At 43.7% G+C, this 57671-nt stretch carries 43 protein-coding genes and 1 riboswitch (1 of these 44 cut by a window edge); of the genes, 16 read left to right on the top strand and 27 right to left on the bottom strand.

Features of this window, described 5'->3' with window-relative positions; genetic code table 11:
* Nucleotides 1-8854, bottom strand: the 5' portion of a protein-coding gene (locus FC51_RS03280; protein WP_057911145.1) for a hypothetical protein. Its footprint begins 8819 nt before the window's first position; the window shows 8854 of its 17673 coding nt (coding positions 1-8854); its start codon is at nt 8852-8854; its stop codon lies beyond the left edge, outside the window.
* Nucleotides 8855-9499: 645 nt separating this feature from the next.
* On the opposite strand from FC51_RS03280, the gene FC51_RS03285 reads away from it, so the two are divergent.
* Entirely contained in the window at nt 9500-10204 is a 705-nt protein-coding gene (locus FC51_RS03285) for a hypothetical protein (protein WP_057909467.1), read from the top strand.
* A 146-nt stretch (nt 10205-10350) separates the two neighbouring features.
* Here the strand turns inward: FC51_RS03285 and FC51_RS03290 are convergent, their stop codons facing one another.
* The 4 genes from FC51_RS03290 to FC51_RS03305 all read right to left on the bottom strand — a co-directional run bounded on the left by FC51_RS03290 (nt 10351) and on the right by FC51_RS03305 (nt 16449).
* The gene (locus tag FC51_RS03290; RefSeq protein WP_057909466.1) at nt 10351-11355 is read right to left on the bottom strand and encodes a helveticin J family class III bacteriocin; all 1005 of its coding nucleotides are present in this window, start codon (nt 11353-11355) and stop codon (nt 10351-10353) included.
* 154 nt (nt 11356-11509) lie between these two features.
* A complete protein-coding gene (locus FC51_RS03295; RefSeq protein ID WP_057909465.1) occupies nt 11510-12700 on the bottom strand; it encodes an MFS transporter in 1191 nt (396 codons plus the stop codon).
* A 23-nt stretch (nt 12701-12723) separates the two neighbouring features.
* Nucleotides 12724-15108, bottom strand: a complete 2385-nt coding sequence (locus tag FC51_RS03300; RefSeq protein WP_057909464.1) for a glycoside hydrolase family 3 C-terminal domain-containing protein — start codon at nt 15106-15108, stop codon at nt 12724-12726.
* Between the two features lie 141 nt (nt 15109-15249).
* Nucleotides 15250-16449, bottom strand: a complete 1200-nt coding sequence (locus FC51_RS03305) for a PTS transporter subunit EIIC (RefSeq protein WP_225355028.1) — start codon at nt 16447-16449, stop codon at nt 15250-15252.
* A 251-nt stretch (nt 16450-16700) separates the two neighbouring features.
* On the opposite strand from FC51_RS03305, the gene FC51_RS03310 reads away from it, so the two are divergent.
* The gene (locus FC51_RS03310; RefSeq protein WP_057909481.1) at nt 16701-17882 is read left to right on the top strand and encodes an MFS transporter; all 1182 of its coding nucleotides are present in this window, start codon (nt 16701-16703) and stop codon (nt 17880-17882) included.
* Between the two features lie 107 nt (nt 17883-17989).
* Nucleotides 17990-18904: an NADP-dependent oxidoreductase gene (locus FC51_RS03315; protein ID WP_057909462.1), complete on the top strand. Its 915-nt coding sequence runs from the start codon at nt 17990-17992 to the stop codon at nt 18902-18904.
* A 122-nt stretch (nt 18905-19026) separates the two neighbouring features.
* On the opposite strand, the gene phoU is transcribed toward FC51_RS03315, so the two are convergent.
* The 6 genes from phoU to FC51_RS03345 form a co-directional block, all read right to left on the bottom strand.
* On the bottom strand, nt 19027-19764 hold the full coding sequence (gene phoU, locus FC51_RS03320) for a phosphate signaling complex protein PhoU (protein ID WP_057909461.1): 738 nt from the start codon (nt 19762-19764) through the stop codon (nt 19027-19029).
* Between the two features lie 14 nt (nt 19765-19778).
* Complete coding sequence (gene pstB, locus FC51_RS03325; protein ID WP_057909460.1) at nt 19779-20534, bottom strand: phosphate ABC transporter ATP-binding protein PstB; 756 nt, start codon at nt 20532-20534, stop codon at nt 19779-19781.
* Between the two features lie 15 nt (nt 20535-20549).
* On the bottom strand, nt 20550-21344 hold the full coding sequence (gene pstB, locus FC51_RS03330; RefSeq protein ID WP_057909459.1) for a phosphate ABC transporter ATP-binding protein PstB: 795 nt from the start codon (nt 21342-21344) through the stop codon (nt 20550-20552).
* Nucleotides 21345-21353: 9 nt separating this feature from the next.
* Nucleotides 21354-22241: a phosphate ABC transporter permease PstA gene (gene pstA / locus FC51_RS03335; protein ID WP_057909458.1), complete on the bottom strand. Its 888-nt coding sequence runs from the start codon at nt 22239-22241 to the stop codon at nt 21354-21356.
* Nucleotides 22238-23161, bottom strand: a complete 924-nt coding sequence (pstC, locus tag FC51_RS03340) for a phosphate ABC transporter permease subunit PstC (RefSeq protein ID WP_057909457.1) — start codon at nt 23159-23161, stop codon at nt 22238-22240. Before pstC ends, pstA begins: the two co-directional genes overlap by 4 nt.
* Before the next feature lie 189 nt (nt 23162-23350).
* The gene (locus FC51_RS03345) at nt 23351-24241 is read right to left on the bottom strand and encodes a phosphate ABC transporter substrate-binding protein PstS family protein (protein ID WP_057909456.1); all 891 of its coding nucleotides are present in this window, start codon (nt 24239-24241) and stop codon (nt 23351-23353) included.
* A gap of 187 nt (nt 24242-24428) precedes the next feature.
* Between FC51_RS03345 and FC51_RS03350 the strand changes: the two genes are divergently transcribed.
* The gene (locus FC51_RS03350) at nt 24429-25154 is read left to right on the top strand and encodes a response regulator transcription factor (RefSeq protein ID WP_171031880.1); all 726 of its coding nucleotides are present in this window, start codon (nt 24429-24431) and stop codon (nt 25152-25154) included.
* Between the two features lie 51 nt (nt 25155-25205).
* Here FC51_RS03350 and FC51_RS03355 read toward each other — a convergent pair whose 3' ends face one another.
* The 3 genes from FC51_RS03355 to aroF form a co-directional block, all read right to left on the bottom strand.
* Entirely contained in the window at nt 25206-25991 is a 786-nt protein-coding gene (locus FC51_RS03355; RefSeq protein WP_057909454.1) for a hypothetical protein, read from the bottom strand.
* Between the two features lie 171 nt (nt 25992-26162).
* On the bottom strand, nt 26163-27242 hold the full coding sequence (aroB, locus tag FC51_RS03360) for a 3-dehydroquinate synthase (RefSeq protein ID WP_057909453.1): 1080 nt from the start codon (nt 27240-27242) through the stop codon (nt 26163-26165).
* Entirely contained in the window at nt 27239-28255 is a 1017-nt protein-coding gene (gene aroF / locus FC51_RS03365; RefSeq protein WP_057909452.1) for a 3-deoxy-7-phosphoheptulonate synthase, read from the bottom strand. The genes aroB and aroF overlap by 4 nt, the downstream gene beginning before the upstream one ends.
* A gap of 811 nt (nt 28256-29066) precedes the next feature.
* Here aroF and FC51_RS03370 point away from each other — a divergent pair.
* Together FC51_RS03370 and FC51_RS03375 are read left to right on the top strand one after the other, a co-directional pair.
* Nucleotides 29067-30548, top strand: a complete 1482-nt coding sequence (locus FC51_RS03370) for an anthranilate synthase component I family protein (protein WP_057909451.1) — start codon at nt 29067-29069, stop codon at nt 30546-30548.
* Nucleotides 30529-31137 (top strand): anthranilate synthase component II, encoded by a 609-nt coding sequence (locus FC51_RS03375; RefSeq protein ID WP_057909450.1) that lies wholly within the window; start codon nt 30529-30531, stop codon nt 31135-31137. Before FC51_RS03370 ends, FC51_RS03375 begins: the two co-directional genes overlap by 20 nt.
* 91 nt (nt 31138-31228) lie before the next feature.
* Here the strand turns inward: FC51_RS03375 and FC51_RS03380 are convergent, their stop codons facing one another.
* The 4 genes from FC51_RS03380 to FC51_RS03395 all read right to left on the bottom strand — a co-directional run bounded on the left by FC51_RS03380 (nt 31229) and on the right by FC51_RS03395 (nt 35173).
* A complete protein-coding gene (locus tag FC51_RS03380; RefSeq protein ID WP_057909449.1) occupies nt 31229-31774 on the bottom strand; it encodes an ECF transporter S component in 546 nt (181 codons plus the stop codon).
* Nucleotides 31774-33048 carry an acetylornithine deacetylase gene (locus FC51_RS03385; RefSeq protein WP_057909448.1) on the bottom strand — a complete coding sequence of 425 codons (1275 nt, stop codon included), beginning with the start codon at nt 33046-33048 and terminating at the stop codon, nt 31774-31776. The genes FC51_RS03380 and FC51_RS03385 overlap by 1 nt, the downstream gene beginning before the upstream one ends.
* 124 nt (nt 33049-33172) lie before the next feature.
* Nucleotides 33173-33262: riboswitch (TPP riboswitch) on the bottom strand.
* A gap of 190 nt (nt 33263-33452) precedes the next feature.
* Nucleotides 33453-33926, bottom strand: coding sequence for a hypothetical protein (locus FC51_RS03390; protein WP_057909447.1), 474 nt, complete (start codon nt 33924-33926; stop codon nt 33453-33455).
* 698 nt (nt 33927-34624) lie between these two features.
* Entirely contained in the window at nt 34625-35173 is a 549-nt protein-coding gene (locus tag FC51_RS03395) for an RNA 2'-phosphotransferase (protein WP_057909446.1), read from the bottom strand.
* Between the two features lie 357 nt (nt 35174-35530).
* Between FC51_RS03395 and FC51_RS03400 the strand changes: the two genes are divergently transcribed.
* Nucleotides 35531-36169, top strand: coding sequence for a histidine phosphatase family protein (locus FC51_RS03400; protein WP_075141156.1), 639 nt, complete (start codon nt 35531-35533; stop codon nt 36167-36169).
* A gap of 64 nt (nt 36170-36233) precedes the next feature.
* Here the strand turns inward: FC51_RS03400 and lepB are convergent, their stop codons facing one another.
* Complete coding sequence (lepB, locus tag FC51_RS03405) at nt 36234-36821, bottom strand: signal peptidase I (protein ID WP_057909445.1); 588 nt, start codon at nt 36819-36821, stop codon at nt 36234-36236.
* Between the two features lie 205 nt (nt 36822-37026).
* On the opposite strand from lepB, the gene FC51_RS03410 reads away from it, so the two are divergent.
* Nucleotides 37027-38235: a multidrug effflux MFS transporter gene (locus FC51_RS03410; protein ID WP_057909444.1), complete on the top strand. Its 1209-nt coding sequence runs from the start codon at nt 37027-37029 to the stop codon at nt 38233-38235.
* 67 nt (nt 38236-38302) lie between these two features.
* Here the strand turns inward: FC51_RS03410 and mnmG are convergent, their stop codons facing one another.
* The 3 genes from mnmG to jag form a co-directional block, all read right to left on the bottom strand.
* Nucleotides 38303-40258, bottom strand: coding sequence for a tRNA uridine-5-carboxymethylaminomethyl(34) synthesis enzyme MnmG (mnmG, locus tag FC51_RS03415; protein ID WP_099046989.1), 1956 nt, complete (start codon nt 40256-40258; stop codon nt 38303-38305).
* A 10-nt stretch (nt 40259-40268) separates the two neighbouring features.
* Nucleotides 40269-41663 (bottom strand): tRNA uridine-5-carboxymethylaminomethyl(34) synthesis GTPase MnmE, encoded by a 1395-nt coding sequence (gene mnmE / locus FC51_RS03420; RefSeq protein WP_057909442.1) that lies wholly within the window; start codon nt 41661-41663, stop codon nt 40269-40271.
* Nucleotides 41664-41861: 198 nt separating this feature from the next.
* Nucleotides 41862-42572, bottom strand: coding sequence for an RNA-binding cell elongation regulator Jag/EloR (gene jag, locus FC51_RS03425; RefSeq protein WP_057909441.1), 711 nt, complete (start codon nt 42570-42572; stop codon nt 41862-41864).
* A gap of 254 nt (nt 42573-42826) precedes the next feature.
* On the opposite strand from jag, the gene FC51_RS03430 reads away from it, so the two are divergent.
* Both FC51_RS03430 and FC51_RS03435 read left to right on the top strand, forming a co-directional pair.
* Nucleotides 42827-43780, top strand: a complete 954-nt coding sequence (locus tag FC51_RS03430; RefSeq protein ID WP_057909440.1) for a cation diffusion facilitator family transporter — start codon at nt 42827-42829, stop codon at nt 43778-43780.
* A 359-nt stretch (nt 43781-44139) separates the two neighbouring features.
* The gene (locus FC51_RS03435; protein WP_057909439.1) at nt 44140-44910 is read left to right on the top strand and encodes an acetoin reductase; all 771 of its coding nucleotides are present in this window, start codon (nt 44140-44142) and stop codon (nt 44908-44910) included.
* A 27-nt stretch (nt 44911-44937) separates the two neighbouring features.
* Here the strand turns inward: FC51_RS03435 and FC51_RS12495 are convergent, their stop codons facing one another.
* From FC51_RS12495 to rpmH, 5 genes are all read right to left on the bottom strand, one after another.
* Nucleotides 44938-45312, bottom strand: coding sequence for a hypothetical protein (locus FC51_RS12495; RefSeq protein ID WP_057909438.1), 375 nt, complete (start codon nt 45310-45312; stop codon nt 44938-44940).
* Nucleotides 45313-45438: 126 nt separating this feature from the next.
* Entirely contained in the window at nt 45439-46581 is a 1143-nt protein-coding gene (locus FC51_RS03445) for a glycerate kinase (protein ID WP_057911146.1), read from the bottom strand.
* Nucleotides 46582-46687: 106 nt separating this feature from the next.
* Entirely contained in the window at nt 46688-47524 is an 837-nt protein-coding gene (yidC, locus tag FC51_RS03450; RefSeq protein ID WP_057909437.1) for a membrane protein insertase YidC, read from the bottom strand.
* A complete protein-coding gene (rnpA, locus tag FC51_RS03455; protein ID WP_057909436.1) occupies nt 47521-47886 on the bottom strand; it encodes a ribonuclease P protein component in 366 nt (121 codons plus the stop codon). The genes yidC and rnpA overlap by 4 nt, the downstream gene beginning before the upstream one ends.
* A gap of 59 nt (nt 47887-47945) precedes the next feature.
* Complete coding sequence (gene rpmH / locus FC51_RS03460; RefSeq protein WP_013729124.1) at nt 47946-48080, bottom strand: 50S ribosomal protein L34; 135 nt, start codon at nt 48078-48080, stop codon at nt 47946-47948.
* A gap of 505 nt (nt 48081-48585) precedes the next feature.
* Between rpmH and dnaA the strand changes: the two genes are divergently transcribed.
* The 6 genes from dnaA to gyrA all read left to right on the top strand — a co-directional run bounded on the left by dnaA (nt 48586) and on the right by gyrA (nt 57563).
* On the top strand, nt 48586-49935 hold the full coding sequence (gene dnaA, locus FC51_RS03465; protein ID WP_057909435.1) for a chromosomal replication initiator protein DnaA: 1350 nt from the start codon (nt 48586-48588) through the stop codon (nt 49933-49935).
* Nucleotides 49936-50127: 192 nt separating this feature from the next.
* Nucleotides 50128-51267 (top strand): DNA polymerase III subunit beta, encoded by a 1140-nt coding sequence (gene dnaN / locus FC51_RS03470; protein WP_057909434.1) that lies wholly within the window; start codon nt 50128-50130, stop codon nt 51265-51267.
* Nucleotides 51268-51558: 291 nt separating this feature from the next.
* Nucleotides 51559-51801 (top strand): S4 domain-containing protein YaaA, encoded by a 243-nt coding sequence (yaaA, locus tag FC51_RS03475; protein ID WP_057909433.1) that lies wholly within the window; start codon nt 51559-51561, stop codon nt 51799-51801.
* The gene (gene recF, locus FC51_RS03480; protein ID WP_057911147.1) at nt 51798-52916 is read left to right on the top strand and encodes a DNA replication/repair protein RecF; all 1119 of its coding nucleotides are present in this window, start codon (nt 51798-51800) and stop codon (nt 52914-52916) included. Before yaaA ends, recF begins: the two co-directional genes overlap by 4 nt.
* A 15-nt stretch (nt 52917-52931) precedes the next feature.
* Nucleotides 52932-54875, top strand: a complete 1944-nt coding sequence (gyrB, locus tag FC51_RS03485; protein WP_057909431.1) for a DNA topoisomerase (ATP-hydrolyzing) subunit B — start codon at nt 52932-52934, stop codon at nt 54873-54875.
* Nucleotides 54876-54989: 114 nt separating this feature from the next.
* Nucleotides 54990-57563, top strand: a complete 2574-nt coding sequence (gene gyrA, locus FC51_RS03490; RefSeq protein WP_057909430.1) for a DNA gyrase subunit A — start codon at nt 54990-54992, stop codon at nt 57561-57563.
* The last annotated feature ends 108 nt before the right edge of the window (nt 57564-57671 follow it).

Consider the following 57671-nt stretch of genomic DNA (forward strand, 5'->3'; position numbering starts at 1 on the left):
GGATGATGACAATCGCACCAATGCCAACGACTAGAAAGACGATTGCAGCGCCTGCAAGTATTGATGGAATCGTGTTAATGACATACGCAGCAATTAAGCCGATCAAAGCCCATTTTGCAAGCCCTAATGTGAATGCGGAAATCAAACCAACTCCTGGAATGATACTAATTAATCCGGCCGATAAGCGAAGTCCATCAATTGCCAAGATCCCCAATACTGCAAGAACTGGCAATGCTAATTTAGCAAAGGAAGAAATACCATTAAAGATGTCCTTCAATGGGTTCAACCAATTAATGAACATTCCGTTAAAGAACAGAATCGTTGCAGGAATTAAGAAGATTCTAAATCCATAGAAGAGAACCGGCTGCGTAAACATGGTGTACAGCATGATGATAAATCCAACAAAGTCGGCAATTGGATCAACTGCTAATTTAAGCAGTAATGGACCTAAGAACCAATTAAAGACAATGTTGACACCAACGCCGAACAACAGATCAGGAAGCATTTGTAAGCCGTAACGAATGACAATTGGCAACCCAATTAGGCCAAGGACAACTGCTGCGCCAATGAGCAGAACCGGCAGTAAGAGCAAGCCGTTAATTCCAGTCGCGAGCAACAGTGAAACCCCAATGATCGCTGAGAAGGTTAGCGGAACTGCCGTCAAGATAAAGATCGAGTAGTTAACAATCGCTAAGATTCCTGGCAACCAGGTACCAACAATCATCCAAAGGACATCGACAATTAAGGCAACGATCCAACCAAGGATTGGGAATAAACCAATCCAGTTGGCCATTTCCCAAATTGGATTTTGCATTACAACATAGTAGAGGAACAGGTCAAATGGGAAGACCGCGGCAAGCCAACTCTGAGCCACCATAAATGCACCAGCGAAGAATGCGGGAATCGATGCAAGACCGATAACGCCAAATACAACGTTTGCAAGGATGCCGGCGATTGGATTTGCCAAGAATGCGGTCAACAAACCAAATGACAAGTTACCAACAATGAATGGTAATTGAGTTATGACGGCAATCGCATCAGCGGCCAGCATCAATGTCAATGACATTAATATTCCCGCAACGGTGAGAATTGCGGCCATTGGAAGTAAAATCCAGTAACTCAAATACGATGGAACGTTAATTCCGATATTTAGAACTTCTTGAAGTACGATCACAATCGCACCAATTGCAACAACGCCTAAAACAATGATTCCAGCCACAATAATTGACGGAATAATGTTAATGACGAACTGCGCAATTAATGCTATCAATCCAATTTCACCTGCAGTCAATGCCAGCCATGAAAGTAAGCCAACACCTGGAATGAGGTGTAATCCGACCAGTGACAACTTAAGAAGCTCAATGGCGACAAAGCTGCCCAAGCCAAGTAAGATCAGGGACCAAGTTCCAAAGTCGGAAATGGATTGGAAAATAAATCTCAATGGGTTCAACCAGTTTGCAAACATGCCAACAAAGAAGAATAACGTCAATGGAACGGTAATTAATCCGAAGACGATGTACAAAGCCGGTTGAACAAACATTGTGTAAACCATGATGATGAAACCAACAAAATCAGTCATTGGATCTACAGCAAGGTTCAAGAAAATTGGACCTAAGAACCAAATCCAAATGATGTTGGCCGTCAAACCAATCAAAAGTGTTGGCAGCATAACCGCCAATAGACCACCTAAGATTGGTGCAACTGCGTTGATAATACCGCCGATGAAGTTGAGAATTCCCTTTACAAATTGACCGGCAAACAGGCCAATCAAGCCTGAATTGACGTTATTGACAAGGCCTTCAACAAGCGTTAATGGTAATTCAACCAAAGCAGCAAGTAATGCGAGTGGGACGGTAATTCCGTTGACAACCGGAATCAGTGCGGTCAATAACCCAAGCAGGATCGTTGGAATAATTCCCAATAACTTGAGGGCACCGAACACCCCACCATTCGTTAATAATCTGATCAATCCAGTAATTGCACCGCCGATAAGAGCTGGAATCAAGTTTGCAACAAACCCGTTAAAGATCTTGAATGGTAATTTTGCGAAGTTTAACAACCCTTTAACACCAAGGTTGATAAGACCAAGCAAAGGAAGACCAAATAACAAGCTGGCAACTCCGCCGATAAAGGCTAAGGCACCAAATGCCAACAAACTGATAACAGCATTCTTAAGGAAGTTTAAGACTGCAGTGATCGGTGAAAGTAACAATTTGAGTCCATTCTTGGCAAGACCAAATACTGAAACAATTAAAGCGATGCCAAGAATTAAGTTTAATCCTGGAATAAGGCCTGGTAATGCAAGCAGGATAACTGCAAGCAGTGGATTGTTTTTCAACAAACCGCTCAAGACACGAATTCCAAGCAAGGTAACTGGGATGGCGATTGATACAGTTAAGCCGATTGCCCCAATAATCAGTGGCAAAATGAGCTTAACAACGCCATTCAAGGCTTTGAGACCAAAGCCCAGAGCTCCGGCAATTGCCTGATTCAACCATACAAGTGGCGTTAACAATAATTTAGCAACGCTACCAGCAAGTTGGCTAAGAATGATGGCACCGATGAACTTGGCAATGATTGTTGGAATTGTTAATAACAATTGCGCAATCTTGACGATGTTCAAGGCATTGGTCAAAAGATCCAATGGCAATACAATCAATTTAGCCAGCAATGAACCAGCTGTTAATGCAAATAAGAGACCTGCAAGCAGCAAGTGGCCGGGGACAGGAAGGATTGCGGTAACGATGGTTGCAAGCGCACCAAGTAATGTCGGCAATCCAGCTACGGCTTTAACCGCAAAATTCAAGAGGTTCAAGAATCCGAGGATAAAGTCCATCACTAAGCGGTTACCAATCTTAAACAAGCCAACAAATAGATTTAAGGCCAAGACTGCCGCCAGCGAGAATGCTTTAACGGTATTAGTAATAAATTGTGATACCAAGCCTGGAAGTGCACTCAAGCCTTTAGTGATGATTGAAACCAAACCATTTAACAGTGTGTTTGAAAGAAGGATCATGCCTAGTCCAAGCAGACCGTTAAGTGCCAACAATCCAAGAGTTGATAGGATCAACCCACCGATTGTCAGCGGTAAAGTGACCAAGAAGAACTTCGCTAATTGAAGTAACGTCTTGATGACATTTCCAGCCAGGCTTAACCCGCCAAGAACCAGTAAGCCGAACAAACCGGCACCAAGGGCAAATAATGTATCCTTGATAAGCGTTGAAATGACGTTTTTACCAAACGATAGCAAGGCTTTTAGCAAGTTTGATGGTAATGAGGTCAAGCCAGACCAGAGTGCCTTTAATAATCCTGAATTCAGCTTTCCAAGTAAGCTCAGCAATTCGTGTGGCAATGCCAGCAAAATTGTTGAGAAAAGCGCCAACTTGCGAACAAGATTGAGGGCCGGAATTCCAAGCCAAAGCGGCAAGGTCAAGCCACTCAAAATCAATTGGCCAACAAGGGCAATTGCATTCAAGATAGTGGTGATAAATGACATCAATTTGAGTCCGGCTCCTAATAATAACGCCGCGATCAATGGGAAGATCAAAGACATTAAGTTCGTTAAGCCGAAGAAGTTACCGGCTAATTTGATCAGGAACGTTGGAATTGCAAGCAGATTTGCAAGCAACAAACCAGCGTTTAATAGTAATGGCACACCGAATAAGAATAATCCGATTGGCCCTTGGGTAATCACACCGTTAACCAAATTGATGATGTTCATCAATGTTCCGATGGCAAGTGCCGGCAACCAGCTGATTAAATCATTGGCGATTTGAACGATTGGGTTCAAAATCAGCAGCAAAATTAATCGGCCAATGGCAGAACCGATGCCACCCAGAAACATTAATGGTGTTGAAACCAGCAGATTGAAGCCTAAGACTAAAAGCCCGGCCAAAGTGCCGATGACATCGGGAACAACGTTATTGAGAATTCCTTGGAAGATCATCGCTGGAATACCAAGCAATAGGCCAAGTAAGCCAGTAACGCCTTTAAAGTGGAATAAGCGTTTTAATAAGTTCGGGATGACATTAAAGAATCCATTGCTAATGGACTTAACAATGTTCGTGATGCCACCTGCAATCAGCTTAACGATAAATGCGACGAATTGTGGCAACATAAAGTTGTTCACAAACATCTTATTCATGGTCTTGATGAGATCCCCAACGACACTCAGTGGTCCAAACCCAAATAAGGTATTAAAGATCGAACTGAGGATAGTTGGAATAATCGTCAGACCCACTAATAACAGATGCGTATTAATGACAGACTTAATAGTTGAAATAATTGTTCCCAAAACTGCTTTAATCGCATCAAAGACCCATTTGAGTTGTAATCCAACCGCAAAGATTGCAGGCAGGATAACGGGGGCCAAGGCCAGCCACTTCAAACCAAATGGCAATAATAATCCCGAAATAACGGAACCGACTAATCCAATTGGTAAAAGTATGAGTGGTAAGCCAAATGAAATGAGCGCATTGAAGACGACCGGTAAGCCATTTTTCAGCAGCGAACTGATTGTTGCAACTGAACCGGCTAAGAATGCCGGCAGCCAGCTGAGCAAACTGTTCCCCAACAGAAGTAATGGGAAGTTAATGATCGATGAAACGATGTTATTCAATCCTGTTCCCAACAACATGGCAATTGGTAAGCCCAGCAAACCGGTAATAACTGGCAATGCCAAGCCGGTACCAATCACAGCGATTGCAGGCAACAGTAGATTTGCGATACTTGGTACTAAGATATTTGTAAGAATAGTGAGCGGTAAACTCAATATTGCCAATATTGGTGATGTCAAAATCTTAATACCAGTAATCGCTGGTATTATAAACAACAATCCGTTAAGAAGTGCCGCACCACCAACAACGGGGCTGACAACTGTCTTAATAACTTGTTGAATTTGACTTTCAATATTAGTGACAACATTTGCAGCTAAAGAACTTACTTTAGCAACGAGTTTAGCCGTTCCCGTAACCAAGTCGCGGAACAAACGGTTAGCAATGTTGATAACAACGAATGGCAAGCCGCCAAGTGCGATCGTTAATGGTAAGGTAGCCAATGTCAAAGCACCAACGACCAAACGAACGAACAGCGGACCAAGGGTTGTCGAAACCAGGCTACCTGTTTTATTAATAGCCTTTGTAACTGTTGTAGCTACTGTCGTAGCAATTGCTGTTAATGGAACAGCAATGAAAATCACATTGGTAAATTGTTTCAAGGTATTCAGGCCTGCTTTAATATTGTCAAAGAATTTCTTAAGTGCCCAACCAGCAAGTGGAATGAGTGCTAGAAATGCCATGGCAATCTTAATCAGGGTTGGTGCGATGATGAACGCTGGGATGATTGCTCCCAAAGCAAGTGCTTGAATCACGTTCTTAGCACCCTGAATAAATTTGTTAATTGCTGATGTAGCTGAACTGAACAACTGACGACCCAACATTGTCAAAATTAACGTGACAAGTGAAGCGCCAATTGCAAAACCAGCCAAAAGCGGCACGTTTGCTAAACCAGTGCCAAGGTTCAAAAGGTTTCCTGTGAGAACTGAGAAGGCCAATGCTGAAACAACTGAAAGAATCGCATTAATCGGATTAATGATTGATGAAACGACTCCCAGCAAAGGTGCAGCAAGGGCTAAATGACCAAGAACAGTCATTGTTGTCGCGATTGCGTTGATTGAGCCAATGATGAAACCAGTAATAAAGGTTCCAAGATTTGAAATGGCAGCAACGGCATTCGCAATGTTACTAATTGTCTTGAAAATGACCGGAAGAACTGCAGCGGCAATTGCACCAGCTGCAACTGCGGTACCAATCATGGTCATGGTTGTTCCAATGGCAATTGCACCGCCAATGGTTCCGAGTGTCCCGATGGTACCGATCGTTCCGACGACGCTTCCAATGGTAACAACAGTTCCGATTGTGACGGCCGCATCGATAACTGGCTTGGCGATCAATAAGCCACCAATAATCAATGGTGCATTAATCATAATCAGCCCAACGTTAATTAGTGCTGGAATAATGATTAGTGGGGCAATAAACGGAGCAGCTTTGAAAGCAACGTTGACAATTGATTTCGTAACTTTAACAATGTTAGAAACTGCTGAAACAGCTGAAGAAATGACCGAACCAACAATTGGAATGGTGGTTAAAGCACCAATCGTTGAAACAGCAACAAATGCACCAATTAACCCAGGAATGATTGATAATGGATTAAAGACGTTGACAATGTTTGTGACAGGATTGCCACCAATATTGAAAATGTTGGCCAAGCTGAACATTGACGATCCGCCGTTACTTGAAGCGGTATTTTCACTCGCTTCTTTTTGTTGCTTGCTGGTTTCTTGAAGGTCTTTGTAGTAATCGGAATTTTGAAGAATATCTGAATCAACAGCATCATCGAACATATCCGGTGTTGCGGATGATCCAAGTGACTTGAGCAATTGTGGCATGGTAGCAGTCAATGAACTCGGATTAGTTGCGTCCGGTTGTCCGTTGATGGTAACCAAGGCAGTCTTACCTGTTGTCAAAGGAATCTTGTAGTTCCAAACCTGACTGTCGTTTGCACCGGCAACTGCCATTTTCTTAGCGATATCATTTAAAATCCAAGGATAATCCTTGACGATTTCGCCTTGTTCAGTGGCGTCTGCCCATGAACCAGTCTGGCTGGCAACTTGAGATTTGATATTATCAAAAATTGCGGTTCCATCTGAATCTTCAGTGTTTGCGGTTGATGACTGGGTATCACTTCCGTTCGACTGTTCAGCTGCAAGTTTCGTATACGTTGCTTTTGGATCACTTGCAGTTGGCGTCGGTGCGGTTGTGTACTTCGAGGTATTTAAAGTGCCATTGTCGTTGGTAAAGGTTGTTGACCCAACAACGGCATTATAAGCATCCTTGGCTGAAGCATTTTGGAGATTATTCTGCTCAGTTTGAAGATCCTTATAGTATTGTGACTGCTTTAAAATATCCACATCAACTGCTTCGTCAAACATCCCGGTCTTCGATGAATTCCCTAAGGACTTCAACAGCGCTGGCATGGAAGCAAGCAGTGTTTTCTCATCAGCTTTTGCGGTACTTGAACGGCCGTCGATTGTAACCAACGCCGTCTTACCGGAAGTCAAAGGAACTGCGTACTTCCAAACTTGACCTTTTGTATCTTGATTAGCTGCCATCTTTGAGGCGATATCTTTGAGAATCCATGGATAGGATTTGATAATTTCACCTTGTTCGTTGACAGTGGCCCAAGTGGATGTTTGATTTGAAACGTTCTTCTTCACTGCGTTGAAAATTGCTTCGCCTTCAGAAGTTTGTCCTGTGGAGTTTGCATTATCAGTCGCTGAAGAAGTTGTTGCATTTTGATCTGTCGTAGTCGCGGTTGATTGACTCTCTGCAGCTGAACTGACTGTTCCAGTGGAATTAGCCTGTGCAGTTGTTGGAGTGGTCGATGCCTGACTGCTTTGATCATTTGACGATGTCGTGGTTGAAGTTGCACCACTAGTCGTTGCTGTTTCAGATGATTGCCCGGTAGTTGTCGTGGAAGTGCTCTGCTCATTGGCGTATTTGTTATACGTTGCTTGCGGATCACTTGCAGCAGGAACTGGGGTTGAAACATACCCCTTTGTCGTTGAACCTTGTTGAATCTTGGTTCGTGATAAAACGGTATTATATGCATCTGAAGCATTCACATTTTGCTGCTGTGATTGAGAAATTGACCCATCACTGTTGGTAGTAACAGTTGAATTTTCATTGGCAGCAGCTTGCGTATCTGCAGAAGAAGTCGTTGTTGCGGCTGACGCTTGAGTTGTCTGATTGGAACTTGTAGAAGTTGATTGAGCGGTTTGTGCTTGTTCAGACGAACTCGTTGAATCAGTTGTCGTCGATTGTGAAGGAGCGGCTGCTTGAGTAGTTGAAGCTGATTGAACAACTTTACTTGCTTGCGGCCGATTGACTTCGGTTGAAGTGGTCCCTCCGGTAGACGATTTCGCAACAGCTTTGCCTTGTGTACTTACGTAACTTTGATTGTTCGAGTTGTTTGCTGACCGGTTCGCATAACTTTGCTGACTTGTCGTCGCAGTACTGTCACTTCTTTGAGCTTCCTGGCTCTTAATACTGCTTTGCTGATTTGTCGTTGCATTGTTATTGTTTGCTGTTGGACTCGTTGCAGCCTGCTGCGTGTTAGTGGTACCAGTATGACTTTGACCCGTTGTTGCTTGTTGTGTCGCAGTATTATTGGTATTTTGCTGACTGGCAGTGTTCTGCTGAGTCGTTGCATTCGAGGAACTGGCCTTATGAGCACGAGCGGCTAATTTAAACGAATGAATTTGATCATTGTCAATTACCAGCTTGTGGTTATCAAATGTTCCTTTGACTTCGGTTGTCATTTTCTTGTTCTTGGTTGGGATCGCATAAGCTTGTCCGTACAACCCGGAATTTAATGACTTTTTGAAAGTCAGAACCAATTCGTGGTCGCTCACCTTTTTATAGGAAAACGGCAACGATTTTTGATAACTGGCTCTTAAATTCTTCAAGTTAACGTTCTTGCTACTAAATTTAAAGTGAATCTGATCACCCTTCTTAAAGTAGTTGGCGCTGGTAGGCTTTAAGGCCACCTTCAACACTGGTACCTTATGAGAATACTTGATGGAAGAAGTAATTGCCTGCTGGCTTTTACGTTTTGGCGTAAATGCTTTATGGACTGACTTATCTCCATCAGGTTTCTTCGCGTTGACATCAGCGTGGGCGTTTAACTCATTGCCTAACATTACCTGAACTGAAGAATTCGCAAACAGCGGTGACATCAAGATCACTGTTGAAATCCCAGCGACCAAACGTAAGCCACGTTTGCTGTTCTTTTTCATGGCGGATATGTTTCACATCCTTTCCTCTAAAACCTGTGTGACAATTTTGTATCTAAAAATCAATACTTAACGAGCATTCCCCCTTTGTGTAACTTTGACTGTTGAACTTTGAAATCTGCAAATTGATCACCTTGACGATCTATCGTGGCTGCCAACCATCGTAGATCAAACGGTGCTTATCCATTGAGGTGCCGCCCACAATAGATCCCCTTTGGTGCAGTCCATGTGGTGCCACCCACCTAGACGCAGTGCTACACGTCCGATGTGGTGCCGCCCACATAGACGCAACGTGCATTAGCTAAAACGGTGCCAACCGTTCAGGAAATTTCAACGGTTCAGCGATAACGGTCATCCTTTACGACTATTAAGCCCGGCTGCCAAGCCGTTACCAATTGAACTGCCACGTCCAATCGTGCTTAATTTGGTAAAGGTAAATCAGCTATATAACGATGAAATATATATAAATAGTTCATCCTTTTATAACTACATTTAGCGTAACACCGTAATTCAGGCGCTGAAATACACACTTTGACCGAAAGTGTGCAAAGTTCAATGACTTGCCTGCGTATGCTTCCCGAGGTTAGCAAATTAGTTTACACTTAATAATAGGAAGTTAATCATTTATCGTTGAAAGGGAAATTAAATATGAAACAGTTAGATAAAAAATTGATTGGCACAACTTTGGGGGTGGCATCCCTCCTATTGACCATGACTATCATCGGCACAACACCTACCCACGCAGCCGATACGTTTGCTAAAAATGAAATTAGTGGTCCTAAAGGCTACTTCAAAAGCGATAAAGCTCAGTTTTCCTTTTATTGGAAGTATCTCAAGACCAACAAAGGGGTTCAGACTATTCTGATTTTCGGCGATTTCAAACAACCACAACTCCAGATCGGGATGCCTGTTTTAAACACGATTAGCAAGGATCGAAAGACCTTCACCTCACAGTACAAATTTGTCAGTAACAAAGGGAAATTACTCAACCAAAAATTTTACTTTCCAATTATTAAGTTAAGCGATGCCACTTACCAAATTCACTTGGCCTATCACAATGGTGCTCGTGTCCCCAGCGCAACTGGAAAGGCATATGTCTTTACCAAGACCAGTAAATCTCCCGCAACGACTTATGCAAACAAGTACAGCAAGCCAAGCTTAACCAAGCAGTACACGGCCCAATTGGAAAAATCCGCCGAAAAACAATACAGACAGCAGCGAGCCAAGGGTAAGAATGTCGCTAACCCTGCTAAAAACAAAACCGTTCAAAAAAAGATTAAAGCCAAGGTTAATTCAGCCGTTAAGAAAAACGTGAAGCAGTTGATTAAAGGGTTTAATTACGACGTAAAGTAGGATTAATCAAACGAAAAATACCAGGCAATGAGTTACCCACTCGTTGCCTGGTATTGTTTTGACGCGATGTTTCACATGAAACATTTAAAACGGTCCGTGAAGTTCAGCCATCACACCGAATGAACCGTGCGCCAAAGTCGCACACTTCACGATGTAAATGCAGCTTGGGGAAACGAATAAATTCGGTTCGCCACCGTCCACCGATGATAACTGGCAATCCCGATCAGCACATCATCTCCCAATAATTGAATCCCTTCGCCCTCAGTTTTGCCGGATACCCAGTCCGGATTATCGAGGATTTGATGGGTTGCCGTATTACTGTCCCAATTCATTTTGCTTAACATCAGGCCATCATTATCTGCGCTGCTGCCCAGAAAATAGACGTCATCGTTGTCGGCCAACTCAACACCTTGAATTGAGCCAAAATAAGAGAGCCTGTAAACTCGAGGACTCATAAACCCGCCAACACTGGTATCCTTTATTTCGGCCGAATTACATGTCAAATATGGTTTGGAAGTGCCCGCCACTTTATCTAATGCCATATTCAACCGTTCATTATCGTACGCCATAAAGCTGGCTTTCCGCGGCTTGTCGGTATTGACGGTAATAACTAACAGCTTAGATTGATCACTGGACAAAGCGCCTTCAACCCGTAAGATATTGCCAATTGATTTTCCCGCTTGATTAGCGTATTTAAGGCCAATTAGGCGAGTGGCTTCGGTATAATTCAGCGTCTTCCCCGACACGTATTGGACCCTGGCTAATTGGGTCGGCCAGTAGGTTAAATCTTGAATCTCGAGGTCTTGATTGGTCGCGTTGGTTTGCGCTCCGCGGGTGGCAACCCAAAAATAAGGCTGCTGGTTCGGCCCATGGGTAAAGTACTGTAATATTTGTGAATGACCAAATCCCACCAAGATCATTGACGGCTCAAGCTGCTTTGCCTTCCCGGTCGGATGGCCATGACGATCCTTTTTAATTTTTAACCGACTGAACGCGAGATCCCGTAATTCACCGTCAGACTGATTGCGCCGCCGCTGTAGGGCATAAATATAATCAGCTCCCACATAGAAGGTCTGAATCGCATGTACTTTATCCTTCAGTATGAGCCGAAACTTTAAGTTGGTTCCAACACCCGAATAATATCCATTCATCACTAATCATCCTTACTTAATAACACATTATATCATTTTGGATTACTTATCAGACCCAACCATTAACTAACAAGCGCCAGTTAAAGCCGACTCGATCGGTCCTTAACTGGCGCTTATTTGCGACACATTAAATTTGGTCTGTTGAATCTCGTAATTATGATTGTTCTTCAGTGGCGTCTGGTTCCTTCAACAACAGCGTTAAGGCCCCAATAACCGCCAGAACGATGCTAACGGCAACTAAAATCGGTGCTGGTTGGTCGTTGCCAATCAGTCGGCTGAGTCCCAACAATGCGTATGGTGTCAGAAACACCCCAATATTAATCCCGACAATGAGAACTGAAGATGCCAATGTTTCATTTCCCTTACCGGCAATTTCGGCAGATTCCGCAAATAAATACGGACCAACGAGCGACGTACTTAATCCAGCCACCGCGGTCAGCGTGTACGTCAAAATCAACGAGTTGGAATGCGCCAGCGCGAATAATCCCAGCGCTGCCACTAAGAGTCCGACTGGCAAAATTAACCGGTGAATTAATTTGAACAAACGGCCATACAAGGTGCCGCCAATCATGTTGGCCACTCCCAAGATGGCAAGTGCAATGCTTCCGTCCGCAATTTTACCGTACCCGGCGTTCAGGATTAGCCCCGAGATCTTAACAATCACGGTCTGCATAATCATCATGCTAAACAGCACAAGTAGGGCATAAATCATCAACCGCCCCTTTAGCAGGCTGCCTAGGCTGGTAGGCTGTTGCGGCGCCGCTTGGGGATCTTCTTGGATCGTTTGTTTTTCATCATTTGGCGCACCCCACCAAAATAAAAGCAGGATTGGAATTGCAATCAAATAATACAAGTAAACTTGCCGCCAACCAAATCCGATTAAAAATGACGAGATCAAAAACATCAAGATATTTCCCAATGAGTTCACAGAACCTTGGTAGCCCATCATTGTCTGTCGCTTTGCGCCCGTATAATAGGCACTAATCAAACTGTATGCCATGGCATTAAACAAGCCAACTCCGGCCCCTAATAAGAATCGCGATCCAAGAATGACCCAAAACGAAGTGGCAGCAATCGGAATGAGGCCGGCAATCAGTACAATCAAGACACCGATTAAAACGGTCAGCTTATTGCCGATCTTTTTGGCAATCCAGTTGCTTAAAACAACAAAAATCAAAATACTCAAACTGGGAACGGTTGTCAGGCTTTCAATTTGGCTTAACGGAACCGATGGAAATTGACGTGCCATTAATGGAATTGTGCCAGCGACCGCATTGGCACTGGTTAACAGAATTGAAATCGACAACAGAGCAGCCGCAAGCCGCCCCTTAGGTTGCTGTGTCATAATATTTCCCCCTCACAGACCCTTTAACGGCCAAAAGCAGCTTTCACGTAGTGGCGATTGGCAACCGCAACCAACTTATCAACTAATGCTAAGGATAATTTGCCGGCGGACTGCTGAGCCAATCGGATAAGCGGTGTATCCATGACGATGGTTTCCATAAATTTCGCTTCGGGACTGTTTGGATCCGGGATATCTTTGGTCATATTCTTTTTAACAATATTGGCAATTTTTCGAACAATTATCGAATGAGCGCCTAGTTCCCGTGGTGTATTCAACCGGGTATACTGTCCCGGCTGAGTGGTAACGAAGGGTTGAACCGTCAATCCGCTCATCTTGGAAAAGTCCGCCAAATTGGGTTTCCCGGTTGGCTTTACGTACCACGATGGCAAATTCTTATCACTGGGTACCGACTGACCGTTCGCCTTAACGGATAGTGGGGGTAAGGTTTGAGCTGAACTCGTTCCCACAATCACAAACTTTTCGGCTGCCGGCAACTGCCAACTTTGGCTCGCGTCGTTCCATTCACTGAAAGCATGGTCAGATAAGCTAATTGTGACCCGTTTACGCTCTCCTGCTTTCAAAAAAACCTTCTGAAATCCTTTCAATTCTTTCAAGGGTTTCAACGCCCGCTTTGGCGAATTCCCAACGTAGACTTGAACAACTTCGGCGCCATCCCGATCACCAGTGTTGGCCACCGTAACGGTCACCTCAATCGATTGACCCGTTTGAATTTCAGTCCCACTCAAACTTGGATCACTCAACTGAAAGGTGGTGTAGCTTTGCCCATACCCAAACGGAAATGCGACAGGTTGATCAGCCTTTTCATAGTATCGATAACCAACGTAAACACTTTCGGCGTATCCAACTGAACGTGGATTGCGATCATAAATGTCGGCGGATGCAACGTCTTGATAACTAATCGGGTAGCTTTCTGCCAGCTTACCGGACGGATTAACCGCACCAGCCAAAATCCGAGCAGCTGCATCCCCCACGAACTGACCGCCCAAATATAGATTAATCAGTCCTTTGACTTTTGAGAGCCACGGCAGTTCAGTTGGGGCTCCTGCCACCAATAAAACAATCAAGTTGGGGTTGACTGCCGCGAGACGCTCAATCAATGCATTCTGATTGGCAGGCAAATTCATATTCTGCCGGTCAAAGCCTTCTGATTCATCACTTTCAGGCAAGCCGGCTACAAATACAACCGTTTTTGCATTCTTAGCCGCGGCAATTGCAGCTTCAGTTAACGCACCGGTATTCGAATTTGAAAATCCGTAGCCCTGTTGGTAATCATAGGCAATTTTGGCCTTGTCCAACCCTTGTAAAATTGACGTATGACTCGGCGGATTAATGTGGGAAGATCCAGCCCCTTGGTATCTGGTGTCGACAGCCATTTGACCCACCACTAAAATTTTTTCGGAAGTTGAAATAGGTAGAATTTGGTCGTCGTTTTTGAGTAGAACCGCAGCATTTTCCTCAATCCTCTGGGCGAGTTCGCCATTATCCTTCAGTAGAGTTGTTCGATCTCCCTTGAACGCTGGTCGCTTCGTTTCAGCGATCCGAATCACATTTCCGGCTGCCCGGTTGACCGCAGAGCGCTTCAAATGACCATCTTTTAACGCCTTTACTGCCTCCGGGTCAAACATCCCGCGGCTTGTTGGCATCTCTAAGTCGGTTCCGGCATTGATACTTGCCACCTTATTGTTTAGCGCACCCCAGTCGGTAATGACTGCACCTTTAAAGCCCCATTGATTGCGCAGCATTTCCGTTAACAAATAGTCATTGTCACTACTATAAGTGCCGTTAATTTTATTGTAGGAACACATTATTCCTTCAGGCTGGGCAGTTTGAACCGCGATTCGAAATGCTTCCAAATACATCTCATGAAGTGCCGTCGGGTCAATTAAGGAATCAGACAAGAGGCGATCGTTTTCCTGGTTATTTCCAGCAAAATGTTTCAAGCAGGCTGCTGCTCCTTTTGACTGCAGGCTTTTAATCCAAGCCGCGCCAATCATACCGGCCAAATAGGGATCTTCACTGAAATATTCAAAATTTCGACCACACAGCGGATTTCGCTTAATGTTAATACCTGGACCTAAAACCATGTCGACGTTCAGACTGCGGGCTTCCAACCCAATTGCCTGACCCATTTCCGATACCAAATCAGGGTCCCAGGTGCAGGCGACCGCACTTGCAGTGGGAAAACACGTACTGATAGCGCTTTCATTTATGCCTAAAGCATCTCCTTCGCTAGCTTGATACCGTAGTCCATTAGGCCCATCACTCATTCGAAAACTGGGAATTTGTTTTTCTGGGATTGCCACCGATTTCCAAAAGTCGGCCCCCGACGTTAATGAAATTAACTCTTCAGGCGTCAGTTCCGTTAACTTGTCCTGTATCGTTTGCATAAAAATCCTCCTTCCAACAATTAACCGGATGATGATCCCTCATCTGAAATTAGCTTTATCTTACCATCAACTCCCCCCTAATTGACGAAAAAACGCCCAGCCAATTAGCTGACTGGGCGTTTTTCATATTAATTAATTTTGTTAGTTAACCGCAACAGCGTCTTGGGAAACTTTTTCATCCTGACGCAGCATTTCAGAAACTTCCTGACGGCGGCCATAAAGGTAAGTGATGGTAAAGCTGACCACAAAAGCAATCACACAGCTGATTAAAAATGCCGGGATCGCATGCGTTGCAATGCTGATAAAACCAAGCACGCTGTTGGAGCCTAGCGAAACTGCCAAAACGTGGGTCATCCCCAGATATACCGAAGCAGTCGCCGAGCCAATCATCGAAGCAAAAAATGGAAATTTAAGTTTCAAGTTAATCCCAAACATCGCCGGTTCGGTCACTCCAAGTAAGGCTGACATGCTGGCAGATGAAGCCAGGCCACGTTGCTGCTTATCACTAGTTAGGAATAAGACAGCCAGGGAAGCCGCCCCTTGCGCAATATTTGATACCGACGCAATCGGAAAAATAAAACTACCGCCAGTTTGTTTGACGTTGGCAATCAATTGCGTCTCAATTGCCGGAAAGCTTTGGTGTAAGCCGGTAATAACCAGTGGCGCATAGAACAATCCAAGCACACCGGTTCCAAATGCCCCGGAAGTTTGGTACAGCCACAGCAACCCGTTGGTTAAGCCGTCGCTAACATCGCGCATCACAGGGCCAACAATCATAAACGTTAAAATGGCAGTTAATAAAATCGTCATTAATGGGGCAAATGTATAATCAAGTGCTTCAGGCAGCCTTTTGTGGCACTGCTTTTCAATCACTGACAGCAGCCAAGCAACCGCAAGCATCGGAATGACCGATCCTTGGTACCCGGCCTGCGCCACCGGTAGCCCCAAGATATGCCAATAACCAAGTGAGTGGCTGGCCACAGCCGTGCTAACATCGTATCCACTGACCAGAGCCGGCGAAACCATCATCATCCCCATGGCAGCTCCCAGATATGGATTCCCACCGAAACGCTTGGTTGCTGAAAATCCAATCAGCACTGGTAAAAATGTAAAGGGTGCGTTTGCCAAGACGTTAATAAATGCCGCGAACCCCTTGAATTGAGGATACGCCGCGACCAAAGACGCACTCATGAATAAATGTGGGGCAGTTAAAACATTGTGTAGGGCCATCAATAGCCCTGCCGCAACAATTGCCGGAATAATTGGAACAAAGATGTCGGCCAATAAATTAATGAAACCAACCAATCCCTTTTGGGTCTTTTTTAAAGCTGTTAAAAACAAAAGCGTATCCTCCTCAAAATAGTCACTTCGAACCATTCTACGGATTTTCAGGAAGGATGCAAGTATAAATGGTCATTTTCCATGAGCAAACGTTTGTGATGAGCGCTTTCATGGCCACTTTCATGGTCTTTATCCAGTTTTCATTTATTTTTATTTTTTATCCGAAGTTTGTCCATTTCTGTCGGGCTGATATGATATGATTTGAGAGGAAGTTTCACATGAAACAATTTGTCTTCTGGAGGGACGTTAAAGTGACCAAGTTTAAAATTCAATCACTCGTGTTTGTTCTTGTTGCATTTATGTTAGGGTGTAACGAATTTATCGTTGTCGGAATTTTACCCGACCTATCAAAGCAATTTCAGACACCCATTTCAACCATGGGGTATCTGGTGACCATCTTTGCCATGGTTTACGCCATCAGTACAACGTTTGTGACCGTTTTAACCAGCCGATACAGTCGTTACAAAACGCTGCTGATACTGATGATTGTCTTTTTAATTGGCAATACCCTAAGTGCCATGTCGATTGGTTACTTAACAATGATGGTCTCACGGATTATCACCGCAACGACTGCAGGTTCGATCATTTCACTTATTATGACGTTTGCCAGTACCATTGCCCCTCGTGATAAACGTGCATCACTAGTGTCTTGGATCTTTGCCGGCTTTAGTATTGCGTCCGTCTTTGGCGTCCCAATTGGCGTCGCTGTCAGTACAAGCTACGGTTGGCGGTATACATTTTGGGGCATTTCGGTTATTACAGTTTTGACTTTTATCCTCTTGGCAAAGATACTGCCAAAGCAGGTCAGACAAACCAAAAGTACCATTAAAAACCAATTGAAGATTCTCTTGGATCCGCGAATCTATCACGGCGTCTTTTTGGTACTATTCACCGCTGCGACCATGTACGGCTATTACACGTATATCCGCCCGCTGCTAACCACATCGATGGGCTTCAGTACTCAAAGCCTGAACTGGCTGTTATTTATAATCGGGATTATGAGCATTATTAGTAACCGTTTGTCAGGCGTGATGGCCGAAAAGCCCGATAGTCTTCAAAAAGCACCCCTCTTTTACGTCGCCGATATTGCGTTACTCGCCGTCTTTCCGTTTGCGCTCCATAGCAAAATTGCCGGCCTCTTAATCATGCTGATCTTGACGTTAATTGTCACCATCATCAATTCACCCATCCAAATTCATTTCCTCAACCTTGCCGAGACCGAATACCCCCAATCATTGGTGTTTGCCTCATCTTTAAGTTCAATCTTCTTCAATTTCGGAATCTCACTGGGCTCTGCGACCGCGTCGAGTCTGGTAAGCGTTGTTGGGTTGGACAGGATTAGTATTGGCTCAGTGGTCTACGCCATCATCTCCTTGGGATTCTTATTCTTACTCAACCATGCCGTTCGCAAACGGGCACAACGAGTTCAATAAGCGCTTTCAATGCTGTCAACACTGAAATTTAAACATCAAATTAATTGCTTTCACATGCATATGAATTAAACTGAGTTTATAGATATGACTAAAAAGGAGCGATTCTGATGAAAGCATTCGGTTACGAACAAAACGGCGGCCCAGAGGTATTTCAAGAGTATGAATTACCAACCCCAGAAATTAAGTCCAACCAGATTCTGATCAAAACAGAAGCATTCAACTTAAATAATTTTGAAGCAATGCAGCGGGCTGGAAAGATGAAACCAACGGATCACCGGATTATTCCCGGAAGAGATGTTGCCGGCTTTGTGGAACGCGTCGGAGAAGACGTAACCGACTTTGATATTGGTGACCGGGTGGTGGCACATGGCCATCATTCGTACGCCGAGTATTCAGTCGGTGAGGACTCAAATACCGTGTTAATTCCAAGCGGTGTTCCCTACATTGCAGCAGCTGCAATCGTGACCCCCGGATTGGCGGCCTACAAGGGAATTCATTTATTTGGAAAGGTCCAACCCGGACAAACGGTGGTTGTTAAAGGTGCCTCCGGTGGTGTGGGATCACTGGCGGCTCAAATTGCCTTGGATATCGGTGCCAAAGTCATTGGTGTGGGTTCCAGTAAAAATGAAGAATATGTTAAGTCCCTTGGCATTGATCAATACGTCGCTTACGACAGGGAGGACCCATCCGAAACGCTGGCAGATACTGCCGACGTTGTCATTGATGCGGCGTTAAACGGTAACGGCTATGAAAGTGACGTTAAAATCGTTAAAGATGGCGGTATTATTGCAAGTGTCGCCGACGGGGATGCCCCAACGGATAAGGATGTTCATTTCAACCACATTCACCCGACCCAAGAAATTTCGGACGATGATGCCCTAACTGCCATGCTTGAACTGATGACAGCAGGTAAACTTAAGATTCGAATCGGCTACAAGCTTCCATTCACATTGGATAGTGTGATTAAAGGACATCAACTCCTGGATTCAAAACATGCCGGCAGAATTGTGATTGCTAAATAATCAATTTTAGTTACAATGGTCGAATTGTCGGTACCATGTAACATCCCACAATTTAATCAAAAAATAGAAGCCGGAAACTCGCAGTTAAATGCGAATTTCCGGCCTCTTTTTGAGTCACACGCCTATTTGCTATCCTTACCTTTTTGCTTGTCTTTCACAATTGCCTCTGAATACAACTTGTCGACTAGTTCCGGATTTGATTTGCCGGGATTTAATTCAACAATCTGTCCGGCAGCTGAGTATACAATCCATTCAGCCAGGTTAACAACGTGATCACCAATTCGTTCCAGCAGCTTAATAACCATGAAGTAACTCGAACTTGCCGTTACCGTTGCCGTATCCGATTGAACCGCGTCGGTAATTTCATCTCGGATTAACAGATACTGCTCATCAACTTTAACATCGTTGTCAGAAAGACTCTTGGCGCCATCAGCATCGCTTTTAACGTAAGCTTCCAACGCGCTTTCCAACATGTGACGAACTTCTTCAGTCATCTTTGCAATTGATTTTTCCACCTTGGGAATTCGCGGATTTCCCTTTACCCGAATTGTTTCACGGGCAATGCTGACAGCGTGGTCGCCAATTCGTTCCAAATCAGAACTGGCCTTCAAAATACTGATAATCACTCGAAAATCCGTCGCAACCGGCTGCTGAAGCGCAATCAAACTCAAAGCTTGCTTTTCCAGTTTCATTTCATCTGTATTAGTTTGAACATCTTCATCAATAACAGATTGGGCCATTTTCTTGTCATGTTCAATAAACGCTGTCGTGGATTTATAAATCTGTTCACTAATCGTCAGACCCATTTCCACAAATCGGCCGTGCAGCTTTTTTAACTCATCATCAAATAATTCTCTCATCGTTTATAATCCTCCTAGCCAAACTTTCCGTTTAGGTAATCACTGGTTTTTTCGTCATCGGGGTGGATAAACATTTTCTCGGTCTTACTGAACTCAACCAGGTCACCGTTCAGCAAGAACGCTGTTTTATCCGAAATTCGTGAAGCTTGCTGCATGTTATGAGTCACGATAATAATCGTGTATTCATCCCGGATATTTAACAACGTATCTTCAATCTTGGCACTTGAAATTGGATCCAAAGCACTGGTTGGTTCATCTAAGAGCACCACTTCCGGTTGAACAGCCAGCACCCGGGCAACACAGATTCGTTGTTGCTGACCGCCTGAAAAGGACAGCGCGTTTTCATATAGATGATCCTTAACCTCATTCCAAATTGCTGCCTGCTTTAGGCTGGTCTCAACCCGTTCATCCAGGACGTGTTTGTCCTTTTCGCTTGCTAACCGCAAGCCGTAAGCCACGTTTTCATAAACACTAAACGGAAACGGATTAGGCTGTTGAAACACCATTCCGACGCGCTTTCGGAGATCAACAATGTCGACGCCAGGTGCATAAATATCCTGGTCTTCAAGCTTCATTGAACCGGTAATTGTAACTCCTTTGATTAAATCGTTCATCCTGTTCAGGCATCTCAAGTACGTTGATTTTCCACATCCGGATGGGCCAATCAGCGCCGTAATTTCGTGCTCTTCAAAATCCAAACTGATTCCGTGAAGGGCTTCTTTTGAGCCATAACTCAAATGGACGTCATTACTTGTAATTATCTTTGGCATTGTCCATTCCCCTTTTTATCCAAAGTTGCCGGAGATATAATCTTCAGTTGCTTTGATTTGTGGTGTTGTAAATATCTTCTCAGTGACGTCATATTCAAGAACGTGACCCATATGGAAGAAAGCCGTGTAATCCGCAATCCGTGACGCTTGCTGCATGTTATGGGTCACAATGATAATCGAATAATTTTCTCGTAGTTGCATCAAGGTTTCCTCGATTTTTGCAGTAGAAATTGGATCCAGCGCACTGGCTGGTTCATCCAGCAATAAAATGTCGGGCTTCATTGCCACGCATCGGGCAATACACAACCGTTGCGCCTGACCACCGGATAGAGCTAAAGCACTTTTATCAAGATCGTCTTTAACTTCATCCCAAAGTGCGGCCGCCTTTAAGCTTTCTTCAACCCGCTGATTGAGCTCGGCTTTATCCTTGATACCATTTCGTTTCAACGCGAACGTAATGTTTTCACGGATTGATTTGGCAAATGGGTTAGGGCGTTGAAACACCATGTTAATGTGCTTTCGGACTTCATAGACATTGATATTTTTAGAGTTGATATCCAATCCTCGATACATAATTTTGCCCTGAACCGTCGCAATCCGGTCATTCATCCGGTTGAGACAACGTAGATACGTTGATTTACCGGATCCAGAGGCCCCGATTAACGCGGTAATCCGGTGTCGCGGAAACGCCAGCGTTGCGTCATGCATCGCGTGGTTGTCACCATAAAACACCTGTAAATTATCGGTGGTCATTGCTTTTTCGAGTGGAATATCAATAATGTGCGTTTGATTATAGTCATATTCTTGCATAATAATCTCCTACTTCGTTGCCGTCATGCGTTTGTATAACCAGCGGCCGAGCATTCGAGCCAATAAGTTAAATAACAGAATAACGACGATTAAGACGGCTGAAGCGCCGCTTGAAATCGATGCAGCATCAGGGGTAACCCCTTCCGTGTTCACCTTCCAAATATGAACAGCCAGCGTTTCGGCAGGTCGCATAAAGTTCAAGAAGCTGGCACTATCCATTGGGTTCCAGTCGCCGTAGTTAACCGTTGGGGCACTTTGTCCGGCCGTGTAAATCAAGGCAGCGGCTTCACCAAACACCCGACCGGCGCTTAGGATAATCCCTGTTAAAATTCCGGGAAGTGCGGCTGGAAGGACAATTCCGGTAATCGTTCGCCAGCGCGATAAGCCCAGTGATAAGCCGGCCTCACGCTGCAGCTGGGATACATCTTGAAGTGATTCTTCAATACTTCTTGTCAGCAGCGGTAGGTTGAAGAATGTCAACGCAATCGCACCTGCAAGAATTGAAAACCCCATGTGGAAATTAACAACGAATAACAAGAATCCAAACAGGCCCACAACCACTGAAGGCAATGAACTTAAAACCTCAACGGCTGTTCTAACTACACTTGTTACCCAATTGATTGGTGCGTACTCGGATAAATAAATGCCAGAACCTAAAGCAATTGGAAACGAGATAATCAATGTCAAGACCAACAAGTACAGTGAGTTAAACAACTGATCCCGAATCCCACCACCGGCAGCAAACGACTGGGCAGGTGACGTTAAGAAATGCCATGAAATATGGGGTACCCCGGTAATCAGAATATAGCCAAGTAAAAAGACCAGAATTGCTAAAACGCAGGCGACCAAAAAATAAATAATGCCGGTTGCAATGTTATTGCTTGTTTTTGAATTCATTTTTTCAGACTGCCTCGCTTTCCAATTACTCGAACCAAGATGTTAAAGACTAATGACATCAGCAGAAGAATGAGCGCAAGCGACCAAAGCGCGTTGTTTGGCAGCGTGCCCATAGTCGTATTCCCAATTCCGGTGGTTAACTGACTCGTCAGAGTTGACGATGGTGTTAACAATCCATGTGGCATCAAGACGGCGTTTCCAATCACCATTTGAACGGCAAGGGCTTCACCAAATGCGCGTGACATTCCGAAAATAATGGCGGTTAGGATTCCTGGGGTGGCCGATCGGAGAACGACTTTGTAAATCGTCTGCCATCTGGTTGCTCCAAGCGCTAATGATGCTGAACGATAAAACATCGGAACGGCTTTAATACTGTCGACGGACATCGATGTAATGGTTGGGAGCACCATGACGAAGAGAACCAGTGTCCCGGCAAGAATTCCAAATCCCGTTCCGCCAAATGCGTGACGGATCAACGGAACAATGACTGAAAGGCCAATAAATCCATAAACAACGGAGGGGATTCCAACCAGCAGTTCAATAACTGGTTGTAAGATCTTAGACCCTTTTTCAGGGGCAATTTCTGTCATGAAAAGCGCGACCCCCAACGCAAACGGCGTGGCAACAACGGCCGCCAGCACCGTCACGCTAAATGACGTCACGATCATCGGAAGTGCGCCAATTTCCGGATTACCATGTTTATCCAGCAATGACGGGTTCCAAGTTGTCCCTGATAAGAACTTCCAGAGACTCACATGGTTAACCGTGAAGGTTGCAAGACCCCTTGTCGTAATAAAATACAGAATGGAAATAACGAGCAAGCTCACGAATCCGATACAGATATAGGTGATGCCTTTACCGAATAAATCTTCATGAGTTGCCTTTGATGGATTTTGAAGATCACGTTTGATTTCATCCATGATTAACCTCCTAATTTGGTTATTCGAAATTTAAATGAGTACCTTAACTTGAGGAAGGCTGGAGGCATTTGATTTGCCTTCAGCCTTCGATTGATGTTGACTGTTTTATTGTAGCGTTACGTTGCTTTTACCTAGTGAGTTTGAAATATGTTTCGAGTACGTTTAAACGTATCTCCAGATCTTGAATCATTATTTTTCGCTAACCGCGTTACTTGCATTCTTAGTTACTTTCATATCATGAATACTGATGTAACCAAGTTTTTGAACCAAGCTGTCTTGAACCTTGCTTGAGTCCATGTAGTTCAAGAATTTCTTGGTCGCTTTGTTTGGTTGACCCTTAGTGTACATATGTTCATATGACCAGATCTTCCATTTGTTGGTTGTGACATTGGCATCAGTTGGTTTGACGTTGTTAACTGATAAGGCTTTAAGCTTGTTGTTAACGTATGAGAAGGCTAAGTAACTGATGGTACCAGGGGTGCTTGAAACGATCTTTTGAACAGTACCGTTTGAATCTTGCTCCTGGGCTTTAACTGCCTTGGCACCTTCAAGAACGGCTGATTCGAATGTGGCACGAGTACCTGAACCTTGGGCACGGTTGACAACGGTGATCTTTTCATTCTTGCCGCCAACTTGTTTCCAGTTGGTATATTTACCAGTGAAGATTCCCTTTAATTGTGCCATGGTCAAATTGCTGACGCTGACATCCTTATTAACAACTGGTGTCATACCAACAACGGCAACTTGGTGGTCAACCAATTCTTTTGCTTTGATACCATCTTGCTGTTCAGCGAAGATGTCTGAGTTACCAATTTGAACGGCACCGGTTTGAACTTGGCTTAATCCGGTACCTGAACCGCCACCTTGAACGGAGATGTTAACGCCTTTATTTGCCTTTTGATAATTGCTTGCTGCTTGTTCAACTAATGGTTGTAAGGCAGTGGAACCAACGGCGGTAATTTTAACGTTAGAATCAGCTGAAGACTTCTTTGACTTCGAACTGCTCGACCCACATCCAGTTAGTAATACCCCCACAGCTGTCATTGCTACAATAGTTGAAAAAAAGGATCTTTTTTTCATAATTCGATTTCCTCCTAATGAAAACCCAAGTTTTTTTAGTACTCATTTAAGTACATTCTCAATATAACAACAGCATGTAAATATCGAGTTTCGTTTATGTAAAAGTAACGTAAAAGTGGCCATTTTTATCGAAAAGTATGGCATAACTTAAGATGTAAACTATTTATCTAATATGGAGGAAGACCGGATGCCATTGGAAATCTTATTGATCAGCCAAAATTTAAAACTAGCGGATCAGCTTGAAAAGCAGCTTGCCGCCTATCAAATTAACACCAGAGTGTCTTTTGAACCACTTGACCATTTACTTCAACAGGTTTCCGGAATTGTCTGGGACTTGAATACCACTGAGTTGCCACAAAATTCCTCGGAGTTACAAATTTTACGCAGCCAAATTGCCGGACCCATCCTATTATTAGATGAGCAGACGCGCCCGATTGAAACAATCTGTTCTTATTTTTTGGATGACCATCTGGATGACTACATCCATAACGCCCCGTTAAGCGAAATGATCGCGCGGATCATTCAAAAGATTTGGGTCTATCAAAATAAAGACAACCTCCAGCTCAATCAGCAAAGCCAAGAGTCAGAAAGTTTGCGCGTCGGCCATCTGGTCATTGACCTAAGCAAATTCGAGGTTAATAACGGTCGAAAGAAGCTGAATTTAAGTCCAATTGAATATAAATTGCTACTATTCTTTGTCAGCAATTCCAACACCGTCCTCAGTCGAACCCAGATTGCCTCAGCGGTGTGGGGTAATACCACGGGCGCGACCCTGAGAATCATTGATACCCACATCAGTAACTTACGAAAGAAAATCGAGATTGAACCAAAAAATCCCCAGATGTTAACAACCATCCGAGGATTTGGGTATTTATTTAAGAATAGTGGCGCTGAGAAGTCTCAAGTTAATTAGGAGAGTGGGCCAACAGGCGTTTTGATCCCAGAATTTAAGCCAGTCAGCGAATCATGAAGGACGCTTCTCATACACTTTTTCCTGATACTTCAGTAACTTCTGGCATGTATTCACAAAGGTTTGACCATAGGCGGCGCGGATTTCATCTTCCCATTCACCATCGTTTCCCTGTTCATCAAGTATCGGTTCAAGCCATTGATTGGTTGGCAACAACTTGAGTAGCGAATGTTTGGTGAACTGCGAAAACAGTAAATTTTCACCAAAAAAGGTTGCCAGCTTTTTTTGAAGTCGCGGCACTTCAATTGGCAATAACAGGTTATTTGCGTTATTACGGTCACCAAGAAGCAACTCACAATTAAGAAAGTCGGTCTTCAGATCAAAAGCCTTGTCTTTGTGTGCGTGCGCAATATCTGGAATCATTCGAATGAACCAAATGAGCTTATGATGTTCCAGGGTAATAAGCAAATTGAGAACTGCGATATCTAATGGACTAAGGGTAAACCTGGCTTCTTGAACCGTAATGGGATGCAGACTGTTCGAAACGGCATTGAACAAATCACCAAAAGTTCCCGGCTCTTTCCAGAGAACTTCAATCTGGTGGGCATGTCGCAGCCAAAGCGGATGGGTTGCCACTCGCAGTGTTATCCAATAGACCTGACCTTGCGTATCAAAGCCTTTAATTAACCAGTAGGAACTGGCAGTCGAGCGTGCATAATTGCTGGCAGCCAGTTCCAAACCGTCTGGTAAGGCAGCTCGAACCGTTTCAATCAGCCATTCACGGTAGGAAGGCTTATCTGTAAATTCATATGCTTGTTCTCGCGGACGGGATTTAGCCACTTACTCCGCCTCCCTTTTCAACCTAAAAATCATTTCAATATTAGTTTACGCTTTTTCGCCAACGTGGACAAAAAAGAGCTTCGGAAAATACTTTCCAGCCCAACAAAAAACACCAAGGACAAGCAAAATCCTTGGTGTTTCTCAGTTGATTTAATTGTTTCACATGAAACATCAGGCTTTGACCGTCTTGATCCCAAGGAATTCTTGAATCTGGTCACTTGGAATTGATTTAATAACCGGTCCGCCAATTTTATGAACATAAATTAAGCTTAGATGGCCATCACGATTCTTTTTGTCGTTTTTGATTTTATCAAAGACTTCGTTGGAATTCAGCAGATCCGACGTAACGGGTAAGCCGACCGCCTCCAAGCGCTCACGTAATTCTTGGGTAATTCCCGGCACGGCTAATTCTTTATCCTCAAAAATTTGTTGGATTGCAATCATGCCAATGCTGACGGCTTCTCCGTGACGTAAACCGCCCTCTGCCAAAGCTTCAACTGCATGACCAATGGTATGACCGTAGTTTAATAATTGGCGCAAGCCGCCTTCTTTTTCATCGCCCATCACAACATCCGTCTTGTACTGAACTGAATGAATGCTTAACTCTTCAGCGTTTGCTAAAATTTCTTCTGGTGAGTTAATGGATTTAACCAGGTTCCACAGGTCACCATCAGATAAGGCCGCCACCTTCACAATTTCACCGTAACCCTCAACCAAGTCGCGCGTTTTCAGTGTTTTTAATGTGTCCGGATCAATGATAACCAAATCCGGTTGGTAGAACGACCCAACAATGTTCTTGGTAGCATCCAAATCAACGGCCGTCTTGCCGCCAACTGAGCTGTCAACCTGGGCTAACAATGAGGTTGGCATTTGGATTAAGCCAATCCCGCGCATGTAAGTGGCAGCCAAGAATCCGGCTAAATCACCAGTCACGCCACCGCCCAGTGCAATGACACCATCATCGCGATTAAAACTGTCAGCCGCCATCTGCCGGGCAAGATCAGCTAAAACTTCCAACGATTTAGATGCTTCACCCGCTGGGAATTGGTATTCATGAACCGTGAATCCAACGGCTTCAAGCGCTTCAGCGACCTGTGCCTGGTAAAGCGGTGCGACATTACTATCACTAACCAACGCGATTTTTCGTTTAGACCACACGCTGGATACGAGTTGTCCTGTACAGCCCAGGATGCCACTGGCAATTTCAACGTTGTAGGAATGACCGGGTAATTCTACTTTGATTATTTTCATAACTTGACCTCACTTTTTTCTTGGATTGGGGTGGTAATTACCTGACGAATGGCAAAGGCTTGCTGTGCCATTGCGCGGTATTCATCAGGCTTGAGTGCTTGAGCACCATCAGAGAATGCGTGAGCAGGATCATCGTGAATTTCAACAACCAAGCCGCTTGCGCCAACGGCGACACCTGCCATAGCTTCCGGTGTCACAAATTCCGTGTGGCCGGCAGCGTGACTTGGGTCAACAATCACTGGGTAGTAGGTTAATTTTTGCAAAACGGGTACGGCGCCGACATCAAGGGTGTTTCGCGTGTATTTGTTATCAAACGTCCGAATTCCGCGTTCTGTAATGATAATATTGTGGTTCCCACCAGCCGCGATGTACTCAGCCGCATTTAAGATATCATCAATCGTAGCAGACATTCCGCGTTTTAGCATTACTGGAGTCTGAGTTTTACCAACTGCCTTTAAAAGTGAGAAGTTCTGCATGTTTCTGGCACCAATTTGGAAAATATCCGTGTATTTTTCAACCAACGGAACATGATCTTCATCCATGACTTCAGTCAAAACGTCCATATCAAATGCATCTGCGGCCGCTCTGAGAAATTTCAAACCATCCTCGCCTAATCCTTGGAATGAGTATGGGGAAGTCCGTGGTTTGAAGGCCCCACCACGTAATACAGTCGCGCCGCCGCTCTTGGCAACCTTGGCCATCTTCATAACATGTTCAGCCGATTCAACGGAACATGGGCCAGCCATCATTGTAAAATGATCGCCGCCAATGACACTGTGCGGTGTGGTGACAACCGTATCTTCAGGGTGGAATAATCGACTGCCCTGAACAGCGGCTGGCACGTTATCAATAATCAAGTCAATTGCGGCTTTTTCTTCAGCATTCAGGTCTTTTTCACTGACACCCTGAAGGGCAACTCGATTGTTGTGAACAAAAACCTCGTTCGTATCGGTGAAGCGATTCTTAATTTCGTCAATAATATTTTCGTGTCCGTTCTTAATTACAATAATCATAGTATGATCTCCTTTGTGTGTTTGCCCAAGTTATAAATAAAATAAAACTCCCGCAGCGTATATAACACTGCGGGAGTCAGAATTTTGGGTAAAAAAATTGGTCCCGCAGTATTTTGGAAAATAACTGTGTGACCGAAGTAAGTAATCATGATGAACTACTATTGGCCGCACAGGATGTGAGGAAGTGCCCACATCCTGTCCGGTGTGAACACTAAGCGTACCAATAGTAATAAAATCGATTAATTTTTGAATTAATTTTTATCATGATTAGAGTCTCCTAAGAAAGTTAAATTTTAATTGCATAGAGCATATAATGAATTCCAGAAAGTGTCAACCCCAAACTTTGATATTTTAATTTTCTTGACATTTTCTCATAATGAGCGTAATTTAAATGACAATTAAATATCCGTCCAAAATAAACCGTTGAAGTGGAGATCAAGATTGTTGTGCACGTTAAGAGAGTCGCTATCGCTGAGAATGCGGCCGAACGCAGGCAGTTAAATGGACCACTGAGGGTTCTTCCGAATCAAAGTACGAAGAAACGTGTTGGTATACGTCAGTTACCGGAGGGATGTTGGTCCCTTGCTAAGCGTGATTAATTGGCAGATAGACTGTAGTTAAGGCTGTCTGTGCCAATCAATCAAATGAAGGTGGCACCGCGGAAAATCCGTCCTTTACAAACAATTGGTTTGTGATGGGCGGATTTTTTTATTGAAATTACGGAGGGTATTTTATGAAAACAGTAGGAAAACGATGGCAATTCCAACGTTGTTAATTTCAGAAACGACAGAATAATTTGGAGGCCATTTCAATGAATATTAAACAATTACATCAATTTACGCAATCTTTTCCAGCTATACCAATTTCGATTCAGTTTCAAATGACTGATTTTGATCCGATTGCAATTACCCAAGCTTTTGATCAACCTGACAAGCCCTGCTTTTTACTAACGGGACAGCCCAAGAAAACAGAAGACGGTTATTCTTTTATTGGACTCAATCCAAGGATGGCGCTGACCTACCGTAACGGCAGGCTGACAACGACCGATTATTTGGGGAATGTTTCACATGAAACAATTCCTTTAAAACCCGTTTTGGAGCGAATTTTAGCCGACAACAAAACACCGAAGTTAGCTGATTTACCGCCGTTTAATGGTGGCTTGGTTGGTTACTTCAGCTACGACTACGCTAAATACGCGACTTCGGCTCACCTCCCAGAAGTTGCCGATCCCATGGCATTAAACGATGTTGACCTATTATTAATCGATCAGGTAATTGCCTTTAATCACACCACCAAGGTTGTCACTTTAACACGGGTCATTGCCAGTTCCAACCTCGATCGGAAGTATGACGCCACAATTGCGTCATTACAGACTCTCCAGCACGAAATACAACGGGTTCACCATCAAAGCGCATTGCCAGCCTTTTCAATGACCGACTTCAAGCTCCAATTTTCGCTACCTGAATTTACGGAAAAAGTGGCGGTGGCCAAGAAACATATCTTAGATGGTGATATTTTTCAGGTCCAGCTTTCAAATCCTCAGCACGCCAAGATGACCGGTTCCTTATTTGCCGCCGCACCAAGGCTATTTCAGCAAAGCCCCTCTCCCTATCAGTTTTATTTCCGCCACAACGACTTTGAAACCCTTGGCGCATCGCCGGAAACTATGATTACCAAACGTGATAAAACGTTATTTACTTACCCATTGGCCGGAACCAGACGGAGGGGGCGAAATAAAATTGAAGATGATGCTTTCGCTGATGAACTTCAACATAATCCAAAAGAACTATCCGAACACAACATGCTAATTGACCTGGGTCGAAATGACCTGGGGAGTGTCAGTCAGTTCGGGTCTGTGAAAGTCACTGCATTTAGGAATTTACTGAAGTTTTCAAACGTCATGCATATGGGATCAGTGGTCGAAAGCACCGTCGCCGATAATGTGACGTCAGTTGATATCATTCATTCACTTTTACCAGCCGGAACTTTATCCGGTGCCCCCAAAATTTCTGCCATGCAAATCATTGGCCAACTTGAAAACAATAAGCACGGCTTATATGGTGGCTGTCTTGGTTATTTGGGATTTGATGGTGATTTGGACATGTGTATTGGGATTCGACTTGCATTTCGAAAGGGAGCCGATCTGGTCGTAAGATCGGCTGCCGGAATCGTTGCTGATAGCATTCCAAAACATGAATATCAAGAATTTAACAATAAAGCTCGGTCAATCGTTACAGCCTTAACGGAAACTTCTGAGAAAGGGGATGTTACTGATGCATTACTTAATCGATAACTATGATAGTTTCACATACAACCTATACCAATTGATTGGAAGCCTGACAAGGGACCCGATCACCGTTGTGAAAAATGATCGGGTTGACGTTGAAAGTCTAATGAAAATCAATCCTGAAAGCATCATCCTTTCTCCTGGACCAGGGAGACCAGAAGATGCGGGTAACATGCCACAAATTCTGGATGCCTTCCTTGGCCGCGTCCCAATCCTGGGTGTTTGTCTGGGGCACCAAGCCATCGCCGAAGCATATGGGGCCACCGTGCCCCACGCACCGATACTCATGCATGGAAAGCCGTCTGATGTCGAGCTTATGAGACGTGATCCATTATTTCTTGGCTGCCCAGAACATTTTCAGGCTGCCAGGTACCATTCATTAATCGTTGATCGAACAACTATCCCCGCAGATTTGTTAGTGACCGCTCAGATCCACGATGGTGAAATTATGGCCATCAGTGATCCACAGCGCATGGTTTATGGCGTTCAATTTCACCCCGAATCAATCATGACGGATCCCGATGTCGGCAAACAAATCATTCGCAATTTTTTGAAAGTCGTCGATGTCCATAACGGCCAACCAGCGGTCATGTAAATTACCTGCTGGACGCAAAACAGGTTAGGCCCCAGACGGTCTAACCTGTTTTTATTGTTGAATTCACAAAAATACTAGTTATCAGTCGACGCTATACTTGTTTCAAAACCTTTGATCTGCTGAGCATCTTGAAAATGGCTTGAACACAGACTGCTCCGAACAAGAAGACTGAAATCAACCTGACTGAGAACAAAGCCAAAATCATTGGCAAATGGTAGTGGACATAACCCAGTCGGAACAGTTCATATCCAAATGACACAACCGTCGTCGTGATCGCCGACGTGGTCAACGCTGGCCAACCCCAGTTTTTATATCTCAAAAGCGTGAATCCAAGTTCACTCCCAATTCCTTGAACAATTCCGGAAATAAGGGCGCTGGCGCCAAAGGTTCCACCAAAGATCACTTCAGCAGCAGCCCCCAGCACTTCGCCAATAATTGCGGCTCCAGGGACACGCACCAGGTAAATCGACAACGGTCCAGCCATAATCCATAATCCAAACAGGGCTTCATTGGCAAACGGCCCAATTGCCATCGTTAAGAAATTGTAGAGATAATCGGTTCCAACAAATATTGCCCCAAAAACAATCGCAATAATTGCCAGTAAAATAACGTCTTGTAATTGAAATTTCTTTTTCATCATTGATCTCCCTTTAAATGACACCAGTCAAATATAAATGCCGCAATGACGCGGGTGTATTCTAATAATTGCTGAAAGCTGAGACTTTCATTATCACTGTGGGCCTGCTCCATTGTCCCAGGGCCAAAATCAACTGCCGGAATGTGATAATACCCAAACCAGCCGCTATCGGATACTGATGGTGACATACTGATCGTTGGCGCATGTCCAGCTACTTCGGTGTAACTTTGCTCCAGCGTTTGCATCCCCGGATGATCCGAATCAAGCTCCAAAGAAGGAAAGACTTCCCCTTTATCAGCCAACAGTGAATCGCCACCCCAACTGAAAGTCGGTAAATTATCTCGTAGCCACGGATCTGCTTTGGCCGCGGCAATCACTTGTTCTTCAACGGCTTTGGTAATGTCGTCCACGTTTTCATCGGGGTAGAAATGAACTGTAATCCATAGTTTGGCTTCACTCGGGATATAAGCTGGGTGAAGTCCACCCTCGATGTACGCGGGGTTAATGGTATCAATCCCCGGTGCAAATCCAGGATAATGCTTGGTAATCCCCCAGTAACGTTCAAGCTTTTCGAGCGCCTGGATGACGACCACCATTTTTTCAATCATGTTAGCAGCCTCTAGTCCACCGCCAGTGCTGATCATGGCGGCTCGATTACCATCATGATAAATGTGCGGGCTCTTCAACGTAATCCAGCCGGTAATAACCCCTCCTTGGCCTTGAAAATTCATATTGGAAGTGTCACCCACAACTGCAAAATCAGCCGTTTCGCCATTTTTTAACAAGGTTTTGGTTCCGGCTTCACCAGCCTCTTCACCAACGACCGATTGAAAACGTAGGTCCCCAGGCAGTTCAATTCCTAATTGATGAAGAAGGGAAAATACATATAAAAAGCTTGCCATTCCACCCTTCATGTCACTGACACCACGACCAAGTAAAACATCCCCTTGCCGTGTCAGCTTAAACGGATCGGTGTCCCAGCTGTCGCGATCAATGGTTGCCACGTCAACGTGACCATTAAGCAATAAGCTATGATAGCGTTCAGGATCCGATCCAGCTTTTTGTCCGGATACCAACTCATCGCCCTGATAAAATGGCGTTTGCTTGGTCTCAAAGCCAGCGGTGGCCAGCTGTTCCACAATAAATTTTTGAATCGCAATCGTATTTCGAGCCGGCGGTGACGTGGTTTCAAACGAAATTAATCGGTCCAGCAGCGTCAATAATTGGTCTTGATTCTCATCCACTGCTTGAAGTAACTGTTGCTTGGTTGCCAATTTTTATGCCTCCATTCTTGATTGACTTGAACTGCGCTGCAACAAAAAAATCCCCCTTTCTTCTCAGTATCGAAGAAAGAGGGAACAGCATAAAAAGTTGGTTAACTGATTATCTATTAGCTCACAAAAAAGTTTTCGTTCTTCCTTCGACAGTCCTAACTGCATCAGGTTCAATGGGTTTTATCTCAGCCATACGGCACCCCAGACTACTTTATTCAATTCGTCAATGAACTACTTGACAGCCTTAATGATATAACGATTTGCCAAAATGTCAAAACAATTTTCAATGACCTGCAGCAAAAAGAGGACCAGCGTTTAGCCGATCCTCTTTCAAATTCGCCAGACACTCCCATACCTGGCAAACTTTGACCTAGATGAAAACTTTATTCTGATTGGCTACTTGTCTATGACGTTGCCAATCCACCAGTCCAGTGACTTGCTGCACTGGATGTGTAAACTTTAATTGAGTAAGTACCGGAACCTACCCACAAGCTGCCGCTCAACGTCCCAGTAGATGAACTGATTGTTTTATAGAGTGAGCCATCTTTGTAGATGCTGATTGAAAATGGATCTGCGCTTGAAGCACCAGAATCAGTTGAGGTTTGAACGTTATAGTGCAGGGTATTAATCAGATTAGTGGCTTTAACCGTCACATTGTAACCTGAATTGTCATTCGTATATTGACTGCCACTTTCGCGAGAGGTCAATGACAATTTTTGGTTATCCTGTTTGCTCTTTTGTTGCTGTGGTTTGTGGTTAGTTTGTGCTTGTCTTGGTGCTGGATTAACAGCTGCATTGGCAACAACACTGCCTAAAAGTGTGGGGGCGACCATTGCGGCTGCAGCGCCAAATGTGATTAATGATTTTTTAATATTCATAAATTAAAACTCCCTTTCGATTATAGATAAATTGTGGTGCGGGTATATCCAGTTAACCTCCTTTCATATTTGATGACATTAGAATACGTTGATAAGCTTAATTGAGACTTAAAGCAGTGAATTGGATTGATCAATTTGCGGGATCTTCAGAAAATCTTTGCAAATTTGTGAGAGTGTGACGAGCAACGGGTGATGCGGTTTCTAAGGGAATTCGAACGAAGTCCCTGAATTTGGGGCTTTGCTTGAATTCCCCTTAGAAGTTAGCATCAGTGGCGTCGTCCACAGGACTAGGCGCTGCTCACTGTTTGCAGCCGTCAAAGCAAGTTTAGTGTGACAAGACCCAGTTTGACGCCGGAGCACAAGTTAAAAGGCTCAGTGATGAACGAATCGTTCGTCGCTGGGCCTTTTGGCTTGTGTAGTATGGGTCTGTCCACAGGAATAAGCGCTGTACACTCTTTGTGGCGATCGGAACACGTTTAGTGAGAAAAAAGTGTTTTGAATCCAGCCTCTTCAGCTCATTTCGACTACTGGACTTTCAAATTCGACTTAAAGATAAACCCACAATTCGGGCATCTATTTAACCCGTAACTAATCGACATCGGGCGGTGACACTTTGGGCAATTTCCCTGAATCGGCCTGCGAATTTTAGTCGGTTGTGGTTTGGCTTGTTTATCGGTCATAATAAGGTCTCCTTGTTTTTACTCATGAATTATTTTTAGAAATTTTGCTGGAACGTGGTCTACCAACCAAACGCCACTTTTTGTGGGATAAAATAGCAGTCCTGAAGCTGCTGCATTTCTCGCCGCAACTTCAAAAATAACTGGATGTGGATCTCGCCGTCGTCCCACTTGATTTGCCATTTGCAGATTAGCCGAAAGGTGGACAAAATCCCGATCCATCTTTTTGAGACCCTCGTCTAAGATCAGCTTTGCGGCCGCATGAGTGGTTCCATGATACAGCTTCTCAGGTGGTGTTTCCGGCGGTGTCAGTGGCTTAACGGGGATGCTATGTCCATATAACGCCCGGATGGTATTACCCTCGATGGCATAACGCTGTTTGTCACTATCTTTGATAATTTCTTGAATAATTGACTTGCTAATTGGTGTTCCAAAGTGCTGATTGAACTTTTTTATCAGTAGCTCTAAATCAACGCGACCATATGGATCCAATTGAATCCCGATTTTATCGGGGTGATGGCGTAAAACAAACGACAAGCGTTTGCTGAGTCTCGTTAAGCGTTGATCCATTTTATCTTCTCCAATCGTTACCAAACTGCATTTATTATAAGCCAAATTCCCGCTCCAAAACAAAAAGCGCCGACACTTTGGCCGAACGCTGATGTACATCATATTTAGGGGGGGAATCTTACTTCTTTGGGGGAGATGTAAGATTATTCAAGTTTCATACTTGGAGGAGTATTCGCTATGAAATCAACTTATCTTTCAAAATTGATTGTCCTTATATTATGGCTTGCAGCTTAAACCAGCCTTAAAGATTTGTGACGAAAGTGTGAAGTTGAAAATAATGCCAGTTTAGTCTGTTGTTTAGCTGGTTTTCTTATATAATAAATAACGTACATATCCAAAGTTGAGAAAGGATCCACTATGAAAACCATTTACTTTGTGCGCCACGGTCAAACTTTATTGAATAAATTTCGACGGATGCAGGGCTGGGTTGATTCCCCACTAACTGAAAAGGGGGAATTACAGGCCGCAGAAGCTGGTCAAAAGCTGGCAGACATCCACTTTGACTTAGCCGTCAGTTCCGACATGATGCGGGCCATCCACACCCTGGATATTATTTTGGCAAATAATCATCAATCAACTGCTGTTCACCGTGAGATTCATCAAGACGTCCGGGAAATTTATTTTGGCTCCTTTGAGGGTGTCGACAGTGTAATGACTTGGAATATCATTGGCGGGCCACTCGGACATCTGCATCAAGAAGATCTGATTTCCGAACATGGCATTTTAAAAGTTCGGGACTTCATGCACGATGCAGACCCATTTCACGAAGCAGAAACTGGCGACCATTTAAGAACGCGCATTCAAGCCGCTGTTTCGCACATCCAAGAAGAATTAAAGGACGGTCAAACCGCTATCGTTGTTTCACATGGAACTTTTCTTCGGAACTTGGCTTCTTTATATTCAAAAGACGTGCCGTTTGTTGAGCAACCCCAAAATGGCAGCATTACCATCCTTGATGTCACTTCTGAACCAAAAATTATTTCGTACAACAAATAAAAAAAATCTCACTAAAAGATGTCGTATTTACTCTTTTAGTGAGATTATTTAGTATGTGATTGTTTTAGTAGCCCAAACTATTCACGTTTGTTCGTTTTGTTTTGTTGGTTTCCCAGAAGAAGGTCTTGGCAACACCCGTAATTTTATTCTTAGGAACAAATCCCCAGTAACGGCCATCGTTAGACACGCTTCTGTGGTCTCCCAGGACAAAGTACTCGCCCTTTGGAACCTTTGTGGCATTGGTATTTTTATCCCAACTCTTAGATAATGACTTCAAGTTCCAGTTACCGGTACCCGTTGTCCGTTCACTCATACTAATGAATTTTTGCGGAACCACTTTGCCATTCACATAAAGGTTCCCGTTTTTACTGGAAACCGTATCGCCAGGCAGTCCAATGACCCGCTTAACGTAGTCGGTCTTGGGCTTGGTTGCGGTCGGATCCTCACCGTGGGCATCGAACACGATTACACTTAAATGCTTAACTTTGGCATGCCGCCAAACAATTAACCGTTCTTTGTTGACCAAGTTAGGTTCCATTGAAGGGCCGTCAACGCGGGCGAAGGTGAACACATACTGCCGAATCAGCAGTGCAACGACCAGTCCAACGATAATCGGGATAACCCAACTGAGTATTTCTTTAATAATTTTCATTTAGAAACTCCTTTATGAAGGACACAATTAGGAATGCGTATGATCCATAACGGATAGTTAACGCAATCGATATTAATTTTATCACATTTGCCCGCCATGACAATCTTTTAGCTGATAATTAACATAACCCTAATTTATTGCTCATCTTAAAATCACCCTGTATGATATTTTGTATCACGCCATTTGTAAATATAGAGGTAACGACATGACATCAAAACCAAAATTAAAAAATCAGCTTTGGCTGGTCTTCATTCTAGGAACCATCAGCGCCACTGGACCACTATCAATCGATTTGTATTTGCCGGCCCTGCCGGAAATGACGCGCGACTTGCACGCGCAACCTTCACTCATTCAGCTATCTTTAAGTGCCTGTTTAATTGGTCTTGCGTTGGGGCAATTGATCTCAGGACCCTTAAGTGATAAATATGGCCGAAAGAAACCCTTAATGGTCGGTTTTTTTATCTTCGGTCTCGTATCGTTGATGATCGCATACAGCCACTCAGCATACCTGCTCATTTTACTCAGATTTATCCAGGGACTCGCCGGTGCAAGTGGCCAAGTACTATCCAGAGCAATTGCGTCCGATTTGTTTTCAGGGCCGCTTTTGACCAAGTTCTATTCACTGTTATCTGCTGTAAACGGCATTTTCCCGGTGATTTCACCCGTGATTGGCGGCTTCATGATTCGCTACGTTGAGTGGCAGGGGATCTTCATTTTACTGGCAGCCATTGGCTTTATTCTCGTAATTGCCCTCTGGTTGGGAGTTAAGGAAACCTTGCCGGTTGAGAAACGAATTCAAGGTGGCGCCGGGAAATCAATTGGCCGGATGTTTCAACTGCTTAAAAATTCCAAGTTCGTCCGCTTAATTATCGCAACCGGATTAGTATCTGGTGGGCTGTTTAGTTATATTTCCGCATCCTCGTTTGTTTTCCAAAACTTCTTCCACATGTCAGTTCAGGGATTTAGTCTCCTGTACGCATTAAATGGTATTGGAATTGCCGTTGGTTCGGCAATCCCAGGTGCATTAGCAGGTCGCTTTAGTGAGGCCGGTCAAACCAAAGTCATTCTTACAAGTACGTTTTTAACGTCTATCCTTCTAACCTTGAGCGCATTATTCTTGAACAATCTGCCACTCGTCATTATCCTCGTTTTTCTGACAGTAACTCAATTTGGTATGTTATTTACACTGACGACTTCGATTATCATGAACTTGACCCTGCATAATAATGGGGGTCTGTCAGCAATGTTAGGCTTGTCTCAAAACGCGATTGGTGGCCTCATGTCGCCTTTAGTGGGCCTCATGGGAACCAACACCTATCTTCCGATGGCCGTCGCAATTATGACCTGTATGGGACTCAGCCTGTTATTGTTTAGCACCATCCACAATAAACGTTCACAATTTAACGGATCATAAAAACAGGAACTGCTGGAACAAGTCAACGAGACTTGTCCTGGCAGTTCCTGTTTATTTAGCCGAAATTTTATTGGGCCAGCTTACTAATCTTACCCTGTTGAATATAAACACTCAAAATCGCGATATCAGCGGGATTAACACCACTAATCCGGGATGCTTGGGCAATTGTTTGGGGATGGATCTTTTGGAGCTTCTGACGCGCCTCAGTGGCAATCCCGTCAATCGCATCATAATCAATGCGATCGGGAATCTTTTTGGCTTCCATTCGCTTCATTTTTTCAACACTTTGCTCAGCCTTCTTAATATAGCCGGCATACTTGGTTTGAATTTCCACTTGTTCGATCACATGGCGATCCGGCGTCTGGTCGGATGCTGGAATAAACCGCATCAAAGTCTGATAGTCGACGTATGGGCGCCGTAGAAAAATGGATGCCAGAACACCGTCTTGAAGTGGTTTATCACCGTGTTCTTGAACGAAGGCGTTCACGTCATCGGATGGTTTAATTCGAATCGTACTCAGACGTTGCAGCTCATTTTCAATGGCTTGTTTTTTCTCCAAGAATCGCGCGTAACGCGCATCAGAAATCAATCCAATTTCATGACCTTTTTCGGTCAATCGCATATCCGCATTGTCAGTTCGTAACAATAAACGATACTCTGCACGACTTGTCAGCAGTCGGTATGGCTCTTTTGTGCCTTTAGTCACCAAGTCATCAATCATCACACCAATGTAAGCTTCATTTCGTTTTAAGACAAACGGCCCTTTACCCAAAGCACGGCGGCCGGCGTTAATTCCGGCAATCAACCCTTGGCCAGCGGCTTCTTCATAACCTGAAGTTCCGTTGGTTTGTCCAGCTGTAAAGAGATTCTTAACAACTTTAGTCTCCAAAGTCGGCTTTAATTGATAAGGGGCAACCACATCATACTCAATCGCATAACCTGGACGCATCATCTGGGCATTTTCAAGGCCGACGATTGAATGAATCATTTTTTGTTGAACCTCTTCCGGCATTGAAGTGGAGAGGCCGTCCACGTACCATTCCTCAGTCTTTCGACCTTCCGGCTCCAAAAACAATTGGTGACGGCTTTTGTCGGCAAACCGAACAATTTTATCTTCAATTGACGGACAGTATCGGGGTCCGACCCCTTCGATGACACCGGTAAACATCGGGGCCCGGTCCAAATTCTCACGGATGATTTGATGGGTCGTTTCATTGGTGTATGTCAACCAACATGACAGTTGATCTTTAACTGCCAAATAATTGGCATCAGAAGATTCAAAGCTAAAGTGATGAGGATTTTCATCGCCTGGTTGTTCCTCAGTCTTGGAATAATCAATGGTTGTCCCATCAACCCGGGGTGGTGTTCCGGTTTTAAACCGCTCCAAATCAAAGCCCAGCGCCTCTAAATTTCCAGAAAGCTTCTCTGCTGGTTGGGAATTGTTCGGGCCAGAAGCATACATCAACTCGCCAATAATAATTTTTCCGCGGGCAGCAGTTCCAGCTGCAATCACAACGGCTTTGGCATAGCATTCAGCACCAGTATTGGTGACAACACCCTTACAAACACCATCTTCGACGATCAACGAATCAACAATTCCCTGTCGCAGGGTCAAGTTCGGTTCTTTTTCGATCGTATGCTTCATTTCAGCATGGTAGGCGTGCTTATCCGCCTGGGCTCTGAGCGCTTGAACAGCGGGCCCTTTTCCGGTATTTAACATTCGCATTTGAATGTAGGTCTTATCAATATTTTTACCCATTTCGCCACCCAAAGCGTCAACTTCACGGACAACCGTTCCCTTAGCCGGGCCACCCACTGATGGGTTACAGGGCATAAAAGCAACCATATCCAAATTGATCGTGATCAGTAAGGTCTTGTTTCCCATCCGGGCAGCAGCCAAAGCAGCTTCACAGCCGGCGTGACCGGCACCGACAACAATAACATCAAAATCCTGGCCGCGATATTTTTGCTTAACATCGCTTACTCGTAAACTCTTCAACAGTATTTCCTCCAAATGTTTCATGTGAAACAAGTTATTTTCCTAAACAGAATTGACTAAATAGCTGATCAATTAATTCATCTTGGTAACTATCACCGGTAATTTCACCTAACGTATCCCAGCAGCGGGTCATATCGATTTGGACCAAATCAACCGGCATGCCGTCATCCAGACCCTTAATGACATCTTCCAATGCCTGTTTGGCCTGATTAAGCAACCCAATGTGGCGGGCATTTGTGACCATCACATCGTTTTGACTACTCTCGATTCCTTCATCAAAGAACATTTTAGCAATCAATTCTTCTAATTGGGTGAGGCCGTCATCTTTAATCGCTGATGTTGAAATCACATTATTGCCGCCAGCCATTTGCTGGACTTGGCTCATATCAATTTTGACCGGCAAATCAGTCTTGTTAAGAATGATAATTCGCTGTTTGTCCTTTGTAATATCAAGTAGTTTTTGGTCTTCGTCGGTCAGTTCCTCGCTCGCGTTAAGAACCAGTAAAACCAAATCGGCGCTATTAATCGCTTTTCGGGACCTGTCAACCCCGATTTTTTCAACTTTGTCAGTTGTATCTCGGATACCGGCAGTATCAACTAATTTCAACGGAACTCCACGGACATTGACATATTCTTCCAAAACGTCGCGGGTGGTTCCCGGCACGTCAGTGACAATTGCCTTATCTTCGTGAAGCAAATTATTCAATAAACTTGATTTACCAACATTGGGTCGACCAATAATTGACGTTGCCAACCCTTCACGTAAAATTTTGCCTTGTTTGGCGGTTTTCAATAACTGAACAATTCGGCCATGAACGTCGTTGGCTTTTTCTCTTAGCAACTTGCTGGTCATGGTTTCGACGTCATCGTATTCAGGGTAGTCAATATTGACCTCAACTTGTGCCAATACGTCTAAAATATCTTGTCTCAAATGCTTGATTAAGTGAGATAAGTTACCGTCCAACTGGCTGATAGCTGCCTTCATCGAGCGATCCGTCTTGGCTTCAATCAGATCCATCACGGCCTCAGACTGTGATAAATCAATTCGACCGTTTAAAAAGGCCCGCTTGGTAAATTCACCGGGTTCTGCCATCCGAGCACCGTAACTCAGCACCAGTTGAAGAATGCGATTGGTCGCCACAATACCGCCATGACAGTTAATTTCAACGATGTCTTCTTCAGTATAGGTGTGGGGAGCTCTCATAACAGAAAGCATCACTTCGTCGACTTCTTCGTTGGTTTCCGGGTCGACAATATGACCATAATTAATGGTATTGCTGGCAACCCGATCAAGGTCTTTACCGCGATAAAGCTTTTTGGCGACGTTAAGCGCCTCTTCACCACTAATTCGGACAATTGAAATCCCACCTTCACCAGGCGGAGTCGAAATAGCCGCAATCGTATCAAATTCTGTTGTTGTTAAAACCATGATTAAGCTTCCCTCCACGAAAAATTGAATAGTGACGTTATTAAACCACAAATTCTATCTTAAAGCACAAAAAAAGCGCCACTCCATGCCAAATAAACTGACATGGATAAAGCACTTTGACTACTTTACCTAGTTAAGATAAGAATGATTAACTACATAATATTTTAATCCAATCGGTTTGTCAATTGGTTTTGAGAACTATTTTGGGGCAACAACAATTACCCGATGAGGTTCCTTACCGGTTGAATAGGTCATGACGTGGTCGTTATCGGCCAAAGCATTATGGATCTGCTTACGTTCAAACGCCGGCATTGGGTTCAAATAGACCGGTTTGCCATTGGCAATGGCGTTACGCGCAGTCTTATCAGCCAGCTGAATCAATGACTCGCTTCGACGTGCGCGATAGTTTGCGGTATCCAATTCAACGGTGACGTTGTTGGCTCCGAGACGGTTAATAAAAATCTGAGATAGATTTTGGAGCGCATTAATCGTGCGGCCATGTCTGCCAATGAGTCGGCTTTCCTGGTCGGTATCAATATCGATATAAATGGCGTGCTTGCTCTTCAAGTCCAGCTTTAACTTGAACGAAAACCCCATTGCAACAAGGACGTCGTTTAAATAGTTGGCTAACTTTTGAGAAACATCTTCTAAATCAATTGAACTATCTTCAGCTTCAGATGGTGCTGCGCCAACTTCTTCATCAGTTGGCTGTGGCTGGTTATTTGGTTTAATTTGTTCTTGCTTATTTTTTTGTGTAAGTTCAACCTTGGCTGGTTTGCGACCGATACCTAAGAATCCATTCTTAGGCTGTTGAATAACGTTGACTTCAACTTGGTCCGAAGTGAGTGATAAAGCGGCTAAACCCTGTTCTACGGCGTCTTGGATGGTTTTTCCAGAGTAAATTGTCATAATAAACTCCCTTTATTTGAATTAACTGGTTAATAATAGCATAAAAACGCGCATTAATAAACGGTTTCCGGCTAAAAACGCAAACTAAACGCAAACTTTAAATGATTTGTCACATTTGAAATCGTCAACGAACAAAAACTTAACAAACTCGATATAATAAGTGTTAGCAACATTTTATTGAAAATGCGATTTTTAAATTAAGACTAACCACAGACCATAGCCAATTCTGGTTTTCGATTTTGGGAAGTGATAACATGGCGAATACAAATCAATATGACGCCGGCCGAAACATTCAAATTGACCGCCAGCACCGTCTTAGTAAACTTCAAGAGGCCCAACAAATCACCTGGATTAATCTCGGTGCATACTCATCAATCATGGTCGCTGAACTCATCATCGGATATTTGGCCCAAATTTCTGTCTTAATTGCCGATGGGTTAAATAATCTAACCGGCGTTTGTGGGGCTGCCATTTTAATCACCGGCTTAAAAATTTCCAAACGCCCACCCGATTCCAACCACGTCATGGGGCATTGGCAATACGAAAATATTGCGGCGCTATTGTCAGCCACGATTATGTTTGCAGTTAGTATCCAGATTTTTGTAGACGGCGCATTTGCTGTTCAGCGCTTTTTTGCCGGACACACCATCCGACCCAATTATTGGTCACTCGGGGTCAGTATGATCGCCGCCATCATCATTTCAATTTTAGCCAAGTACAATTCCCTTAAGGGTCAACAACTGAAAAACCAAGCTTTAACGGCCTCTGGCCAGGATCTTAAAAGCGATGCCTGGACCAGTTTTGGGACGTTTCTCTCAATTGGTGGCGCCTACCTTGGTGCGCAATGGTTAGATGGTGTGGCAACTTTACTTGTCGGCTGTTTGATTCTTCACGCCTCAATCAGCATCTTTCGGACGACAATTATGCGACTAACAGAAGGGTTTGATCCAAAAGATATTGACCGTTACAGCAAAACCATCAGCACCATTCCGGGCGTCCTTGGCATCCAAGGGATCGAACCGCGTTGGCTGGGCGACCAAATTGTGATGAAAATAGGGATTTATTTAGCTGATGATACCGATCTGAGAACCGCCTATGCAATCGGTGAAAAAGTTGAACATGCATTGATGAAACAATACGATATTTTGGACGCCGATGTCATGAGCTACCCGGTTAGTCAGCAAAGCAATCCGCATTCGGTTGATTAAAAACGTTTGACAAACAAAAAAATGACTGCTATATTCGACTCTAATTAAATGATAATTTGTTAAACAAAATGAATCGGTAAGTAGTTGCTGGTTGTTTGTCAGAGAGTTGGCGGTGCTGAAAGCCAATATTCAACCTAAATGAACATGGCCGAGGATTGGTCGCTGTGAGTTGGAGTCAATGAGCAGCAAACGGAAAGGTCCCCGTTAGCAGACACACCATCTTAACGGTGGTTGTTGAGGTTTAACGGGCAATCGTTGAACAAAACAGAATGGTAACGTGTTAATCGCTTCTGCAGTCTATACTGCAGAAGCGTTTTTAATTTTATGTGAACTTTAATATAAAAACAGGGGTGGAGAAAATGGCAAAATTAGCAATTGTAACAGGCGCTGGACAAGGAATTGGAGAAGGGGTCGCACACAGACTCGCAAAGGATGGCTTTGCAATCGCGGTAGTCGATATTAATGCCGATACCGGCAAAAAGGTTACGGAAGATCTTGTTAAGGCCGGGTATTCCGCCAAGTTCTACCATGTCGACGTGGCCGATCGCCAAAGCGTTTTTGATTTGATCGATTCAGCAGTTAAAGACCTCGGTGAATTAGGTGTCTATGTCAATAACGCCGGCGTTGCCTTTATCGATGAAATTGTCGATTCAAAAGAAAAAGACATCCGCAGATTGTTAGACGTCAACCTGTTAGGAACCTATTGGGGAACTCAGGCGGCTGCAGAACAGTTTAAAAAACAAGGAAAGGGCGGTCGAATCGTGAACGCCGCTTCCCTGGCCGGAGTCGAGGCATCGGCACTTCAAAGTGCTTATTCAATTTCAAAATTTGGTGTCCGTGGTATCACTCAAGCCGCCTCAAAAGAGTTGGCAAAAGACCAAATTACAGTTAATGCTTACGACCCCGGGATTGTCAGAACTCCATTAAGAGACGGAATTGATAAACGTACGGCAGAAATCAAGGGCATTTCAGTTCAAGAGCAACAAAAAAACTGCCTCAGTGAAATCTCACTGGGCAGAGAGGCAACGCCTGATGACGTCGCAAAAGTTGTTTCCTGGTTTGCATCCCCTGACGCCGCCTATATTACGGGTCAATCCATCTTGGTCGATGGCGGAATGAGATATCAATAAATTGACTCTTCAAAAGGCATCAATCGGTTAAATATGAAAATTTTCGACATCTTTAACCAGTTGGTCGATTTGCCGAATTTGATCTGTATTAAGTTGAGTTCCGTTATTCAGGATTTGAATAATCGAGGCCCCCATCTCAAGCAGCGTTTCTTGTTTGGCATCAGTGGTCAACAATTGATTAATTGCAACATACGCCTTAAATGTTTTGAAAGTGGTATCATCGTCAGTCAGTTTATTAGTTCCTAACAGTGTTTTGGTGGATCGCAAAATGATATTTTTAGTTCGTTTACGTTTAAATTTAATTTGCCCCCGCTTTTGAAATTGAGGTAAAAATAAAGCGGTGACCACCGCAATAATTTCGGCGAGTCCAGTCACCCACTCTGCTAAAGATCCAAGTTCCATCTACCCATCCCCTATTAATATTGATAACGGTATTATAGAGCAAGTCAACATATAGACGAAATAATAATGCAAGGACTAAAAAATCGACGATCATCTCAGCCAATTAGGCGTGAAATGATCGTCGATTTATTTGTCTTCAAACCGTGTTTTTAACTGTAAAATTTTGCCAATTCGATATCCGGCCGCGCGAATTAAATTAGGGCCTTGGTCAATTGCATCTTGCAGGCTCATTGGCGAAGTCGTCGTCGATATCAGCAAATCAAATCCCTGTTGATAAACAGCTCGCAAGTCGCCACTGAGGCTTCCCGCGACGGCCACCACCGGAACTGCCGCCTGCTTGGCCAGCTTGGCAACACCGAGGGGCAACTTTCCGTTGAGCGTCTGTTGGTCGATACGCCCTTCTCCGGTGATAACCAACGCTGCGTCACTCATGATTGCTTTTAAATGGGTTAACTGCATAATTACTTCAATCCCAGACATCAATCGACCCCCAAGAAATGCCAAGACGCCAAATCCAAGTCCGCCAGCCGCACCGGAACCGGGATTAATTGAAAAATCACGCCCAACAGCGGCCGTCGTCAGTTTTGCCAAATGAGCCAATCGTTGGTCATCCTCGGCAATTTGGCCGGGCAAAATGCCTTTCTGTGGGCCAAAGACGGCGGTGGCGCCGGTTGGTCCTGTTAATTGATTGTCCACGTCAGATAAGCCGACCACATTCACTTCACGAATGCGTGGATCGATTTGACTAAAATCAACTTTCGCTAAATCTGCCAGCCCGCTAATCCCTGGACCGATTTCATGACTTTGAGCATCCAAAAAATGTGCACCCAACGCTTGAGCCATCCCGACACCGCCATCGTTGGTTGAACTGCCGCCAAGACCCAGATATATTTTTGAAACACCGTGGTCCAAGGCGGCCACAATCAGTTCTCCGACCCCAAACGTCGACTTAATGGCCGCATCTTCTGTCTTACCTTGAGTGAAGCCGGCGGCGGCAGCCATTTCAATTACAGCTGTCTGAGCGTCAATTAACCCCCACTGGGCATCAATTTGACGGCCAGTAGGACCAGATACCTTCGAAGTGATCAATTTGCCGTCAGTGGCATTTATAATCGCTTGTACGGTTCCTTCTCCGCCGTCAGCAAGGGCGATTTTAGTTACTTTGACGTCACTTTTAGCCGTCTGAATGCCTTGCGCTAAATAATCAGCTACTTCCATGGAGGTGCAGCTGCCTTTAAATGAGTCCGATGCAATCACAATGTTTTTCATTCAATCCACCTCGATATTCAATACACAGTTTAATATGCTCCTCATTCATCTAATTCACAAAAAAACCTGACGAAATCAAAACGATCTCATCAGGTAGGATAATTCATTATTTACGTTTACTCTTCTTAGCACGGCGAACGGCTTTTTTAATAGCCCGTTGCTTTTCGCGTTCTTCACGCTGTTTCTTTTCACGTTCCCGACGAATCTTCCAAGGGTTTTGAATAACCAAGGTTTGACCCACCTGAAAGGCGTTGGTAATTACCCAGTACAGTGACAAGGCAGATGGCAAGCTAACGGCCATGATCAAAATGAAGACTGGCATTCCCAGCGTCATCATCGTTGTCATTGAGTTGGATTCCGGTTGACCCTTCATTGCCAGCCATGAAGAAATGAACGTGAACAAGGCAGCCAGGACAGGTAAGACGAAATATGGATCCGGATGCCCAAGTTGCAGCCAGAAGAACGTTCCACTTCTTAAAATATCCGTCCGCCAGATTGATTGGTACAGCGCGAACAGGATTGGCATCTGAACGATTAATGGCAAACAGCCGGCAAGTGGGTTAATCCCTGCTTCGGCGTACAACTTCTTTTGTTCTTCTTGCAGTTTTTGAACAGTAGCAGCATCCCTTGATGAATACTTCTTCTGCAAAGCCTTCAGTTGAGGTTGAACCTCTTGGGTCTTTCTCATACTTCTGGTTTGATAGATCATCAACGGCAAGATCACAATTCGAACCAGGATGGTAAAGATGATAATTCCCATTCCGTAGTTGTCGCTGAAGAACTTGGATAACCAGATGATGGCCCGCGAGAAGTTCAAAACAACCCAGCCATCCCAAATACCTGTACTGTGTTCAGTTATGGGCTTGTTGCTACAAGCGGAAAGCACTACCGTTAAACTCACTAACGAGAGTAGTACCAGTATTTTTTTTATTCTCTTTTTCAACTTTTTTCCTCACTATCGTAGTTGGGATCGATTAGTTTAGCTAACTTGAGTACGTGAATTAAGCTGGATTTAACATCTTGCATCGACATCTGATCGGTTGCTGGTCGAGCAATCACAATGAAGTCGACGTCCTGCCGTAAATAGGGCTTTAATTCTAAGAGGGATTGGCGGATGCGCCGCTTAACCCAATTTCTATGTACCGCATTACCGATCTTCTTACCAACAGAAATACCGACGCGAAAATGTAATTGATGAGGCTTGTCCAGTGAATAGACAACAAATTGACGATTTGCAACCGAGTTGTGAGTTTCAAAAACTTTTTGAAATTCAGACTCTTTTTTGACTCGATACGATTTTCGCATGATCCATCTCCACAGATTTTTGAAAAATAAATGAAAAAGACCACTGAATGGTCAGTGGTCTATGCAGACAATGATTTTCTACCTTTTTGACGTCGGCGAGCTAAGACTTTACGACCATTGCTGGTACTCATTCGTTTACGGAAGCCATGAACGCGAGCGCGATGACGCTTCTTTGGTTGGTATGTTCTTTTCATTATGAAATCCTCCTTTACTTCTGAAGTCGCGTTTAAGCATTTAATTACAATATGTTCAAATGCATTTCCCAAATATATTAACATAATTTGTTCACTAATGGAATAGTCTTTTACCTATTCCCTGAAATCAAAAATAATTAAAAATTTGTTTCATGAACAACTTATGTGGATAACCGCTTAAATTATGATAGTCGATTTTAGAGATTTACACAAGGTTATCCACAGAATCACACACTGTTTTAAAAGTTATCCACAAGTTGTGGATTTCTGACTGTTTTTTATCCACAAAGCCGATGTTATCGCTTTTAGTTATGCACAGTCAGCTGTGAATTAGCCTGTATTTTAACCCACTTTTCCACTTATCCACAGGGAAGTTATCTTTTTTCTCCACTCCTGTGAAACAATTATGCACAGGTCCTTTTTGCCTGTGGAAAACTTTTCTGTGGAATGCTAAAATTAATTTGCATTTCATTTCAACGACTTAAAAACAGAGGGGGAATTCAAAGTGTTAGATAAGGATTCATTATGGCAAAAGTTAAGTGAACAGTTCCGAAGCAACACCACTGACCTTACATATGATACCTGGATCAAACCAGTCAAACCGATCAGCTTTGATGGATCCACACTGACGTTATCTTTACCTTCTGAATTGCATCGGGATTACTGGAAAAACCAATTGGTACCAAACTTGGTTGAGTATGCCTTCGTCATTACAAAAGGCAACATCGAGCCAAAGTTTATTCTGGATTCGGACGTTAATAAAGAAGATAAAGCAAAACCTGTGGATAACCATTCAGCAGATGATTCGGATCAAGATGAGTTTTCGTTCAGCAAGGAAAATCATCTCAATCCGAATTACACGTTTGACAACTTTATCATTGGAAAAGGGAACCAAATGGCCCACGCGGCTGCTTTAATTGTGTCTGAAGAACCTGGAAAGCTCTATAATCCGCTATTCTTTTATGGCGGTGTTGGCTTGGGGAAAACCCATTTAATGCAGGCGATCGGCAATAAGCGGCTGGAAGATCATCCCGAAACAAACGTTAAGTATGTGACCAGCGAGGCCTTCACCAACGATTTTATCAACGCCATTCAAACCAATCGAACGGAAGAGTTCCGCCGTGAATACCGTGACGTCGATATCTTGATGGTCGATGATATTCAGTTCTTTGCCCAAAAGGAAGGAACTCAAGAAGAGTTCTTTCATACATTTAACGATCTCTACAATAACGACAAACAAATCGTATTGACATCTGATCGGGTCCCACAAGAAATCCCAAAGCTTCAGGAACGATTGGTTTCCCGTTTTGCCTGGGGACTGCCTGTCGACATTACGCCACCAGATTTGGAAACTAGAATTGCCATTCTTAAAAATAAAGCTGAGTTGGATAACTTAGTGATTCCAAACGATACCTTGACTTATATCGCTGGACAAATTGATTCAAACGTCCGCGAACTTGAAGGCGCCTTGTCACGCGTTCAGGCTTACTCCAAGTTAAAGGATGAGCCGATCACCACCGACTTGGTTTACGAAGCACTTCGGGGACTTAAATTAAGTAAGGACAACCGTGAGCTGTCCATCGTTGACATTCAAAACAAAGTGGCCAACTACTTCCACATCTCAATTAATGATCTAAAGGGCAAAAAGCGCATGAAGTCAATTGTCATGCCACGACAAATTGCCATGTACCTGTCACGAGAAATGACCAACAATTCATTACCAAAGATTGGCAAAGAATTTGGCGGCAAAGATCACACAACTGTGATTCATGCTTGCGACAAAATTGCCGAAATCATTAAATTAGATTCTGATTTACGAAAAGAAATTTCTGATATTAAAAGTGCGCTCAGCTAAAATGGTATAATCGGTTGTGGATAAATAACTGAGAAGTAAATAAGTTGTGCACAGTTTTATCCACAGGATTATCGCTGGGGATAAAAGACTTGTGAAAAGTTATCCACAATATCCACATGCCCTACTATTACTTCTTTTTCTTTTATTAATTAATATATATTACTAACACTTTCCGGGAGGTTGATTTAACGTATGAAATTTTCTATTGGTCGAACAGCATTTACAAAGGGACTTAACACCGTTTCCAGAGCCATTTCAACAAAGACAACAATTCCAATCCTAACAGGTTTAAAAATCGTTGCCGGTCCGGATGGATTAGTATTAACAGGTAGTGATGCCGATATTTCTATTGAAACAACCTTAAAGGCAGACGATCCAGACAACATGCTGGTTATTGAATCAGAAGGTGCCATTGTGTTGCCTGCTCGCTTCTTTACAGATATCGTCAAAAAATTACCTAAAGATACAATTACCCTTGAAGTTGGTGAAAACTTCCAGACCATGATCACTTCAGGACAGTCATCCTTCACGATTAATGGTTTGGATGCCAACAATTATCCACACTTACCCGAAATCCAAACCAACGACTCAATTCCTTTGGCGGCTGATCTCTTCAAACAAATTATCAGTCAAACAGTTGTCGCCGTTTCCAATCAAGAAAGTCGACCAATATTAACCGGGGTTCATTTTGTGATCTCAGAAAATCACGTCATGGCGGTTGCTACAGACAGTCATCGCTTGAGCCAACGTAAAGTTACCTTGGAAACACCGATTGAAGGGGCTTATAACTTTGTGATTCCTGGAAAGAGCTTGACTGAATTGTCCCGAATGATCGACGATACTCAAGAAGCTGTCACTTTGACCGTTACCGAAAACCAAGCCCTCTTTACAATTGGCAATACCTTGTTTTACTCCCGACTACTGGAAGGAAACTATCCTGACACAACCCGGTTGATTCCAGATTCTTATGACACGCGGGTTGCTTTTGATGCACCAGAATTATTGGCTGCTATCGAACGGGCATCCTTACTTTCTCACGAATCACGAAACAACGTGGTTAAAATTACGGTCGATCCTGACAAGAAATCCGTGACCATCTATGGCAACTCTCCAGATGTTGGTAATGTTGAAGAAGATTTGGAACCTAAGAATCTCGAGGGGAACCAATTGGAAATTTCATTCAACCCTGATTACATGAAAGATGCCCTGCGTTCCTTCAGTCAATCAACGATCAACATTGATTTCACGTCGGCTTTAAGACCATTTACATTAACGCCAACCGAAGACAGCGACAGCTTCGTGCAATTAATTACACCAATCAGAACGTTCTAAATAAAATTAACCAACAACTCCCACCACATTCTGGGAGTTGTTTTTTTGCCCTCATTTTGTGAAATAATCGTTGCCTATTTTGTGATTTGGGAATCAGCCACATTTGAATTTTGGCTTGAACTTGATTTCCGTCCTTAAAAAGCGCTAGAAGTCCATATACGTTCTTTTTAGCAATTTTCGTCAATTTGATGCAAAAATATCAAAAGTCTTTAAAAGTGCTCAGAATGCCCAAGAATCGTTATTGGCGTGTACTTTTAGTAATGAAAGGGGTATAATAAAAGAAGTAAAAAGGTGGGTGAAATTGTGAAAAAAGATGTTTTTATTGATAGTCCCTACATCACTCTTGGACAACTGCTAAAAGAAGAATCAATTATCGCTAGCGGAGGTCAAGCCAAATGGTTCTTAAGAGAAACTGCAGTTAATGTCAATGACGAACCTGACAATCGCCGTGGTCGAAAGTTATATGATGGCGATCATGTTGAAGTCCCTGACGTTGGCTTATTTTTTATTCACTCAAAGCAGGAAAATGAATGAAGTTAACGGAAATTGAGCTTCACCATTTTCGTAATTATGTTGATCAGACGTTAAAGTTTTCTGATGGCATCAACGTCTTTCTTGGCGAGAATGCCCAGGGAAAGACAAATCTTCTTGAAGCGATTTATGTGCTGGCGTTAACACGGAGCCATCGAACCAATAATGAAAAAGAATTGATCAATTGGCAAAGCCAGACAGCACAGATTAAGGGAAAACTTCAAAAGCGTCTGGGAACCGTTCCCATCGAACTTGATTTAGGTGCCAAGGGCAAACGGGCTAAAGTTAACCATTTGGAGCAAGCGAAGTTATCCAGTTATATCGGTCAGATGAACGTGATTTTATTTGCGCCCGAGGATTTATCAATCGTCAAAGGGGCACCACAAGTTCGGCGACGATTTATGGATATGGAATTTGCGCAAATGAGTAACCGTTATCTTTACAATTCCACCCAGTACAAGAAAATATTGAAGCAACGAAATCGATATTTAAAAGATTTGCATCATAAAAAACAATCTGATCGGGTCTACTTGGATGTCTTGTCCGATCAGCTTTCGGCTTATGGTGCCGAAATTATTTTTCAAAGACTCCAATTACTTAAAAAGTTGGAGACATACGCTCAAGCTGTTCATTCCGAAATTTCTCAGGGAAAAGAACAGCTCAAATTCGATTATCGAACCGCGGTCGATCAAGACCAATTGGGGTCAGTGGAATCAATTTATCAGAATTTATTGAAACAGTTTTCCAAGATTAAAGAAAAAGAAATCCTAAGAATGACCACATTAATTGGTCCACAACGCGATGACTTGCATTTTGTGATTAATGAAAAAGAGGTCCAGTCATTTGGTTCTCAGGGACAACAGCGAACGACTGCCTTATCGGTGAAGCTGGCCGAAATTGATTTGATGAAAGAACAAACTGACGAATACCCAATACTGTTGCTGGATGATGTTTTGTCTGAACTTGATGATTTCCGACAAACCCATTTGTTAACGGCAATTCAAGATAAGGTGCAAACGTTTTTGACGACCACAAGCTTAAGTGGCGTTCAGCAGGAATTATTGACCAATCCGCGAATTTTCAGGATTAATGAAGGTCAGGTTACTTTGGAAAAATAGCGAAGGAGAAACGAAATGGCTGACAAAAAAGAAACTAAAAAAGAATTGGCCCATGAATACGATGCGAGCCAGATTCAGGTTCTCGAAGGTTTGGAAGCTGTCCGCAAACGGCCCGGAATGTATATCGGGACCACCAGTTCACAAGGACTTCACCATTTAGTATGGGAAATCGTTGATAACGGAATTGACGAAGCGCTGGCTGGATTTGCGACGAAGATTACCGTAACCGTCGAAAAGGACAATAGTATTACCGTCACCGATGATGGTCGGGGAATTCCTGTCGATATTCAAAAAAAGACCGGAAAACCCGCTTTGGAAACTGTTTTTACCATCCTGCATGCCGGCGGTAAATTTGGCGGCGGCGGATACAAGGTCTCTGGTGGACTGCATGGTGTTGGGGCTTCAGTCGTTAATGCGCTGTCCTCAGAACTTGATGTTGAAGTCACCCGGGACGGAAAAGTCTATTACATGGACTTTACCCGCGGCCATGTTCATACCCAGATGAAGGTTGTTCGAGAAGTCTCAGATGATCTTCACGGCACCAAAGTTCATTTCTTGCCGGATCCTGATATTTTCCGTGAAACAACGACCTATGACATTAAGGTTTTAACTGCCCGTCTTCGTGAATTGGCCTTCTTGAATAAAGGGCTACGGATTGTTGTCAGAGACCTTCGCCCAGACAAGCCCACAGAACAGGACTTTATGTATGAAGGTGGTATTAAACATTACGTTGAATACTTGGATCACAGCGAAGAAACATTATTGGATGAGCCAATCTATGTTGAAGGCGTGATGAATGGCATCACCGTTGAAGTAGCCATTCAATACACAAACGATTATCACAATACGTTGATGACCTTTACGAACAACATTCATACCTATGAAGGCGGAACCCACGAAGAAGGGTTCAAACGGGCGCTAACCCGTGTCATCAATGATTATGCCCGCAAGAATAAGCTATTAAAAGACAATGAACCGAACCTTTCCGGAGAAGATGTTCGTGAAGGGACCACGGCAGTTGTCAGCATCAAGCATCCCGATCCTCAATTTGAAGGACAAACTAAAACCAAATTAGGAAACTCCGATGCCCGAACAGTAACCGACCGAATTTTTAGTGACCACTTCACTAAGTTCCTCATGGAAAATCCTAAGATGGCCCGCAAGATTGTTGACCGGGGGTTGCTTGCATCAAAAGCCCGTTCAGCTGCCAAACGTGCCCGAGAAGTTACGCGGAAAAAGAGCGGTTTGGAAATTAGCAACTTACCTGGTAAGTTAGCTGATAACACCAGTAAAGATCCGAAAATTTCAGAATTATTTATCGTCGAGGGGGATTCTGCCGGCGGTTCAGCCAAGCAAGGTCGTTCACGATTAACGCAAGCAATTTTGCCAATTCGTGGAAAGATTTTGAACGTTGAAAAAGCCAGCATGGATCGGATTTTGGCGAATGAAGAAATTCGCTCATTGTTTACAGCAATGGGGACCGGCTTTGGTGAAGATTTTGATTTATCGAAAATCAATTATCACAAGTTGATTATCATGACCGATGCGGATGTTGATGGTGCCCATATTCAGACGTTATTGCTGACACTGATTTATCGATACATGCGGCCGTTGATTGATGCCGGCTATGTTTATGTTGCTCAGCCACCACTGTATCAAGTTCGTCAGGGAAAGATGTCAAGGTACATTGATTCCGATGATGATTTGAATGCCTTCTTAGGCACCTTGCAACCATCACCTAAGCCAGTGATCCAACGATACAAAGGTTTAGGTGAAATGGATGCCGAACAGCTGTGGGACACGACGATGAATCCAGAAAACCGACACTTGTTACGAGTCGAATCCTCGGATGCTGCTGAAGCTGATCAGGTATTTTCGATGTTAATGGGTGACAAGGTGGAACCAAGACGCGAGTTTATTGAAGATAACGCAACGTTTGTGGAGAATTTGGATGTTTAAAGTTGAGTGTGGCAAGCATTTGTTAACTTGTAAAAGTTAAATTGCAATAATTTACGTAAATTCAATCCACAGAAAAAAATTGTTTCACATGAAACATACCACCGAAACCCATGAATGGAGGTAAATGATTTGGCGAATAATGACAACCAAGACGAACCAATCGCTGGTCGAGTAACCAACGTTGATCTTTCCAAAAAAATGCGAACGTCATTTCTGGATTACGCAATGAGTGTGATCGTTGCCCGTGCGCTCCCAGATGTTCGTGATGGTTTAAAGCCTGTTCATCGTCGTATTTTGTACGACATGCATGAACTGGGTGTTACTCCAGATAAACCTTATAAAAAGTCAGCCAGAATTGTTGGAGATGTTTTAGGTAAGTACCATCCCCATGGCGACACGGCTGTCTATGAGTCAATGGTTCGAATGGCCCAAGACTTTAGTTACCGTTACATGTTAGTTGATGGCCACGGAAACTTTGGTTCAGTTGATGGTGATGGCGCAGCTGCAATGCGTTATACCGAAGCTCGATTAAGTAAAATTGCCATGGAAATGCTCCGTGACATTAATAAAGATACGATTGATTTTCAACCCAACTACGATGGCACAGAGCGGGAGCCTGTTGTTCTACCAGCTCGTTTTCCCAACTTACTGGTTAACGGGGCTTCCGGAATCGCTGTTGGAATGGCGACCAATATTCCCCCTCACAATTTGGCGGAAGTCATCAGTGCCATTCACGTCTTGATGGATAATCCGGATGCGACAACTGCTGATTTGATGGAAGTATTGCCTGGTCCAGATTTTCCAACCGGTGGGGTTGTGATGGGTAAATCCGGAATTCGGAAAGCCTATGAGACTGGTAAGGGAACGATTATTGTTCGTGCCAAAGTTGAAATTGAAGGTGAATCCGGTGGCAAGCAGCGAATTATTGCAACCGAATTGCCATACATGGTCAACAAAGCCAAATTAATTGAAAGAATTGCCGAATTAGCTCGCGACAAGCGAATCGAAGGCATTACTGATATTAATGATGAGTCCGACCGTGAAGGGATGCGGGTGGTTATTGACGTCCGCCGGGATGCCAGTGCGGAAGTTATTTTAAACAACTTGTACAAATTGACGTTAATGCAGACATCGTTCAGCTTTAATATGCTGGCAATTGTTAAAGGCACACCAAGAATTCTCAGCTTGAAAGAGATCTTAAATTATTATTTGGATCATCAAGTTGAAGTTATTCAACGACGGACCAAATATGAGTTAAATAAGGCTCAAGCACGGGCACATATTCTCGAAGGATTAAGAATTGCCCTTGACCACATCGATGAAATTATCAAAATTATCCGTGGGTCACAGACAGGTGACGTTGCCAAGAATCAATTGATTGAAGGTTTCGGTCTGGATGATAAACAAGCCCAGGCGATTTTGGACATGCGTTTAGTTCGTTTAACCGGACTGGAACGCGAAAAGATTGATAAAGAATATAATCAATTGATGAAAGATATTGAAGAGTATAAAGCAATTCTTGCAAGTCGCGACCGCGTTAACGAGATTATTTATCAAGAATTATTGGAGATCCAACATCGCTTTGGTGACGCAAGACGAACTGAATTGCTTGTCGGCGAAGTGTTGAGTCTTGAAGACGAAGATCTGATTGAAGAAGAAGACGTCATCATCTCATTGACGCATAATGGCTATATTAAGCGATTGCCAACTTCTGAGTTCAAAGCTCAAAACCGTGGTGGTCGTGGTGTTCAAGGGATGGGTGTTCATAACGATGATTTCGTGGAACACTTGGTTTCAACCTCGACTCATGATGTTTTGTTATTCTTCACGGATGCTGGAAAAGTGTACCGCATGAAGGGATACGAAATCCCTGAATATGGTCGGTCCGCTAAGGGAATTCCAGTTATTAATTTGTTAAACATTGGTAATGATGAGAAGATTCAAGCCGTTATCAACGTTTCTGACAAGAATAACGATATTCAAAAAGATCTGTTCTTTGTGACCTTACTGGGAACCGTTAAGCGAACATTGGTTTCAGACTTTGCGAATATCCGCAGCAATGGTTTAAAGGCCATTAACCTGAAGGATGGCGATCAGGTCAGCAACGTTTTAATTGCGGACAAAGATCAAAATATTATTATTGGAACGCACCTTGGTTATGCGGTTAGTTTTAACGCTGCTGCTGTCCGGTCCATGGGTCGTTCAGCAACCGGTGTCAGAGGAATCCGGCTCCGCGAAAACGATTATGTTGTCGGCTCTGATATTTTGAAGCCTGACAGTGAGGTCTTTATCATTTCTGAAAATGGATATGGTAAGCGAACCCCAGCTGCCGATTACCCGGTTAAGGGTCGTGGTGGAAAAGGTGTTAAGACCGCTAATATTACCGAAAAGAACGGGCCATTGGCTGGTTTAACGACGGTTACCGGTAAAGAAGACATTATGCTGATTACGGACCAAGGCGTCATGATTCGCTTCGGCGTTGAAGATGTTTCTCAAACAGGTCGAGCAACGCTTGGTGTTCATTTGATTCGAATGACGGATGGTGCCAAAGTTGCAACAATGGCGAAAGTTGAAAAAGAAGACGATTCAGAAGAGGACCAGGCAAAGGACGGACAATCCGATGCCGACGCGCCAACTGATGACTCAGAGCAAAAAGATGATCATGATTCAAGTTCAGATGATGAATAGTTGATTATTGGTACACGTTTTAGTGATGTAGCCCAAAAATGGGACTGTGGACAAAACTGTTAGTTTTGTCACAGTCCCATTTTTGTTTCACATGAAACAATTCTCAAA

Source organism: Lentilactobacillus parabuchneri DSM 5707 = NBRC 107865 (genome assembly GCF_001435315.1).
In the GTDB taxonomy this organism is placed as follows: domain Bacteria; phylum Bacillota; class Bacilli; order Lactobacillales; family Lactobacillaceae; genus Lentilactobacillus; species Lentilactobacillus parabuchneri.

Coding starts and splice junctions, on each gene's coding strand:
- aroB (WP_057909453.1), bottom strand. CDS start 27,242: ATGAAAATAATCAAAGTAGAATTACCCGGTCATTCCTACAACGTTGAA.
- FC51_RS03400 (WP_075141156.1), top strand. CDS start 35,531: ATGAAAACCATTTACTTTGTGCGCCACGGTCAAACTTTATTGAATAAA.
- lepB (WP_057909445.1), bottom strand. CDS start 36,821: ATGAAAATTATTAAAGAAATACTCAGTTGGGTTATCCCGATTATCGTT.
- FC51_RS03315 (WP_057909462.1), top strand. CDS start 17,990: ATGAAAGCATTCGGTTACGAACAAAACGGCGGCCCAGAGGTATTTCAA.
- FC51_RS12495 (WP_057909438.1), bottom strand. CDS start 45,312: ATGGAACTTGGATCTTTAGCAGAGTGGGTGACTGGACTCGCCGAAATT.
- jag (WP_057909441.1), bottom strand. CDS start 42,572: ATGACAATTTACTCTGGAAAAACCATCCAAGACGCCGTAGAACAGGGT.
- gyrA (WP_057909430.1), top strand. CDS start 54,990: ATGGAGGTAAATGATTTGGCGAATAATGACAACCAAGACGAACCAATC.
- FC51_RS03290 (WP_057909466.1), bottom strand. CDS start 11,355: ATGAATGGATATTATTCGGGTGTTGGAACCAACTTAAAGTTTCGGCTC.
- pstB (WP_057909460.1), bottom strand. CDS start 20,534: ATGCCAAAGATAATTACAAGTAATGACGTCCATTTGAGTTATGGCTCA.
- FC51_RS03345 (WP_057909456.1), bottom strand. CDS start 24,241: ATGAAAAAAAGATCCTTTTTTTCAACTATTGTAGCAATGACAGCTGTG.
- FC51_RS03445 (WP_057911146.1), bottom strand. CDS start 46,581: ATGAAAAACATTGTGATTGCATCGGACTCATTTAAAGGCAGCTGCACC.
- rnpA (WP_057909436.1), bottom strand. CDS start 47,886: ATGCGAAAATCGTATCGAGTCAAAAAAGAGTCTGAATTTCAAAAAGTT.
- pstA (WP_057909458.1), bottom strand. CDS start 22,241: ATGAATTCAAAAACAAGCAATAACATTGCAACCGGCATTATTTATTTT.
- FC51_RS03395 (WP_057909446.1), bottom strand. CDS start 35,173: ATGGATCAACGCTTAACGAGACTCAGCAAACGCTTGTCGTTTGTTTTA.
- FC51_RS03430 (WP_057909440.1), top strand. CDS start 42,827: ATGGCGAATACAAATCAATATGACGCCGGCCGAAACATTCAAATTGAC.
- pstB (WP_057909459.1), bottom strand. CDS start 21,344: ATGCAAGAATATGACTATAATCAAACGCACATTATTGATATTCCACTC.
- aroF (WP_057909452.1), bottom strand. CDS start 28,255: ATGATTATTGTAATTAAGAACGGACACGAAAATATTATTGACGAAATT.
- FC51_RS03380 (WP_057909449.1), bottom strand. CDS start 31,774: ATGAAAAAGAAATTTCAATTACAAGACGTTATTTTACTGGCAATTATT.
- FC51_RS03300 (WP_057909464.1), bottom strand. CDS start 15,108: ATGCAAACGATACAGGACAAGTTAACGGAACTGACGCCTGAAGAGTTA.
- FC51_RS03435 (WP_057909439.1), top strand. CDS start 44,140: ATGGCAAAATTAGCAATTGTAACAGGCGCTGGACAAGGAATTGGAGAA.
- rpmH (WP_013729124.1), bottom strand. CDS start 48,080: ATGAAAAGAACATACCAACCAAAGAAGCGTCATCGCGCTCGCGTTCAT.
- mnmG (WP_099046989.1), bottom strand. CDS start 40,258: ATGAAACATTTGGAGGAAATACTGTTGAAGAGTTTACGAGTAAGCGAT.
- dnaN (WP_057909434.1), top strand. CDS start 50,128: ATGAAATTTTCTATTGGTCGAACAGCATTTACAAAGGGACTTAACACC.
- recF (WP_057911147.1), top strand. CDS start 51,798: ATGAAGTTAACGGAAATTGAGCTTCACCATTTTCGTAATTATGTTGAT.
- phoU (WP_057909461.1), bottom strand. CDS start 19,764: ATGAGAGAATTATTTGATGATGAGTTAAAAAAGCTGCACGGCCGATTT.
- FC51_RS03375 (WP_057909450.1), top strand. CDS start 30,529: ATGCATTACTTAATCGATAACTATGATAGTTTCACATACAACCTATAC.
- pstC (WP_057909457.1), bottom strand. CDS start 23,161: ATGGATGAAATCAAACGTGATCTTCAAAATCCATCAAAGGCAACTCAT.
- FC51_RS03295 (WP_057909465.1), bottom strand. CDS start 12,700: ATGACACAGCAACCTAAGGGGCGGCTTGCGGCTGCTCTGTTGTCGATT.
- gyrB (WP_057909431.1), top strand. CDS start 52,932: ATGGCTGACAAAAAAGAAACTAAAAAAGAATTGGCCCATGAATACGAT.
- FC51_RS03390 (WP_057909447.1), bottom strand. CDS start 33,926: ATGAATATTAAAAAATCATTAATCACATTTGGCGCTGCAGCCGCAATG.
- mnmE (WP_057909442.1), bottom strand. CDS start 41,663: ATGGTTTTAACAACAACAGAATTTGATACGATTGCGGCTATTTCGACT.
- FC51_RS03350 (WP_171031880.1), top strand. CDS start 24,429: ATGCCATTGGAAATCTTATTGATCAGCCAAAATTTAAAACTAGCGGAT.
- FC51_RS03370 (WP_057909451.1), top strand. CDS start 29,067: ATGAATATTAAACAATTACATCAATTTACGCAATCTTTTCCAGCTATA.
- FC51_RS03410 (WP_057909444.1), top strand. CDS start 37,027: ATGACATCAAAACCAAAATTAAAAAATCAGCTTTGGCTGGTCTTCATT.
- FC51_RS03285 (WP_057909467.1), top strand. CDS start 9,500: ATGAAACAGTTAGATAAAAAATTGATTGGCACAACTTTGGGGGTGGCA.